At 37.6% G+C, this 57,671-nt stretch carries 55 protein-coding genes and 1 pseudogene (2 of these 56 cut by a window edge); 4 read left to right on the forward strand and 52 right to left on the reverse strand.

What is annotated here, in order from left to right:
- From BTR42_RS06225 to gyrA, 5 genes are all read right to left on the reverse strand, one after another.
- Positions 1–647: the 5' portion of an NRAMP family divalent metal transporter gene (locus BTR42_RS06225; RefSeq protein WP_009854232.1), read on the reverse strand. Its footprint begins 613 nt before the window's first position; 647 of the gene's 1,260 nt are visible here — the first part of the coding sequence; the start codon lies at positions 645–647; the stop codon falls past the left edge of the window.
- 174 nt (positions 648–821) lie between these two features.
- A complete protein-coding gene (locus BTR42_RS06230; RefSeq protein WP_012961982.1) occupies positions 822–1,790 on the reverse strand; it encodes a DUF1002 domain-containing protein in 969 nt (322 codons plus the stop codon).
- Between the two features lie 87 nt (positions 1,791–1,877).
- Entirely contained in the window at positions 1,878–2,291 is a 414-nt protein-coding gene (gene gloA2 / locus BTR42_RS06235) for an SMU1112c/YaeR family gloxylase I-like metalloprotein (RefSeq protein WP_009854234.1), read from the reverse strand.
- A 57-nt stretch (positions 2,292–2,348) separates the two neighbouring features.
- Positions 2,349–3,095: a class A sortase gene (locus BTR42_RS06240; RefSeq protein ID WP_012961983.1), complete on the reverse strand. Its 747-nt coding sequence runs from the start codon at positions 3,093–3,095 to the stop codon at positions 2,349–2,351.
- A gap of 1 nt (position 3,096) precedes the next feature.
- The gene (gene gyrA / locus BTR42_RS06245) at positions 3,097–5,553 is read right to left on the reverse strand and encodes a DNA gyrase subunit A (protein ID WP_009854236.1); all 2,457 of its coding nucleotides are present in this window, start codon (positions 5,551–5,553) and stop codon (positions 3,097–3,099) included.
- 207 nt (positions 5,554–5,760) lie between these two features.
- On the opposite strand from gyrA, the gene BTR42_RS06250 reads away from it, so the two are divergent.
- Positions 5,761–6,750, forward strand: coding sequence for an L-lactate dehydrogenase (locus BTR42_RS06250; protein ID WP_009854237.1), 990 nt, complete (start codon positions 5,761–5,763; stop codon positions 6,748–6,750).
- 59 nt (positions 6,751–6,809) lie between these two features.
- Here BTR42_RS06250 and nox read toward each other — a convergent pair whose 3' ends face one another.
- The 7 genes from nox to BTR42_RS06285 all read right to left on the reverse strand — a co-directional run bounded on the left by nox (position 6,810) and on the right by BTR42_RS06285 (position 15,009).
- Positions 6,810–8,177: a H2O-forming NADH oxidase gene (gene nox / locus BTR42_RS06255; protein WP_077496885.1), complete on the reverse strand. Its 1,368-nt coding sequence runs from the start codon at positions 8,175–8,177 to the stop codon at positions 6,810–6,812.
- 115 nt (positions 8,178–8,292) lie between these two features.
- Complete coding sequence (locus tag BTR42_RS06260) at positions 8,293–9,249, reverse strand: ABC transporter permease (RefSeq protein WP_009854239.1); 957 nt, start codon at positions 9,247–9,249, stop codon at positions 8,293–8,295.
- A gap of 1 nt (position 9,250) precedes the next feature.
- Complete coding sequence (locus BTR42_RS06265; protein WP_012961984.1) at positions 9,251–10,303, reverse strand: ABC transporter permease; 1,053 nt, start codon at positions 10,301–10,303, stop codon at positions 9,251–9,253.
- A complete protein-coding gene (locus tag BTR42_RS06270) occupies positions 10,296–11,834 on the reverse strand; it encodes an ABC transporter ATP-binding protein (RefSeq protein ID WP_077496887.1) in 1,539 nt (512 codons plus the stop codon). The genes BTR42_RS06265 and BTR42_RS06270 overlap by 8 nt, the downstream gene beginning before the upstream one ends.
- 163 nt (positions 11,835–11,997) lie before the next feature.
- Positions 11,998–13,062: a BMP family lipoprotein gene (locus BTR42_RS06275; RefSeq protein WP_009854242.1), complete on the reverse strand. Its 1,065-nt coding sequence runs from the start codon at positions 13,060–13,062 to the stop codon at positions 11,998–12,000.
- A gap of 200 nt (positions 13,063–13,262) precedes the next feature.
- On the reverse strand, positions 13,263–13,925 hold the full coding sequence (gene deoC / locus BTR42_RS06280) for a deoxyribose-phosphate aldolase (protein ID WP_074580979.1): 663 nt from the start codon (positions 13,923–13,925) through the stop codon (positions 13,263–13,265).
- 490 nt (positions 13,926–14,415) lie between these two features.
- On the reverse strand, positions 14,416–15,009 hold the full coding sequence (locus tag BTR42_RS06285) for a class I SAM-dependent methyltransferase (protein ID WP_012961986.1): 594 nt from the start codon (positions 15,007–15,009) through the stop codon (positions 14,416–14,418).
- A gap of 113 nt (positions 15,010–15,122) precedes the next feature.
- On the opposite strand from BTR42_RS06285, the gene coaA reads away from it, so the two are divergent.
- Together coaA and rpsT are read left to right on the forward strand one after the other, a co-directional pair.
- Positions 15,123–16,043, forward strand: a complete 921-nt coding sequence (gene coaA, locus BTR42_RS06290; protein WP_009854245.1) for a type I pantothenate kinase — start codon at positions 15,123–15,125, stop codon at positions 16,041–16,043.
- A 74-nt stretch (positions 16,044–16,117) separates the two neighbouring features.
- Positions 16,118–16,369 (forward strand): 30S ribosomal protein S20, encoded by a 252-nt coding sequence (rpsT, locus tag BTR42_RS06295; protein WP_003064878.1) that lies wholly within the window; start codon positions 16,118–16,120, stop codon positions 16,367–16,369.
- A 135-nt stretch (positions 16,370–16,504) separates the two neighbouring features.
- Here rpsT and BTR42_RS06300 read toward each other — a convergent pair whose 3' ends face one another.
- From BTR42_RS06300 to BTR42_RS06460, 33 genes and pseudogenes are all read right to left on the reverse strand, one after another.
- Positions 16,505–17,845: a sensor histidine kinase gene (locus BTR42_RS06300; protein ID WP_009854246.1), complete on the reverse strand. Its 1,341-nt coding sequence runs from the start codon at positions 17,843–17,845 to the stop codon at positions 16,505–16,507.
- Positions 17,835–18,509: a response regulator transcription factor gene (locus BTR42_RS06305; protein ID WP_009854247.1), complete on the reverse strand. Its 675-nt coding sequence runs from the start codon at positions 18,507–18,509 to the stop codon at positions 17,835–17,837. Before BTR42_RS06305 ends, BTR42_RS06300 begins: the two co-directional genes overlap by 11 nt.
- A gap of 197 nt (positions 18,510–18,706) precedes the next feature.
- Complete coding sequence (locus BTR42_RS06310; protein WP_077496889.1) at positions 18,707–21,250, reverse strand: M1 family metallopeptidase; 2,544 nt, start codon at positions 21,248–21,250, stop codon at positions 18,707–18,709.
- A gap of 222 nt (positions 21,251–21,472) precedes the next feature.
- Positions 21,473–22,126: a phosphate signaling complex protein PhoU gene (gene phoU, locus BTR42_RS06315; RefSeq protein ID WP_009854249.1), complete on the reverse strand. Its 654-nt coding sequence runs from the start codon at positions 22,124–22,126 to the stop codon at positions 21,473–21,475.
- 30 nt (positions 22,127–22,156) lie between these two features.
- Positions 22,157–22,915 (reverse strand): phosphate ABC transporter ATP-binding protein PstB, encoded by a 759-nt coding sequence (gene pstB, locus BTR42_RS06320; protein WP_009854250.1) that lies wholly within the window; start codon positions 22,913–22,915, stop codon positions 22,157–22,159.
- A gap of 11 nt (positions 22,916–22,926) precedes the next feature.
- Positions 22,927–23,730 (reverse strand): phosphate ABC transporter ATP-binding protein PstB, encoded by an 804-nt coding sequence (gene pstB, locus BTR42_RS06325; protein WP_009854251.1) that lies wholly within the window; start codon positions 23,728–23,730, stop codon positions 22,927–22,929.
- A 10-nt stretch (positions 23,731–23,740) separates the two neighbouring features.
- On the reverse strand, positions 23,741–24,628 hold the full coding sequence (gene pstA, locus BTR42_RS06330) for a phosphate ABC transporter permease PstA (RefSeq protein WP_009854252.1): 888 nt from the start codon (positions 24,626–24,628) through the stop codon (positions 23,741–23,743).
- Positions 24,618–25,535: a phosphate ABC transporter permease subunit PstC gene (gene pstC / locus BTR42_RS06335; RefSeq protein ID WP_009854253.1), complete on the reverse strand. Its 918-nt coding sequence runs from the start codon at positions 25,533–25,535 to the stop codon at positions 24,618–24,620. The genes pstA and pstC overlap by 11 nt, the downstream gene beginning before the upstream one ends.
- Positions 25,536–25,544: 9 nt before the next feature.
- Entirely contained in the window at positions 25,545–26,402 is an 858-nt protein-coding gene (locus tag BTR42_RS06340) for a phosphate ABC transporter substrate-binding protein PstS (protein WP_370289704.1), read from the reverse strand.
- A gap of 151 nt (positions 26,403–26,553) precedes the next feature.
- The gene (locus BTR42_RS06345) at positions 26,554–27,864 is read right to left on the reverse strand and encodes an RsmF rRNA methyltransferase first C-terminal domain-containing protein (RefSeq protein ID WP_077496891.1); all 1,311 of its coding nucleotides are present in this window, start codon (positions 27,862–27,864) and stop codon (positions 26,554–26,556) included.
- Between the two features lie 142 nt (positions 27,865–28,006).
- Entirely contained in the window at positions 28,007–28,975 is a 969-nt protein-coding gene (locus BTR42_RS06350; RefSeq protein ID WP_231873043.1) for a hypothetical protein, read from the reverse strand.
- 208 nt (positions 28,976–29,183) lie between these two features.
- The gene (gene gorA, locus BTR42_RS06355; protein ID WP_074657226.1) at positions 29,184–30,539 is read right to left on the reverse strand and encodes a glutathione-disulfide reductase; all 1,356 of its coding nucleotides are present in this window, start codon (positions 30,537–30,539) and stop codon (positions 29,184–29,186) included.
- A gap of 12 nt (positions 30,540–30,551) precedes the next feature.
- On the reverse strand, positions 30,552–30,884 hold the full coding sequence (locus tag BTR42_RS06360) for a DUF6568 family protein (protein ID WP_167367609.1): 333 nt from the start codon (positions 30,882–30,884) through the stop codon (positions 30,552–30,554).
- A 116-nt stretch (positions 30,885–31,000) separates the two neighbouring features.
- Positions 31,001–31,324 carry a putative quinol monooxygenase gene (locus BTR42_RS06365; RefSeq protein ID WP_077496898.1) on the reverse strand — a complete coding sequence of 108 codons (324 nt, stop codon included), beginning with the start codon at positions 31,322–31,324 and terminating at the stop codon, positions 31,001–31,003.
- A 136-nt stretch (positions 31,325–31,460) separates the two neighbouring features.
- Positions 31,461–32,285: a ZIP family metal transporter gene (locus tag BTR42_RS06370; protein ID WP_009854260.1), complete on the reverse strand. Its 825-nt coding sequence runs from the start codon at positions 32,283–32,285 to the stop codon at positions 31,461–31,463.
- A 108-nt stretch (positions 32,286–32,393) separates the two neighbouring features.
- Complete coding sequence (locus BTR42_RS06375) at positions 32,394–32,951, reverse strand: DNA-3-methyladenine glycosylase I (protein WP_077496900.1); 558 nt, start codon at positions 32,949–32,951, stop codon at positions 32,394–32,396.
- A gap of 17 nt (positions 32,952–32,968) precedes the next feature.
- A complete protein-coding gene (locus BTR42_RS06380; protein WP_077496902.1) occupies positions 32,969–33,727 on the reverse strand; it encodes an inositol monophosphatase family protein in 759 nt (252 codons plus the stop codon).
- Complete coding sequence (locus BTR42_RS06385; protein WP_009854263.1) at positions 33,717–33,992, reverse strand: UPF0223 family protein; 276 nt, start codon at positions 33,990–33,992, stop codon at positions 33,717–33,719. Before BTR42_RS06385 ends, BTR42_RS06380 begins: the two co-directional genes overlap by 11 nt.
- 142 nt (positions 33,993–34,134) lie before the next feature.
- Positions 34,135–34,539, reverse strand: coding sequence for a Spx/MgsR family RNA polymerase-binding regulatory protein (locus tag BTR42_RS06390; RefSeq protein WP_003064911.1), 405 nt, complete (start codon positions 34,537–34,539; stop codon positions 34,135–34,137).
- 42 nt (positions 34,540–34,581) lie between these two features.
- Positions 34,582–35,514 (reverse strand): bifunctional riboflavin kinase/FAD synthetase, encoded by a 933-nt coding sequence (locus tag BTR42_RS06395; protein ID WP_306431370.1) that lies wholly within the window; start codon positions 35,512–35,514, stop codon positions 34,582–34,584.
- Between the two features lie 15 nt (positions 35,515–35,529).
- Positions 35,530–36,408 carry a tRNA pseudouridine(55) synthase TruB gene (gene truB / locus BTR42_RS06400; protein ID WP_077496906.1) on the reverse strand — a complete coding sequence of 293 codons (879 nt, stop codon included), beginning with the start codon at positions 36,406–36,408 and terminating at the stop codon, positions 35,530–35,532.
- Between the two features lie 85 nt (positions 36,409–36,493).
- Positions 36,494–37,849 carry a DUF438 domain-containing protein gene (locus tag BTR42_RS06405; RefSeq protein WP_077496908.1) on the reverse strand — a complete coding sequence of 452 codons (1,356 nt, stop codon included), beginning with the start codon at positions 37,847–37,849 and terminating at the stop codon, positions 36,494–36,496.
- Positions 37,842–38,081, reverse strand: coding sequence for a DUF1858 domain-containing protein (locus BTR42_RS06410; RefSeq protein ID WP_009854267.1), 240 nt, complete (start codon positions 38,079–38,081; stop codon positions 37,842–37,844). Before BTR42_RS06410 ends, BTR42_RS06405 begins: the two co-directional genes overlap by 8 nt.
- Positions 38,082–38,163: 82 nt before the next feature.
- Positions 38,164–38,593 (reverse strand): annotated as a pseudogene (locus BTR42_RS12970) (GNAT family N-acetyltransferase).
- Between the two features lie 51 nt (positions 38,594–38,644).
- On the reverse strand, positions 38,645–40,159 hold the full coding sequence (locus BTR42_RS06420) for a DUF2130 domain-containing protein (protein WP_077496910.1): 1,515 nt from the start codon (positions 40,157–40,159) through the stop codon (positions 38,645–38,647).
- Positions 40,160–40,239: 80 nt separating this feature from the next.
- Complete coding sequence (locus BTR42_RS06425) at positions 40,240–40,836, reverse strand: restriction endonuclease subunit S domain-containing protein (RefSeq protein ID WP_077496912.1); 597 nt, start codon at positions 40,834–40,836, stop codon at positions 40,240–40,242.
- Positions 40,837–41,015: 179 nt separating this feature from the next.
- Positions 41,016–42,407, reverse strand: a complete 1,392-nt coding sequence (locus BTR42_RS06430) for an ABC transporter ATP-binding protein (protein ID WP_077496914.1) — start codon at positions 42,405–42,407, stop codon at positions 41,016–41,018.
- Positions 42,407–43,096, reverse strand: coding sequence for an energy-coupling factor transporter transmembrane component T (locus BTR42_RS06435; protein ID WP_077496916.1), 690 nt, complete (start codon positions 43,094–43,096; stop codon positions 42,407–42,409). The genes BTR42_RS06430 and BTR42_RS06435 overlap by 1 nt, the downstream gene beginning before the upstream one ends.
- Entirely contained in the window at positions 43,096–43,680 is a 585-nt protein-coding gene (locus BTR42_RS06440) for an MptD family putative ECF transporter S component (RefSeq protein ID WP_077496918.1), read from the reverse strand. Before BTR42_RS06440 ends, BTR42_RS06435 begins: the two co-directional genes overlap by 1 nt.
- An 83-nt stretch (positions 43,681–43,763) precedes the next feature.
- Complete coding sequence (locus tag BTR42_RS06445; protein WP_077496920.1) at positions 43,764–45,428, reverse strand: ABC transporter ATP-binding protein; 1,665 nt, start codon at positions 45,426–45,428, stop codon at positions 43,764–43,766.
- A complete protein-coding gene (locus BTR42_RS06450; protein WP_077496922.1) occupies positions 45,421–47,196 on the reverse strand; it encodes an ABC transporter ATP-binding protein/permease in 1,776 nt (591 codons plus the stop codon). The genes BTR42_RS06445 and BTR42_RS06450 overlap by 8 nt, the downstream gene beginning before the upstream one ends.
- Before the next feature lie 209 nt (positions 47,197–47,405).
- Complete coding sequence (locus tag BTR42_RS06455) at positions 47,406–50,048, reverse strand: FtsX-like permease family protein (RefSeq protein ID WP_077496924.1); 2,643 nt, start codon at positions 50,046–50,048, stop codon at positions 47,406–47,408.
- Positions 50,049–50,058: 10 nt separating this feature from the next.
- Positions 50,059–50,760, reverse strand: a complete 702-nt coding sequence (locus tag BTR42_RS06460) for an ABC transporter ATP-binding protein (protein WP_009854277.1) — start codon at positions 50,758–50,760, stop codon at positions 50,059–50,061.
- A gap of 140 nt (positions 50,761–50,900) precedes the next feature.
- On the opposite strand from BTR42_RS06460, the gene BTR42_RS06465 reads away from it, so the two are divergent.
- Complete coding sequence (locus BTR42_RS06465; RefSeq protein ID WP_009854278.1) at positions 50,901–51,449, forward strand: TetR/AcrR family transcriptional regulator; 549 nt, start codon at positions 50,901–50,903, stop codon at positions 51,447–51,449.
- A 331-nt stretch (positions 51,450–51,780) separates the two neighbouring features.
- On the opposite strand, the gene tpx is transcribed toward BTR42_RS06465, so the two are convergent.
- The 7 genes from tpx to tenA form a co-directional block, all read right to left on the reverse strand.
- Complete coding sequence (tpx, locus tag BTR42_RS06470; RefSeq protein WP_013643137.1) at positions 51,781–52,272, reverse strand: thiol peroxidase; 492 nt, start codon at positions 52,270–52,272, stop codon at positions 51,781–51,783.
- 222 nt (positions 52,273–52,494) lie between these two features.
- A complete protein-coding gene (locus tag BTR42_RS06475) occupies positions 52,495–53,250 on the reverse strand; it encodes a cyclase family protein (RefSeq protein ID WP_077496926.1) in 756 nt (251 codons plus the stop codon).
- 195 nt (positions 53,251–53,445) lie between these two features.
- Positions 53,446–54,726 carry an O-acetylhomoserine aminocarboxypropyltransferase/cysteine synthase family protein gene (locus tag BTR42_RS06480; protein WP_039695256.1) on the reverse strand — a complete coding sequence of 427 codons (1,281 nt, stop codon included), beginning with the start codon at positions 54,724–54,726 and terminating at the stop codon, positions 53,446–53,448.
- A gap of 111 nt (positions 54,727–54,837) precedes the next feature.
- Positions 54,838–55,470, reverse strand: a complete 633-nt coding sequence (gene thiE / locus BTR42_RS06485) for a thiamine phosphate synthase (RefSeq protein WP_039695258.1) — start codon at positions 55,468–55,470, stop codon at positions 54,838–54,840.
- Positions 55,463–56,260 (reverse strand): hydroxyethylthiazole kinase, encoded by a 798-nt coding sequence (thiM, locus tag BTR42_RS06490; protein ID WP_077496928.1) that lies wholly within the window; start codon positions 56,258–56,260, stop codon positions 55,463–55,465. Before thiM ends, thiE begins: the two co-directional genes overlap by 8 nt.
- On the reverse strand, positions 56,261–57,058 hold the full coding sequence (gene thiD, locus BTR42_RS06495; protein WP_077496930.1) for a bifunctional hydroxymethylpyrimidine kinase/phosphomethylpyrimidine kinase: 798 nt from the start codon (positions 57,056–57,058) through the stop codon (positions 56,261–56,263). It abuts the gene before it with no gap.
- Positions 57,051–57,671, reverse strand: the 3' portion of a protein-coding gene (tenA, locus tag BTR42_RS06500; RefSeq protein WP_077496932.1) for a thiaminase II. Its footprint extends 66 nt past the window's final position; only the last 621 of its 687 coding nucleotides appear in the window; the start codon falls outside the window, past its right edge; the stop codon is at positions 57,051–57,053. The genes thiD and tenA overlap by 8 nt, the downstream gene beginning before the upstream one ends.

Below are 57,671 nucleotides of genomic sequence, written 5' to 3' on the forward strand. Positions count from 1 at the left end.
ATTGAGTTGATTGCTGAAATTTCAATCGGACAAGGCATCCAACCCATCAATGATACAATAAATGGCAGAGCTGCCATACGCCAAGGCGTAGGAGCTTCAAAATCTGGTGCGTATTCACGGTGTTTAAATAGAGCAATAACCACAGCTACAACAGTCGCAATTGTCAAGGCTGTCATGACCCATTTTGCTAACGAATCAAGGAATTTGTAACCACCAATCAACAACATTGCCCAAATAATCACGATGATAATTGTTGTTAATTGAGAAATGCTTAGCCCGAATCCATTTGGAAAAATGTTGTAAAGAATAGCTGCACAAAGAATACCGACCCCTGCTGTGTTAACGATAGCTGAGAAAATATTCAAAACAAAGAAAATCGCTAACCAACCTTTACCTTTTTCAGCATATCCTTCAATCAAACTCTTGTCATTTTCCATGGTATATTGTGACCCAAAACGGAAAAATGGGTATTTGAAAATATTGATGAGAAGAATCACTAGCGCTAATTGCCAGCCATAGATAGCTCCTGCTTGAGTAGAAGATACAATATGTGAGCCGCCAACTGCGGCAGAAGCCATCAAGATACCTGGACCAAGCGCTTTTAGCTTAGTTCGCCAATTCGATTGTTGTTCTATATTTTCAGTCATAAAACAGACCTCTTTCTAAATAAACTTTTCAATATTCAGATAATTCTGAATTGTGTAAACCTAATTTTACAACTTGCCTATCAGAAAGTCAACCTTATTTTAGGAAAAAGTTTGAAAAAAATGAACATTAAAAATCCCCGCTTTTCAAAGCGAGGAAAATCATAAATTTACAGCTTAGTTAAATAGATTTTTAAAGAAATTAACAATTGCTTGCCAAATGTTCGCTAGGAAGCCTTTACTTGATTCCAAAGCGTCTGTGGCATCAAAATTAAGATTAATTCCTTTAAATGTTGAGCTTGCATTTGAAACAATGCTATCTTTCAAAGAGGCAAGTGTTGATTTAAAACTACTGCTATCAATGATACTTGATTTTGAAAGGTTAAAAGCAAAGTTAACAATCAAGGTAATTTGGTCACTTGACAAAACATCTTTTAGCTCATAATTATCAAGGGTTTCTTCAACGATTTTACGAACATCTTCTTTTGAAACGCCATCACCAGCATCTGCAACGGCTGATTTAATGTCGGTTAAGGCAACGTTTAACTTGTCAGCATCATAACCGTCTGTTCCTTGATTCTCAGAGTTGATAGTCGATAGAGCTTCTAACTCTTCTTGAGCTAATTCTTTACTTTCATCAGAAACATCAGCACCATTTTCTTCTAAAGAATAATAAATCCCAGCTAACGCTGACTCACCTGTAACAGCGATTGGTGAAGCTACTGTAATAGCTGCATGCTCAATACCTAGTGTAACAGCTGCATTTCGATACATATCTTCGGTAACTTTTGTAATATTCTCTGGTGTGACAATATTAACTGTCAAAGTCTCTGAAGAACCTAATTTTTGAATTTTAACAGATGAATACAATTGCAAGCTAGAATCGTCTGCGACGTTCATAATATTAGCATAGGCACTTGTTGTAATAGTCTTAACGCTTGTATCCGTTGAACTGTCATAACCTAACAAAGCCAACGTTTGTGTGCGCTGGTCGTCTGACAAAGAGTATCCTAAAACATAGTCAGGTTGAACATAAGTTTCATCAATGACATCCTGAACAGAGTTACTTGACGCTTGGACGCTATTAACAGTGACAATAGATAAAACTGCTAAAGCACAAGCCATCAATGTCTTTTTAAATTTCATCTTAATCATTTTCCTTTCTCTTAGAGACCTTATTATACCATTTATTGAGAATTCAGTCTGAAAAAAACTGTTTTATCTCCTGCTAAACTACTCATGTAATTCTAGTGGCAGACCATCTGGGTCGAAAAAGAAAGTCATTTTTTCACCTGTATAATCATCATAGCGCACAGGCTGAACATAAATTCCCATGCTTTCCAATTCAGCTTTGTAAGCATCAACATCATTGACGTAAAAAGCCAAATGACGTAGCCCACAAGCCTCCATATGATACTCAGGTTGCCCAACACGTTTTGGCGGTGCAACATAATCTGGATCGCTGAGCTTATTTCCGAAAATCTCTAATTCAATCGTTCCACATTTTAAATCAAGTTTGTAATCGTGGCGCTCTGGTCTATGATTTTCACGAATAATTTCAAAACCTAATTTATTGACGTAAAAATCACGTGATTTTTCATAGTCAGAAACAATGAGTGCGACATGGTGAACTGCATTTAATTTCATTATTTTCTCCTTTCTCCTTAACAAGAAATAAAAGCTGGGGTTGTCCCAGCTTTTACCTTAAAATGTCATTTGATTATAGGAATACTCAAATGCTTCAAGAATATCATCTGATGCCTCGTTATAAGCTACGGAAGATTCAAGATTTCCTTTAACGACAATACGTTCAGTTGCGTCTTGGTCCATGCAGGTAACAAGTGTCACTTGAGATTGTCCAGGAGTATCATTGATAACATCTGAGCGATCTGGGGTAACTGATTCAATCTCTGTAATTACATAAGTGTAAATAGTTGATTTATCTGTTAAATAAATTTTCATTCCCACTTTTGCGTTTTCTAGAGGAGAAAAAAGCATTTTGGAAGAACCAACCAAACCAAACACGTGATGACTAGCTAGAGCATAGTTATTTTCACCACCCATGACTTGGTTTTCTTTCATTGTTCCAGCTCCATAGGATAATTCTGTATTTCCTAGTCCTTTAAAAATTGGCAAATTAATACCAACATCTGGCACTGCTATGCCACCAATAACGGGCAGATTAGCACTATTTGCCTGAGCTTTTAAAACAGATTGAATGGAAACAGGTTCTACTGATGAAAAATCATAAGTAACATCAGCACTCTCATTTTCCTTGATTTTCTTTTTAGAAACTTTAGTAATTTGATAATGATTCGACTCTTGACCAATCAAAAAATTACAAATAGATTTGTGAAAAATCAAAGCTATGCCAACAATCAATAAAAGCAAACATAAAAACAATCTAAGAGTATTCCAAAACCGATGTGTCTTTTTCTCTTTTTTTACCATACTACTCTAGGTCTTCTCCAGTTTTTTCTTCCTCTTCTTCTGGTTCAACGAGTGCAAACGTCATAATTTTAGCATCTTGGTCAAGTCTCATGATTTTAACACCTAGTGTGGCACGACCTGTTTGTGAGATGCTAGCAACATTTGTACGAATAATAACCCCTGTGTCAGTAATAACCATAATATCTTCGTCCCCATTAACGGTTGCTAACCCCGCTAACTGACCATTCTTTTCCGTAATATTTGCAGTCTTAATACCTTTACCGCCACGACCTTTAGTTGGGTATTCTGAAGCCAATGTACGTTTTCCGTAACCTTTTTCAGTGATAACAAGCACTTCTTGGTCATCTGAAATGCGTGAAGCTCCGACCACTTCATCACCTTCACGAAGATTGACACCACGGACCCCCGTTGCAGAACGGCTCATGCTACGAACGGCAGACTCATTGAAACGAACGCTGTAACCAGTTTTAGTACCGATAATAATATCGTCGTTACCATTTGTTCTGATAACGTTGATTAATTCATCACCATCTTTAAGATTAAGGGCTTTTAGTCCGTTTTGACGAATATTGCTAAATTCAGATTCTTTGGTACGTTTAACAACTCCTTGACGCGTAACGAAGAAAAGATAACTTTCGTTGTCATCGTGTCCAGATTGACTAATGATTGTCTGAACAATTTCGCCTTCATCTAATTTCAAAAGGTTAACAATTGGTAATCCTTTGGCTGTACGTCCATATTCTGGAATTTCGTAACCTTTCAAGCGATAAACACGACCTTTGTTTGTCATAAAGTAAACATGGTCATGAGTGCTTGTTGATACCAATTCACGAACAAAGTCATCATCATTAACACCAGTACCTTGGACACCACGTCCACCACGTTTTTGGGCACGGAATTCATCTTGCGCTAAACGTTTAATATACCCTTTATTTGAAAGAGTGATAAGAACATCTTCCTCTTCAATCAAGTCTTCATCTTCAAGAGAAAGAACTTCCCCAACCATCAATTCTGTACGACGTGGGTCAGCATATTTACGCTTGATGTCATCCATTTCTTCTTTGATGATTGCGACAACACGTTCTGGTTTTGCCAAAATATCAGCTAAATCAGCAATCAAAGCAAGTAAATCATCGTATTCGGCTTGGATTTTTTCACGTTCCAAACCTGTCAAACGACGAAGACGCATATCAAGGATAGCTTGACTTTGACGTTCAGACAAATCAAAACGGCTCATCAATTCGCCTTGGGCAATCACATCTGTTTCACTGTTTCGGATAATGCTGATAACCTCATCAAGGTGGTCAAGTGCAACTAGCAAACCTTCTAAGATGTGAGCGCGTTTTTCAGCCTTAGCTTTATCAAATTCTGTACGACGAACAATAACTTCTTTTTGGTGTTCAATATAATCAACGATGATTTGTTTCAAAGAAAGAATCTTTGGCACACCATTTTCAATAGCAAGCATATTAAAGCTAAAGTTTGTCTGCAAACTAGTTAATTTGAACAAGTTATTTAAGATAACATTTGCTGAAGCATCACGGCGTACTTCAATGATGAAACGAATACCTTCACGGCTTGATTCATCACGAACAGCTGTAATTCCTTCAATACGTTTTTCTTGCGCTAAGCGGACAATGTGTTCGTGCACTTTTGTCTTGTTAACACCGTATGGGAATTCTGTGACAACGATACGTTCGCGTCCACTCTTAGTTGTTTCAATTTCAGTACGAGAACGTAAAACGATTGAGCCTTTACCTGTTTCGTAAGCTTTACGAATACCAGATTTACCCATAACAAGTGCACCTGTTGGAAAGTCAGGACCAGGCAAGACTTCCATTAATTCACGTGTTGTTACGTCAGGATTGTCCATAACCAGCTTGACAGCGTCAATAGACTCTCCTAAGTTGTGCGGTGGGATATTTGTCGCCATACCAACGGCAATCCCTGTAGCACCGTTAACAAGCAAGTTTGGAAAACGTGACGGCAAAACAAGCGGCTCACGCTCACTACCATCGTAGTTATCTTGGAAGTCAACAGTATTTTTGTTAATATCACGAAGCATTTCAAGAGCAATTTTGCTCATGCGTGCTTCTGTATAACGCTGAGCGGCAGCACCGTCACCATCCATAGAACCGAAGTTCCCATGTCCATCAACGAGCATATGACGATAGCTCCACCATTGTGCCATACGAACCATGGCTTCATAAATAGACGAATCACCATGTGGGTGATATTTACCCATAACATCCCCAGTGATACGCGCAGATTTCTTATGAGGTTTGTCTGGTGTCACACCGAGCTCATTCATTCCATATAAAATACGACGATGAACTGGTTTTAATCCATCGCGTACATCAGGAAGCGCACGAGCAACAATAACAGACATGGCGTAATCAATAAAGCTTGTCTTCATTTCTGAAGTCAAATTTACGTCAATTAAATTCTTATCCTGCATTAAGGAAAAACACTCCTTTTCTAGTGTAAAACTCTACTATATTATACCACATTTTTGGCAAAAATAGCGCTTTTTCGCCAGAATCACTAGCTTTCTTCTTTTTTTCAAAGTTTTTACAATTTAGTTCGTGACATATCTCACTTAACGTGTTAAAATATTATCGTATGGGCGAGAGCCCCTAAAAAAATTAAGGAGATGTTTAGATAAATGACTGCAACTAAACAACACAAAAAAGTTATCCTTGTTGGTGACGGTGCCGTAGGTTCATCTTACGCATTCGCACTTGTAAACCAAGGAATCGCACAAGAACTTGGTATCATCGAAATCCCACAATTGTTCGACAAAGCTGTTGGGGATGCTGAAGACCTTAGCCACGCTCTTGCTTTCACTTCACCTAAAAAAATCTACGCTGCTAAATACGAAGACTGTGCAGATGCTGACCTTGTTGTTATCACTGCTGGTGCACCTCAAAAACCAGGTGAAACTCGTCTTGACCTTGTTGGTAAAAACCTTGCTATCAACAAATCAATCGTAACTGAAGTTGTTAAATCTGGTTTCAACGGAATTTTCTTAGTTGCTGCTAACCCAGTTGACGTTTTGACTTACTCTACATGGAAATTCTCTGGTTTCCCTAAAGAACGCGTTATCGGTTCAGGTACTTCACTTGACTCAGCTCGTTTCCGTCAAGCATTGGCTGAAAAACTTGATGTTGATGCACGTTCAGTTCACGCATACATCATGGGTGAACACGGTGACTCAGAATTTGCAGTTTGGTCACACGCTAACGTTGCAGGTGTAAACCTTGAAAACTACCTTAAAGACGTTCAAAACGTTAACGAAGCTGAATTGGTTGAACTTTTCGAAGGTGTTCGTGACGCTGCTTACTCAATCATCAACAAAAAAGGTGCTACATTCTACGGTATCGCTGTTGCGCTTGCTCGTATCACTAAAGCAATCCTTGATGACGAAAATGCAGTTCTTCCACTTTCTGTATTCCAAGAAGGTCAATACCCTGGCGTAACTGACTGCTACATCGGTCAACCAGCTATCGTTGGTGCTCACGGTATCGTTCGTCCAGTTAACATTCCTTTGAATGACGCTGAACAACAAAAAATGGAAGCTTCTGCTAAAGAATTGAAAGCTATCATCGACGAAGCTTTCTCTAAAGAAGAATTCGCTTCTGCAGCTAAAAACTAATTTTAGTTTTTAACATAATAAAAGCTATCCTGAATCAGGATAGCTTTTTTGTATTCTATTTATTTCGCATTCAATGCTGCCATTGTAATATAGTTGTATGGTTTGTTGAAGTGCGGTAGGAAGAATAAGTCTGTTAAAGCAAGTTTATCAATCGTTACTTGTTCTTGGATAGCAAGAGAGAATAAGTGAATTCCCATTGAGATGTCTTTTTTCGCCATTATTTGTGCACCAAGAATGACACGTGATGTTTTATCATAAACAATTTTTAGAGTAACTTGGAAATTATCTTTTTGAATGAATTCTGGTTTTTGATTATCCACATACTCGACTTCAAGAGCATCAAAGCCTTTTGCTTTTGCCTTTTCTAGAGTCAATCCTGTCGAAACCATATTCAAGCCATAAATTGAAATACCATTTGAACCTTGAACACCTGCTCCTTCTAGTTTATGACCACAAGCGTTGTGTGCTGCAACAATTCCTGTACGAACAGCATTTGAAGCAAGGGCGATGTAATCTGTTGATTGTGTCGCATTGTTATAAATCGTAGCACAATCACCGATAGCATAGACATCAGGCATACTTGTTTCTTGGTATTTATCAACTAAAAAGGCACCATTTGGGAACAATTTAATTTTATCTTGAGCCAATGCTGTATTGGGACGAAAACCAACCGCTAGAATAACCATATCGACATCATATTCTGATTTATCAGTGATGATTTTTTCCACTTTTGTCTTACCAACAATTTCCTGCACAGCTTCTCCAAATGCTAAATGAATGCCGTGTTCTTGTAAATTATTTGCCATTGCGTCACTCAAATCGCGGTCATAATATCCAGCTAAACAAGTCTCTGCAACGTCGATAAGCGTTACTTCTTTTCCTTTGCGTTGGAAAGCTTCTGCTAATTCAACACCGATATAGCCTGCTCCGACGACAGCTACACGAGAAATAGCTTTCTCTTTCAATCTCTCAATAACATCTTCAGCATTCTGATAAAGTTTAACAAATTGAACGTTTTCGAGTTTTGATTCAAATTCAAGCGAATTTTCTTTCATGCTAACACCCTTAATTGGCGGGATGATTGGCTGTGAGCCTGTTGCAAAAATTAATTTATCATATGTTTCAAAATGTTTTTGCCCATCAACAAGTGCTGTGATTTCTTTTTTATCATAATCAATCGATTCCACAGGAGAATTCATATAAACTTTAGCACCAAGTTGTTCTAATTCATCCTTGTCTGAATAGAATAATCCTTCAGGTCCAGCGATTTGTTCTCCGATCCATAATGCCATACCACAACCGAGAAATGAAATGTTTGAATTTTGGTCAAAAACAACCACTTCATTTTCAGTACCATAATTGGTTAACATTGTCTTTATGCAAGCTGTACCAGCATGATTTGCTCCAATAACAACAATTTTACTCATAGAAAGTAACCTCTAACTAATTAAATTTAACATGACTAATATACCATACCTATAAAACGCTTACAAATAATTTGCTTATAAAAAAATAAGCTGGTAAAACCAACTTATTTTCACTTTATTTAGATTTAATATAGTTAACACCATCAGCCTTAGGTGCTACTGCTTTACCGAAGAAGGCAGCCAAAACGACAATTGTCAAAACGTATGGTGCTACTTTTAGGTAAACAGATGGGATACTTGAGAAGAATGGTAATTGTGCACCAATAATCGCAAGTGACTGTGACAATCCAAAGAACAAGCTTGAAAGCATTGCACCGATTGGATTCCAACGACCAAAAATCATGGCAGCTAAAGCAATGAAACCTGGACCAGCGATTGTTGTAACCGCAAAGTTATTAGAGATCGTTTGCGCGTAAACAGCACCTCCGATACCACCAAAGAAACCTGAAATCATAACTCCAGCATAACGCATAAGATAGACATTGATTCCAAGCGTATCAGCGGCTTGTGGATGCTCACCAACAGAACGCAAGCGAAGTCCAAAACGTGTTTTGAAAATGATAAACCATGAAATAAACGACACTAAAATGGCAACGTAAGCAACCAATGACGTATTGTTAAAGAAAATTTGTCCAATAACTGGGATATCTTTTAAAATTGGGAATGAAAAACGTCCAAATGTTTCTGAGATGGTATCCGTCTGCCCTTTACCAAAAAGGTAACGACATTGAAAGACTGCAAATGAAGGTGCAATCAAATTCAATACAGTCCCAGAAACAACGTGGTCTGCTCGGAAATTAATTGTTGCGACAGCGTGGATTAGTGAGTAAAGCACACCGACGAATCCAGCAACGATTGAGGCAACCCATGGTGTAGCATTTCCGAAAACATCTGCAAAGCTAAGGTTAAAGAGAACACCAGAGAATGCCCCCATGACCATAATCCCTTCAAGTCCCACATTTACAACACCAGCACGTTCAGAGAAAGTTCCGCCGATACTAGTAAAAATTAAAGGTGCAGAATAGATTAACATGGAAGAAACTAATAGGGCTAACATTGTTGTAAAACTCATTTTACTTTCCTCCTTCTACTTTTTTAGTTTTAAGAAAATGACGGATCATATAATCTGCTCCAACAAAGAAAATAATGAAAGCAGAAACAACGTCAATAACTTCTGACGGAATACCAATCATACCTGTTTTACCAATTGAAAGAACAGCATACAAGAACGCAGCAAATGGAATACCAATAGCATTATTAACCGCAAGAAGCGAAACCGCCATACCATCCCAACCAATGCTTAATGAACTTGTTTGAGAATAAACATTTTCAAATGTTCCTAGACCTTCTACTGTTCCACCAAGACCAGCAAGTGCTCCTGAGATAATCATTGAAATGATAATTAGGCGTTTAGCAGACATACCAGCATATTCTGCTGCATGTGGGTTAATACCAACAGATGTGATTTCGTAGCCAAGTGTTGTTTTCTTCATCATAAACCAGATGATAATAACAGCGATAAAAGCGATGAAAATACCAATATTCATACGTGAATTGTTTGTTAGTGCTGAGAGCCATTCTGTCTGATAAGAGGCATTTTCAGAAACTTTGATAGTTGCTTCTGTTGTACGCATGATATTGTCAGGAAAAACATTTTGGATAAGGTACTGTGTTGAATACAAAATGATATAGTTCATCATAATTGTGACAATAACTTCACTTGTTCCAAGGAATGCACGCAAGATACCAGGAATTGCACCAGCGATACCACCAGCAACAAGTCCAACAACGATAGTACAAATCACTGAAATTGGTTTTGGTAAATCAGGGAAAGAAAGTGCGAACCACACTGACATTACCCAACCGATCAAAGCTTGACCCGGAAGTCCAACGTTGAAGAAACCAGCTTTTGAAGCAACCGAGAAACCAAGAGCGATTAAGATAAGCGGACCCATGGCACGGAAGATTTCACCGATATTTTTAATAGAACCAAATGCAGTATAAAGTAGGTCGTTATACCCCCAAAGAGGATTATAACCAAAGCAAAGCATGAGGATTGCCCCTAATAACATACCGAGAACAACGGCAATTAAAGGAACAGCCCATTTTTGTGTTTTCTTAGACATTAGCATCCTCCTTTTCCACTTTTCCGCCAGCCATCAAAATACCAAGTTCTTGTTTATTGGTTTGGGCAGCGTCTAAGATACCTTGAATTTTACCATCATGAATAACGGCAATACGGTCGGAAACATCAAGGATTTCATCTAATTCAAAACTAATAACGAGTACAGCTTTTCCTTTATCACGCTCAGCAACAAGACGTTTGCGAATGTATTCAATCGCACCAACGTCTAGTCCACGTGTTGGTTGGTTAACAATCAACAAATCTGGATTACGATCAATTTCACGAGCGATAACTGCTTTTTGTTGGTTACCACCAGAAAGCGCACCGCCTGCTACCAATTCACTAGCAGCGCGGACATCAAATTCTGCCATCAACTCACGGGCGTGTTCGTTTAATTTATTATAGTTCATGAAACCGTGTTTACTAAATGGTTCTTTATAGTATGTTTGAAGAGCGATATTTTCAGCAATTGTCATATCTAGAACCATACCATCACGATGACGATCTTCAGGAACATGACCAACACCTAATTCCGTAATCTTACGAGGACGTTCATTCGTCATGTCCACGCCTTTAATGATGACGTTACCTGATTCGACCTTACGAAGACCAGTGATTGCTTCAACAAGTTCACTTTGCCCATTACCATCGATACCAGCAATACCAACAATCTCACCTGCACGGACATCCAGAGAAAGTTCTTTGACCGCAGGAACACCACGATTTTCGTTAACAACTAAATCCTTAACGGAAAGAACAACGTCTTTTGGATTAGCAGGAATTTTTTCGGTTTTAAACGAGACAGCACGTCCAACCATCATCTCTGCTAATTCTTCACTTGTTGAATCAGCAACTGGTACTGTTTGAATAGATTTTCCGTGACGAATAACTGTGACCCTATCAGCAACGGCACGAATTTCATCCAATTTATGTGTGATTAAGATGATTGATTTTCCTTCTTTAACCAAGTTACGCATAATATCAAGTAATTCAGCGATTTCAGAAGGTGTTAAAACAGCTGTTGGTTCGTCAAAGATAATGATATCGGCACCGCGATAAAGTGTTTTTAAAATTTCAACACGTTGTTGTGCTCCAACAGTAATATCTGAGATTTTAGCTGACGGATCGACTGCTAAACCGTATCTTTCAGATAACTCTTTGATTTCTTCAGTTGCTTTTTTTAGATTAAGAATCCCACCTTTTTTGGTTACCTCGTTACCTAAAATAATATTTTCAGCCACTGTAAAAGCTTCAACCAACATAAAGTGCTGGTGAACCATTCCGATTCCCATTTTAGTTGATTTTGAAGGTGAATCTAAGTGAGCAACTTCTCCCTTCACTAAAATTTCACCGCTTGTTGGTTGTAAAAGACCGGCAAGCATATTCATCAAAGTCGATTTTCCGGCACCATTTTCCCCAAGAAGGGCATGGATTTCACCTTTTTTGACTTCTAAATTGATATGGTCATTAGCTACAAAATCACCAAATTTTTTAGTAATTTCACGCATTTCAATGACTTTTTCTTGTGTCATATGTGATCCTTTCAGTCTAATAATTAATAATTTTAGGTCAGTTAAGCCCACTAAATTCTCTAAAAAGAGTTTTTTAACGAACTTAACTGAGGTAAAATTGCTATTTTCCTCAGCCCTGAAAAAAGGCGACCTATTTGGTCGCTTCCTTCAAGAATGATGATTTTTAATCACTCAAACCATCATCAACAGTGATTTCACCATCGATGATTTTTTGTTTGGCAGTTTCAACCGCTTCTTTAATGCTATCAGAAAGGTTGTCTGTGACAACATCAACACCACCGTCTGCAAGACCATATGTTTTTGTTGTGTTTCCGTTGAATTTTTCACCTTTAAGTTGTTCGTTAGAAATATCCTGAACGACTTGTCCTACTTCTTTAATTGTAGAAGTCAAAACAAAGTTAGAATCAACGTTATCAGATGATGTGTAGTCACCTTCTTCTGATTGGTCACGATCGACACCGATTACCCAAACTTTTTGGTCGCTATCAGCTGTTAATTTTTCATTGATTTCTTTGGCTTGTGAGAAGACACCTGTACCAGAACCACCTGCGGCATGGTAGATAACATCTGCGCCACCTGCGTACATAGTAGCGGCGATTGTTTTACCTTTAGCAGAGTCTGAGTAAGAACCCACGTATTGAACATCAACTTTGATTGAGCTATCAACTGATGCCACACCAGCTTTGAAACCAGCTTCAAAACGTGTGATTGTATCTGATTCAACACCACCTACAAATCCAACGTGTTTTGTTTTTGTTTGCATAGCAGCTGCGATACCTGCAAGATAAGCACCTTCGTTATCAGCAAACAAGACACTTTCAACGTTATCTTGATCAGAAACAGTATCGTCAATGATAACATAGTTAACATCTTCGTTTTCTGGGGCAGCTTCTTCAACTGCATCATGAAGATTGTAACCAATAGCAAAAATCAAGTTATAACCGTTTGAAACAGCTGAATCAAGGTTAGTTGCATAGTCTGACTCGCTATCTGATTGGAAGTAAGTGTAGTCAGTATCTTTTGTTAAATCATTTTCTTTACCCCAAGCTTGCAAACCTTCCCAAGCTGATTGGTTAAATGATTTATCATCAACACCACCTGTATCTGTTACAATAGCGGCTTTTACGCTAGAATCAGAGCTAGAGCTAGATGAATTTGAACGGCTACAAGCACCAAGTGCTAATGTTGCTACTGCAGCAAGTCCAAGACCAACAATTTTCTTGTTCATGAAAATGAACCCTCCTAAAAAACTTATAAGCAACACAGTTGCTAAATATATATCAAGCCAATTGGCTCAATGACACTTTTAAGAAGACTTTTTCAAGCCTTATAGACTGTGGTAATAAGCCACTTGACCGTCATCACGACCGTCCACCTTTGCTCTTCTATTTCATAACGTAAAAAATATTATTAATGTTATTATTAATGTTAGTAACTACTATTAGCAGTTTCACCGTTGACAATTGCTACACCTGCAGAAGTTCCAATTCGTGTTGCCCCTGCTTTAATAAAAGCTTCAGCATCTGCATATGAGCGTGTGCCGCCTGCGGCTTTCACTCCGATATTTGGTCCAACAGTTTTACGCATCAATGTCACGTCGGCGATATTTGCGCCTGCAGTTGAAAAACCAGTTGAAGTTTTAACGTAATCCGCACCTGCTGCAACCGCTAATTGGCAAGCTTTTACTTTTTCGTCGTCTGTCAAAAGACAAGTTTCAATGATAACTTTTACTAACTTATCACCGCTTGCTTCTACAACAGCGCGAATATCAGCTTCAACAGCGTCATATTGTCCTGATTTTAATTGACCGATATTGATAACCATATCGATCTCATCTGCACCGTTAGCAACAGCATCTTTCGTCTCAAAAGCTTTCACACTACTAGTGTTTGCCCCAAGAGGAAAACCAATAACCGTACAAACATTAACTTCAGTACCTTTTAAAGCCTTAGCGGCATATGATACCCAAGTTGGATTAACACAAACACTAGCAAACTGATGCTCTACTGCTTCTGCAATCAGCTTATCAATTTGAGTTTGAGTGCTTTCAGGTTTTAATAAAGTATGATCGATATACCTATTAATAGCCATTTTTACTTCCTTCCGAAAATTCTTTTCAATTGATTAATAATTACACTCTCTCTATTCTACCATTTTTTTTAAAATATGTAAGTACTTTTTGCCGATTTTTTAATAATTAGTAAAAATGGCAAAAACCGAAAAATTATTAAAACGATTTTATAATTCATTACCTTCAAAAAAGCCTTGTTCCAGCAAGGTTTTTGATTTAAATATGACACTTGTGTCATATGTCATATTCGCTATTTCTGAACTTTTTGAGACAAAATCGCTCCTAAGGGAAGGAATTTACAATATTTGAAAATAATATTTTGACGTTTTGTAAGCGATTTATATTGCGTTTTTTTATGACTTTTCAAAGCATAATTATACCGCCAAAACTGACTTTTATGTCATATTTATTTTATGACATCTGTCACAATTATTGATATTATGGGAAACTATAAAAAAATCCTTACTAAACAAGATTTATCATCTCATTTAATAAAGATTTTTTATTCAATTATTCAGTTTTTGTGCTTCGTAAAATATAATACCCTTTATCACGCTTTAGGATATCAACATTGCCAAAAATTTCTTCCATTTTAGCTTTAGCACTCGGCGCTCCTTGTTTCTTTTGGATAACAATTGTTAAACTACCACCGTCATTAAGATAATTGATACTATCAGCGATAATCGTATGAACAACTTGTTTTCCTGCACGAATCGGAGGATTGCTAATAATGTAATCAAAAGTGCCAGTTACCTTTTCATAGATATTAGATTGGAAGATATTTGCTGTAACACCGTTTTTTTCAGCGTTTTTTTGCGCCAAATCAATAGCTCGGTTGTTAATATCAACCATTGTTGCTTGAACACCTTGAACTTTTGCTAAAGAAATACCTAGCGGACCATAACCACAACCTAAATCCAAAAGCGTTTTACCTTTTTCAAAATCCACCGTATTCAAAAGCACTTGGCTGCCGTAATCAATCATTTTTTTAGAGAAAACACCTGAATCGGTTAAAAATGTGAAGGGTTGCCCCAAAAGAGTAACCTTCAACTCATGAATATCATGAGCGCTATCAGGATTTTCTGCATAATACATCTTTGTCATTTTCTACCATTTCCTCCTAGAATGCTTTTCCATTTTAACATAAATTGTAACGGTTTTCAATTAAGGATTAAAGTGCTATAATAGAGCACATAACCCTCTGTAAGGAGCTTTGTATGACGAACGAATTTATTAATTTTGATAATATTTCTCGAAAAACTTGGCAAGAATTGCACCGCAAAACACAGCCTCTTCTGACTGCTGAAGAATTGGAATCAATTAAAAGTTTGAATGACAATATCAACATTCAAGATGTGGTTGAAGTTTATCTTCCTTTGATTAGCTTAATTCAGATTTACAAAAATGCTCAAGAGAATCTTTCATTTTCAAAAAGTATTTTTCTGAAAAAAGAAGTGAGTAAACGCCCATTTATCATTGGTATTTCGGGATCGGTTGCTGTCGGAAAATCAACGACTAGCCGTCTTTTGCAACTTCTCCTATCACGGACTTTCAAAGATAGCAAAGTTGAAATGGTAACGACTGACGGTTTCATTTATCCAAATGATATTTTAATTGAGCGAAATATACTTGACCGCAAAGGATTTCCCGAAAGTTATAACATGGAACTTCTGCTAAATTTCCTCGATACCATTAAAAATGGCATGGTCGCCGAGATTCCTGTTTATTCGCATGAAATCTATGACATCATTCCTGACCAAAAACAAACGATTGATACCCCTGATTTTCTGATTGTCGAAGGAATCAACGTTTTTCAAAACCAGAAGAATAAACGATTGTACATGACAGGGTATTTTGATTTTTCAATTTACATTGACGCAGAAAACGATAATATCGAAAAATGGTATTTGGAACGTTTTGAAAGCTTATTAGAATTGGCAAAAGCAGACAAAAACAACTATTATCACCGTTTTGTCGATATGTCACAAAGCGAAGCCTTAGCTTTAGCTAAGAACACTTGGAAAACAATCAATTTAGTCAATCTTGAAAAATACATTGAACCAACGCGAAACCGTGCTGAATTGATTTTACACAAGGCTGCAGACCATAAAATTGATAGTATTTATTTGAAAAAGTAAGTAATTTTTCTGAAAGGGTGATTAAGACTTGCCAAAAGTCAATAATTTCTATATAATAATGTAGTTAGATTAATTTGGAGGTGAAAACATTGGCAAATATTAAATCAGCTATCAAACGCGCTGAACTTAACGTTAAACAAAACGAAAAGAACTCAGCACAAAAATCAGCTATGCGTTCTGCTATCAAAGCATTCGAAGCTAACCCATCTGAAGAGCTTTTCCGCGCTGCTTCTTCTAGCATCGATAAAGCTGAATCAAAAGGGTTGATTCACAAAAACAAAGCTAGCCGCGATAAAGCACGTCTTGCTGCTAAATTGGCTAACTAATATCCAATGAAAACTCCAAATGGAGTTTTTTCTTTTACAAAAATAGTTTTTCTAGCAATTAAAGTTTACAATTGCCAAAGAAAAACGAATATAAGCAAAAAGGAAGCTGAGAATTTATCAGCTCCCTTTATTTTATTAATGACGATTAAAACGAACTTCAAAAATAGTTCCTTTTGGTTGGTTGTCTTTGACTTGAATATCGCCTTTTAAAACGTCAACAATTTGCTTAGCAAGTGACAATCCTAGACCAAAACCACCTTTTTGACGTGTCCGTGCTTTATCCACACGATAAAAACGGTCAAAAATCTTAACTTTATCAGCGTCGCTAATCCCTGGGCCGTTATCAGCAACTGTCAGAATTGTTTGTTTGTCTGTTGTTTTAACGGTAAATTCAATGACACCATCATCGTCGGTGTATTTTATGGCATTATCAAATAAGATAGTCATCAGTTGTTTTAACAATGTACGATCTGATTTGATTGGTCGCTCTGCCAAATTATGTCCGACAAATGTCTTGCCATTTTCTTCAGCAATCATATCGTAATTTTCAAAGATTTCATTGAAAGTCGTTGGTTGAATATCCTCCAACTCAACTTTCAAACCATCGTCACGACGTGCCAAATTCAGCAGATTTGTGGTCAAAATTCGCATATTTCGAACTTCGTCTAGACTGGCGGCAATACTTTCACTATTATCCAAAATTGTAGCATCAGGTCGCCTAAAGAGACTTTCTAAACGATTCTGCAAAACAGCAAGCGGTGTACGCAACTCATGACTAGCGTTTTCGACAAAGGATTTTTGTTTTTCATAGCTTTCCATAATTGGTTTTCTTGTCCAATTGGCAAGATAAACACTTGCTACGACCGAAATAATCCAGAAAATAACCATAACAGTGATCGTAATTGTTACATATCGTTCGCTAGCTTCATCTAACTGACGAACGCTAACAAGGAAAGTAGCATATTTTATACTAGGATACTCGCTACTACTCACTTTTACAGTCAGCACATGGTATTTCTCGGTTTGACCAAAAATGGTCGTAATCTTCTGTTCTTTGATTTCGCCGACACTATCTTCATCAAAAGTTGTCGATAACGTTCCAAATTGAACAAAAGCATCCAAAGCATTTAAGATTTTACCGTCTTCATCATAAAGAAGAACGCTAACGTTACTTAGACCAACTCCGCCAGTACTAGGTTTCGCTTTCCCAGAACTACTTGTTCCTCCTGAAAAAGTGTCCGTAGAAGAATCATCCGATTGCAAAGTATCGCTACGTTCCATAGTTCGCACGACATAATCATTGGCATTGTCTGCTGCATTTTGCAAACTCGTATCAACAGAGGAATAAAGACCATAGCGCATAATCTGCAAAATGATAACTGTCATGATGACAAAAATTCCCGTAAAGACAGCAAAGAAATGGAAGAAATGTGAAAATGTCCCTGACGATAATTTTTTCTGTAATTTATTCAGCATTTTTCAGAATATAACCTACACTCCGTAGGGTTTGAAGATTTTTGGCAAAGGTAGTGCCTTTGAGTTTTTTTCGAATTTTTGAAACGTAAACTTCAACAACCGAAATCGTTGTATCACTATCAAAGCCCCAAATACGGTCAAAAATTTGTGATTTTGGTAAAATAACATTTTGATTTTGTAAGAAATAAACCAACAAATCAAATTCTTTACCAAGCAGCTCGACTTCTTTACCGTTAGCTATTGTTGTATTGGTAGAAGTGTCAACGGTTAATTCTTCATAAGATAAGGTATTGTCGTTGTATTTACCCGAACGTTTTAAAAGAGCTTGAATACGCATTTTTAGCTCTTCAAGGTAAAATGGTTTAGTAAGGTAATCATCTGCTCCCAACTCGAAACCATGTCCCTTATCATCAAGGCTTTCTTTGGCAGTCATAATAAGTACTGGTGTTGACACACCTTTTTCTCGTAACTCTTTAAGCACTTGGAAACCATCTTTTTCAGGTAACATCAAGTCAAGCAAAATAAGGTCATATACGCCACTTTCAGCTTCGTACAAACCTTCTTCGCCGTCAAATACCTGCATAACATCTGCAAAATCATCTAAAAAATCAAAAATGGAATTAGATAGACTCAAATCATCTTCTACTAATAATATCTTAATCATACATATACTCCTTGCATTTATATTATTATATCATGACTTACTACTTTGGTCTAAGTTTTTACAACAAATTTCTTAATTTTCGTAGTAATTTCCTGATAAAAAGCATATCTGACTGAGCTTAAGATTATCTAAAATAGTAACGGTTACAATTACTAGTATTGAAAAAACGTCTGAAAAAAATCTCAGACGTTTTATTTTTATTCAACTTCTGCAAGTGCTTCTTCGACAGCAACCTTACTTGTGCTAATCAAATCAAGGCGAGCAGAGATTTCTTTGATTCCCATTGCAATATTGCGGCTGATTGCCATATCATCAAGTTGTGGTTCAAAGAAAGCTTTGTATTCTGCAAGACGTTCAGCTGTTTTGAATGAATTGGCAGGATAGATAACAAATTTATCAAAACTCATGTCACCACCAAGCGCTGATTTAATCCAAGCCCAGTTTTCACGTGCCCAAGTCCAGAACGCTCCTTGCGCAAAATCTTTTTCAAGGAATGGACGGTACCAACTCATTGCTAAGTCTTGTGGTTTCACAATGTCTTTGTTCTTCAAAGCGCTTAAGATACGTTCAACTGTAACTTCTGATTTTGTATTTGATAAAGCAGAAGCCAATTGACGACGGAAGTTACCATCGTTTGTTTTCACGTAAGTATCGAGGTAAAGTGAAACAAGTTCTTCTGTTTCAGCGTGCTTGATTTGATTTGCCAAAACAGATAAGCGAATTGAAGCTGGAATAGTTTCGATATTACCTTTGTATTGATGGAAAATAGCTTCCGCTTTTGTCACAGCATCTTCGTTGTCTGCGTACAACATCAACGAAATCGTATTTTGACGAACCATTTCATCTTCGTCAGATTCTCCTGCTTGTGGTTCAAAGCCGAGGCGGTCGTAATTCTTTTGCATGAGGTGGCTAAGCAAGGCTTTAAATTGTGCTTGAGCTTGGCTTCCTTCTGTCAAGAAAACATCCAAACCTTCAACAACTTGTGAAATAGCCTCCGCTACCAAATAAGAAGTTTCATCAGCAAGTTTTGTCAATAATGGAACAAGTTCTGCGTATGAAATCTCACCACTTTCAGCAAGCAAACGGCGTTCTTGGATGACTTGAAGTTTTGAAACAGTATCAAGTTCAGTCAATTGTTCAAGAACAGCGTTCAACAATTCGCCTTTATAATTTGTGATGTAGTGAGCGGTATTTTCTGTATTGAGACGAAGAGCTCCTTCGTTTTGCGCTGCCAATTGGCTGTAATTTGGAATTTCAAGACGAGCTTCAGTCAACGTTTCTGGAAGTCCTTGCCAATTGCTATTAAGTGGAATTGGCCAAATACGATTTTCATCAACACCTTCACCGATGAAGAATTGTTTTTGGCTAAGAACAAGTGTATCATCAACAACTTCTGCTGTCACAACTGGATAACCAGGTTGTTCTAACCAAGCGTCCATGAAGGCTGCAACATCTTTTCCAGATGCTTCTGATAACGCATCCCAAAGATCACGACCAATAGTATTGCCATATTGGTGTTTTTCAAAGTAAATTTTCAAGCCAGCACGGAAATCGTCATCACCAAGCCAACGACGAAGCATGTGCATCAAGCGACTTCCTTTAGCATAAACAATGGCTGGGTCAAACAAAGTATTGATTTCATCAGGATGCTTAACTTCGACGTGCACAGATTGAACACCGTCAGTAGCATCACGTTGAAGCGCCAATGGGAGACCTGCTGTTTGGAAATCTTCAAAGATATTCCATGAAGGCTCAATGGCATCAACAGAAACGTACTCCATCATATTGGCAAATGATTCATTGAGCCATAAATCATCCCACCATTTCATTGTGACAAGGTTACCAAACCATTGGTGAGCCAATTCGTGTGCAACAACAAGTGCGACATTTTGACGACTCTTAACGGTAGAGTTATCGTCAACCAAAAGATAAACTTCACGGTAAGTAACCAAGCCCCAGTTTTCCATCGCTCCAGCTGAGAAATCAGGAAGGGCAACATGGTATGAAAGTGGAATTGGATATTTGACGCCATAATAATCCTCGTAGAAATCAATAACACGAACAGCAATATCCAAAGCAAAGTCTAATGATTTAAGAGCGTGTGCTTTTGTTGAGAAAACACCAACTTCAGTACCATTTTTAGTTTTTGCAGTTTTACCTTGCAAATCCCCAAGAGCAAATGCGAGAAGGTATGATGACATGCGAGGTGTCGTATCGAATGTCCAAAGACCAGTTTCCTTACGACGGTCAGCATCAACTTCTGGCATATTTGAAAGCACGATTTCACCTTCAGTTTGGTCAAATTTAATGCTCAAATCAAAAGTAGCTTTTGCTTCTGGTTCGTCCACACAAGGAAAAGCTTCGCGGGCAAAGTGACTTTCAAATTGTGTTGAGATGACTTCTTTTTTGACACCATCAACAGTGTAATATGAAGGGTAGATACCTGTCATATTATCGGTAATCTTACCTGAGAACTCAAGAACAAGTGTCATTGTACCTGTTTCTGGTAGTTCAACATGGACAGCTTCGTTGTTGTTATCAATGGTAAACTCTAAGTTTTGATTGTCTAACAAAACAGAAGCAATGGCTAAATCTTTTTGGTGGAATGAAATAACATTATCTAAAGCCTCACCGCTAATGGCTACGTTACCTGAAAACGTTTTCGACTGACGGTTAATGTCAAGAAAAATATTATAATTTTCAGGAACAAACTTTTCAATAAAATGTTCTACAGTTTTCATATAACTCCTTTAAAATATAGAAATGAGGACTAACAACCGTTCTCCCCCATATCCCTTAATCTTTTAAATAATTCTGACAATACTTACTATGAAATAATCGTGTCTTTAAATTAATGATGGTTAAGTACTATCAAACTACATTATTATATCACAAACCTAAATATCTGTCAGTTTTAAAAAATAAAACAAAAAGAAGGTCACTCCTTCTCTTTGTCTCTCGTATTACAGCTCAATGATTTTACCAGTTTTAAGGTAAACAACCCATTCACAAATATTACGAGCGTAGTCACCAATACGTTCTAAGTAAGTGATAACTTGTAGGTATTCTTTCCCGGCAAAAACGGTGTCAGGTTGTTGGCGGATTGACTCAACAGCCATATTTTGAATGTCACGGAAATAGTTATCAATCACTTCGTCTGATGCGGCCACTTCGTAAGCACGTTCTTCATCTCCTGTGATATAAACATCCAAAGCTTCTTCTACCATGTCGCGCACAGCTTTACCCATTTTTTTGATTTCTGCTTCGACTTCTGGTAAACGTTCTTCGCCTTTTACACGGATGGTTGCTTTAGCGATTGAAGCTGCGTGGTCACCCATGCGTTCAACATCGCTTGAAGCTTTTAAAACTGTAATAACAGTACGTAAATCTTGAGAAACTGGTTGTTGCAATGCAATGATTTCAAGTGATTTTTTCTCTAATTTTGTTTCGAAATTATTGACAATTTCATCACCTTCGATAACTTCTTTAGCTAATTCACGATCATGGCTGATGAATGCTCGAACGGTCTTATTGATTTGTGAAAGGACTTCAGTCCCCATTGCGTAAAATTGATTGTGTAATTTTTCTAATTCGTCGTCAAATTTTGACCTTAACATAATACCATCTCCTTTTTCAAGCTGCTAAGACTAACCAAATTTTCCTGTAATATAATCTTCTGTTTCTTTTCGTTTAGGGTCCATGAACATTTCATGTGTTTTTCCATATTCAATAAGGTCACCACCGAGGAAAAATCCTGTTCGGTCTGAAATACGTGAAGCTTGTTGCATTGAACGTGTTACGATAAGCATTGTATATTTATCTTTCAAACCATAAAGTGTATCCTCCACTTTACCTGCTGAGATTGGGTCAAGCGCTGATGTTGGTTCATCTAATAAAATGATTTTAGGACTTGTTGCTAAAACACGAGCTACACACACACGTTGTTGCTGACCACCTGATAAGCCAAGCGCAGAATCGTGCAATCTATCCTTAACTTCGTCCCAGATAGAGGCACCGATAAGTGATGATTCGACGGCTTCATCAAGAACTTGCTTATCTTTAATTCCTTTCAAACGTAAACCGTAAACGACATTTTCATAGATTGACATTGGAAATGGATTAGGTTGTTGGAAAACCATGCCGATTTCTTTGCGAAGTTCAACCGTATCTGTTCGTGGGCTATAAATATTATGACCGTTATAAGTGATTGAACCTGTCAATGTTACTTCAGGATTAAGGTCACCCATGCGGTTAATCGACCGCAAAAGTGTTGATTTTCCTGAACCAGAAGGTCCGATTAAGGCTGTGATTTCATTAGGATAGAAATCCATAGACACATTATTTAAAGCTTTTTTCTTATTATAGTAGACAGATAAGTCACTCACTCTTAAAATAGGTTCTGTCATGTCTTTCCTTTCTAACCAAAATGTCCAGACACATAATCACTAGTAGATTGCAATTTCGCATTTTGGAAGATGTTATTCGTTTTATCGTACTCAATCAAATCTCCCAAATAGAAGAATGCTGTGTAATCACTAGCACGAGCTGCTTGTTGCATATTGTGCGTTACGATAATAATGGTATAATCTTTCTTCAATTCAAACATGGTATCTTCCAACTGCATTGTAGCAACTGGGTCCAAAGCTGACGCTGGTTCATCCATTAGAAGAATGTCAGGTTTAACAGCAATGGCTCGCGCGATACACAAACGTTGCTGCTGACCGCCTGAAAGCGTGAAGGCTGATTTATGCAAATCATCTTTCACTTGGTCCCAAAGCGCAGCTTGTTTTAAAGAGGTTTCAACAATTTCATCTAAGAATTGTTTGTCTTTCACACCTGCTCGTTCATAGGCAAATGTGATATTTTTATAAATAGATTTTGCAAATGGGTTAGGACGTTGGAAAACCATACCAATGTGTTTGCGCATTTCATAAACATTGATATTTTTGGCGTTAACGTCAATACCTTCATATAAAATTTCACCCGTTACTTTGGCAATATCAATAGTGTCATTCATTCGGTTCAAACTACGAAGAAATGTTGATTTGCCACATCCAGATGGACCAATAAGGGCAGTGATTTTATTTTTTTCAAACTGCATATCAATCCCTTTGATTGCCTCTTTTTGACCATAATAAACATGAAGGTCTTTCGTTGCTAAGGCAAGCTTTTCTTCTGGAAATGTAATAATATGTCTTTCGTTCCAATTATATTCTGTCATTTCTTCTCCTTTAGTTTGCCGACGTTAATTTCGCATGAAGTTTCTTACCGATATAACGAGCTGATAGGTTGAAAATGAGGATGAAAACCAAGAGAACTGCAGCGCTTCCTTGTGAAACTTGTGTTGCATCAGGAATAGTGCCTTCACTATTGACTTTCCAAATGTGAACAGCGAGCGTTTCAGCTTGACGGAAGATAGAAATCGGACTTGTCACACTAAGTGGGTTCCAATTTGACCAATCAAGAGCTGGCGCAGATTGCCCCGCTGTGTAAATGAGCGCGGCTGCTTCACCAAAGATACGTCCTGAAGCAAGCACAATACCAGTAACAATACTTGGCAAAGCTTCTGGTACAACAACGTGAACAACTGTTTCCCAACGTGATAAACCAAGTGCAAGCCCTGCTTCACGTTGCGTATGGTGAACATTACGAAGACCATCTTCAACATTACGTGTCATTTGTGGCAGATTAAATACGGTTAAGGCAAGGGCACCAGAGATAATTGAGAAACCGTATTGAAATTGAACAACAAAAATAAGGTAACCAAACAATCCAACAACAACTGATGGTAGAGATGATAGAATTTCAATACAAGTTCTAATGAAATTCGTAAAACGCCCTTTTTTAGCGTATTCAGATAAGTAAATTCCTGCTCCCATTGATAGCGGAATTGAAATAATCAATGTAATCACTAAAAGAAAGAGAGAATTGTACAGCTGAATACCAATACCACCGCCAGCTTGATAAGATGATGATTTTCCTGTTAAGAAAGACCAGCTAACGTGTGGTAAACCATTAACCAAGATATAAAGTAGCAAAGATGCCAAAATTGCAACAATAATTCCAGCGATTGTATAGAGAACTCCTGTTGCTAATTTATCAATTTTTTTAGCGTGCATAATTTCTCTTTCTTTCTCTTGTAATAAATTTCACGAGCATATTAAATCCTAAACTCATAATGAGCAAGACTAAAGCTAGTGACCAAAGAACATTATTTTGGACAGTTCCCATGACTGTGTTACCAATTCCCATTGTCAACACAGAGGTCAAGGTCGCTGCTGGTGTTGTTAATGATGTAGGAACAACGGCTGAGTTTCCGACAACCATTTGAATGGCTAAGGCTTCACCAAAAGCACGAGCCATACCAAAAATCACCGCTGTAAAAATCCCAGGTCGAGCAGCATTCAAGATAACACGCCAGATTGTTTGCCAACGAGTAGCCCCCATAGCAAGGCTGGCTTCTTTATAATGTCTTGGGACTGCTTTCAAACTATCCACCGTCATAAAGGTAACTGTCGGTAGAATCATAACAAAAAGAACACAGACACCTGATAAAATGCCAAAACCTGTTCCACCAAAAATCGAACGAACAAATGGTACGATAACTTGCAGACCAATAAAACCATAAACAACAGAAGGGATTCCTGTCAATAATTCGATAGCTGGTTGCAAAATCTTAGCACCGTATTTTGGTGATACTTCTGTCATAAATACCGCTGCTCCGATAGCAATCGGAGTCGCAATTAAAGCAGATAGAATAGTTACAATAAATGACCCCAAAATCATTGGTAGAGCTCCAAAAGAGCCTGAACTTGGATCCCATTTACTTCCAAAAAGGAATGTTAGCGGGTTGACACCATCAACAAAGAAGGTAGACAATCCTTTTTGCGCAACGAAAATTAAAATCATTGCAACGATAAAAACAATTAGTACCAAACAGAAAAGGGTTAACCCTTTCCCGAATTTTTCTAATCGAGAATTTTTTGAAGGTGAGGTTAATTGTTTCTCAAGTTCTTGATTTCTCATAACGTCTCCTTATTTTTCAGTTACTGTGCCATCAGCTGACTTAGTAACTTGCATATCATTGACTGAAATATAACCCATTTGTTCAACAATGCCTTTTTGAACTTCATCACTCATGACATAATCTAAAAATTCTTTTGTCAAGCCTGTTGGCTCACCTTTAGTGTACATATGTTCATATGACCAAAGTGGCCAATTATTTGTTGTTACATTTTCAGCAGTTGGTTCATAACCATTTAGACTGATTGTTTTCACAGAATCATCAACATAGGCAAAAGCAAGATATGAAATCGCACCTGGAGTCTGTGATACGATAGATTTCACCATACCATTTGAATCCTGCTCTTGGCTTTGTACGGCTGACTCACCATTCATAATAACACTATCAAATGTTGCACGTGATCCTGAGCTTGCTGCACGGTTAATAATTGAAATTTCCAAATCTTGACCGCCAACTTCTTTCCAGTTTGTAATTTCACCTGTAAAAATCTTTCGAAGTTGTTCTGTCGTTAAATTATCAACTTTGACATTATCGTTAATAATAACAGCAAGTCCAGCTACTGCTACTTGATGATCAACCAATTGGTCAGCATCGATACCGTCTTTTTCTTCAGCAAAAACATCACTATTCCCAATTTGGACTGCTCCTGATTGAACTTGAGAAAGTCCTGTACCAGATCCTCCACCTTGAACATTGACTGTTTTTCCAATATTGGCTGTTCCAAATTCATCAGCTGCAGCTTCAACAAGAGGCTGAAGCGCTGTTGAACCAACGCTGGTAATTGATTGACCTTTATCAATCCAACTAGCACAACCTGACAAAATGATAGAAACTGAAGTAATTAGCAGTAAAAAGCTAAGTTTTTTCATTTTTTTCATTTGTGATTCCTACTTAATCTTGAAAATAAAAAGTAATTTACATGAAGTGTTACAAATACCTCACAAAGAAATAGTAACATATCAAGCAGGCATTTGCAAAGTGCTTTTCTTCCTATTTAACATAAATTGTATCTGTAACAGTTTACGAATAAAAACGCAGTCCCTTAGGGAAGTAATTTTTCAGAATATTTCCAGTAATTTTGGCAAAGCCTATGCCATTGCCATTTATCGACACCAGATACCAGCCATTTTGAATTGGCTCTTCCAATTTGACAATATTTCCAGATGCATAAACCTTGAACTGTTCTATATCAATTTTCACGAACTGTTCTACGTCATCAGGTGATAATGAAAGCCCCAAAGCAAACGAAGGTTCAAATCGATTTTTCTTAAAGGTTCCCAAATGAAGCCCATTACGTACGATTTTGAGTTTTCCTAAGTCTGGCAAACCTTCTGGCAATAGATAAAGATTATCTCCAAAAGTTTGTAAGATTCCTGCTAAATCAACTTTGATATGTTGCTTTGCGAAATCTTGCCAAAGTTTTAGTTGAGCCTTGGTAAGATTGGATTTTACAGGCTTAACAGAACGTGCTTCTGCTGTTCTTGTATCACGTAGTTTTGCAACAAATTGCCCTTCTCCTTTAAAATGATGTGGGTACATGCGCGCAACTTGTGGCAAATCTATCCCTTCCACCATGCCATTTATTTTTTCAATATCAACAAGTTCCAGATAATCATACTTGTCTAAAAGCCACTTAACCACTCCTTCGTTTTCTTCTGGCGACCAAGTGCATGTTGAATAAACAAGCGTTCCACCAATGGCTAACATTTTCATGGCTTCTTCTAAAATTTCTTTTTGAAGCGTAGCACATTCTGCAGGATAGTCCTCATGCCAATATTGCGTGGCTGCAGGGTCTTTACGAAACATTCCCTCACCTGAACACGGTCCGTCAAAAACGATAAGGTCAAAATAGTATTTGAATACTTTGGCAAGTTTTTGTGAACTTTCATTGGTAACAACGACATTTCGAGCCCCAAAACGTTCAATATTTTCTACGAGAACTTTACTACGCTTGCTAGAAATTTCATTACTGACTAAGACGCCAGTATTATTCATATAGCTAAGCAAATGCGTCGATTTGCCACCTGGTGCTGCTGCTAAATCAAGCACGCGCATATTTTCCTGTGGTGCTGCGACTTGAGCAACCATTTGTGCTGCTGGTTCCTGCGAATAAACAAGCCCTGAAACATGTTCTGGAGACTTGCCAGAAACCTTGCCATAATGCCCCCATGGTGTGTTAGGAATTGGGGTATCAAATGTCTGTTGAACATTTTTTAGAGGATTCACACGAAATCCTGAGATAGCTTCTTGGTCAAATGTCGCTAGAAAATCATCTGCTTCATCTCCAAGAATATTACGGTATTTTTCAATAAATTTTTCAGGTAATAACATACTTATATGATAACAATTTCACATACCAATTACAACTATCGCGCGGCTTTTTAAAATAAAAAAGCTAAGGTTTATTGCCTTAGCTTTGCTGTCCTATTTAGTATTAATCTACTATCGTATAACTTGATTAAGTTGTGAAAAACTAATCCTTGCCCAATTTGATTTCTGGGAAATGCTGTGCAACATATTCGAACATCGGTTGAAGTTCGCTGTCAGTCGTTTTTCCAATATTTTTAATTGAAATGCTTTTCTGCTTTTTATTTTTTGTAATACCGATAAGCATTGAATTTCGTCCAATTGTAATAAAAGTCCGTTTGATTTTAATGACATAATGATAAAGTTGTTGAATATCATTTAAATCCATGATAGCAAAGGCACCATAGTAAGAAACCAAATGGTGTCTATAAATAGTAAGTTTTAATTTATCGTTAGAATATCCTGCTATATCTTGCAAATGTTCAATCGAACCATTTAGCTCAGGATATTCTGCATAAAACTCGCTGAAAGCTTTAGTCGTTTTTGCTTTGGTTACAAAACTTAGAACAATTAAAAATACTCCGATTCCACCAATAATAACCGCGACAATATAATTGACTTGTTTATCACTATTTGCAGCTGATAACGACAAGTAAGAACTATAACTAAACCGCTCCCCTAAATCAGTCGTTGGCTCGACAATCGTTTCCATGGCACTTGAATAACTGGTAATGCCATTGGAGTTATTATAATTAGTATCAAAATACTTAACCATCAATTGTTGTGGGTGCTGACTCAAATCACTCCCTTTTGAAATCAGAGTCGCAATTTGCTGATCATCCTCTTTTGCCTCCACTCCAACATAACCATTATCATAGGCAATCAACCAAATAACCGTGTTGTGTCCGTCAATATCCGCAATTGGTTCTTCATAAATGCCATACACATTAACCACAACCATTGCCCCATTGTCTGCGGATGTGTTTTCACCATTAAAAACTTGATTTTTTGCCGATAAAGCTGTGACAGTATTATTTCTGTAATTAACAATAGCAGTCACTACACCGCCAGCTAAAAAAATAATCCCAATCACCAAAGTGACGATAAAATTTCGGTAATGATTTCCTTTCATCATAATCCTCCCAAATACATTTTGAAATGTGCTCCCTTATTTAGGTGAATTCTAACAAATCTTTGTTTCTAATTTGATGACATAACGATTTAATTTTAATTTCAAAATTGCATAAAAGGAATTACATGCCAATCATTAACATACTAAAAAGCTTGAAACAATTACGTCTCAAGCTCTAGTCATGGTATTACAATACTTTCCTACATCAAAACTATCTCATCGTCACAAATTCTTCTGCTCCTGTTGGGTGAATGGCTACCGTATTATCAAAATCTTCCTTGGTAGCACCCATTTTGATAGCAACTGAGAAGCCTTGAATCATTTCATCGACGCCATAGCCGATTCCATGCAAGCCAATGATTTTTTCATCTTTTCCAAGAGTAACTAGCTTCATCTTACTTGGTTGACGATGACTGCCTAAAGCTGTGTACATTGGTGTGAAACTTGAGCGATAGATTTTGATTTGTTCTTCGCCAAACTCTGCAATGGCTTTTTCTTCTGAATAGCCGATTGAACCAATTGCTGGGTGACTAAAAATAACAGTCGCTACATCTTTATAATCCATTTTAGCATTTGGTTTGTCATTGAAAAGACGCTCTGACAGCTGACGACCTGCCTTGACAGCAACTGGTGTTAATTCCAATTTACCATTGACATCACCAAGAGCGTAAATGCCGTCAACTGATGTGTTTTCGTAGTCATCAGTTTTGATAAATCCTTTATCATCAAGTTCTACACCCGTCTTTTCAAGACCAAAACCAGTAACATTTGCCTTACGACCAATTGCCCAAATAAGCGTGTCAACTGTATAAGTCTCACCATTTTCCAGAACCAATGTCAAACTATCATCATCATTCTTGATAACTTCTTTAGGAATCGAAAAAGTGTGCAACGTTGGACCATTTTCAGCCATAGCATCCACCAAAGTATCAATGATTTCCTTATCAAAAGTTCGTAGAGGACGCTCACGGCGAACAAAAAGATGCGTTTCTGAACCGAGTGCGTGCAAGACACCAGCTACTTCCACGGCAATATACCCTGCACCGACTACCGCAGTACGTTTTGGCACTTCATCTAACTCGAAAAAGCCGTCCGATGTGATACCGTATTGCGCCCCAGGAATATCGGGATAAAGCGCATGACCACCAGTAGCAATTAAAATATGCGGCGCTGTGTAATACGTTCCTGCCACTTCCACAGTATGTGCATCAACGAAGGTCGCATAATCATAGACACGTTCAACACCATTATTATCAAAACCGCGTTCGTAAGAAGCATGAATACGGTCAATATAGGCTTCACGATTGGCTTTCAGAGTTTTAAAATCAAAAGAAGTTTGACCAACTTGAAAACCGTATTCACTAGCGTAGGTGTTTAGCGTTTCAGCTACCTGTGCGCCGTACCACATGACTTTTTTAGGAACACATCCTAGATTGACACAAGTTCCACCGACTTCCTTTGCTTCAAAAAGAATGACTTTTGCGCCGTGCATAGCAGCACGATTAGCTGAAGCAATTCCGCCAGAGCCACCACCGATAACAATGTAATCATATTGTTTTACTTCCATACAGTCTCCTAATCAATGCGTTATAAAATCTAAAATAGCTTCTTCTGATAAGGATGAATCGCAGACAACTTTCACATGACCTGATTCGGCTACCAAAAGCCCTGGAACTGTTGGAACATCATAAGTTGTGCGAAGCTCTTGCGTGTCTGAATCTTGATTTTCACTATTTAAGAAATGAACAGTTAATTGATTATCTTTCGCCACTTGCGTTAGTTTTGGCTCAAAACGGCGACAATATGGACAAGTCGGACGTCCGATAAAAAGAATAAAATTGTCCGCAGTTTGAAGTTGTGCATTAGCCTCCTTGGCTGAAATAGGTGTAAAATAATCTGCAAATGTTGTCATAACAATACCTCCAAAAATATTACCCTTATCATATCTCATACGAATAAATTTCTCAACTTTCTGATTCGAAAATCAAAAAGAGGATTGATTTTGCCCAATCCTCTTATCGCATGTCATTATTTTCGGATAAATTCACTATCAACTTCGCTATCATCAGACACGTAACGTTCTACGGTCATGTGTAAGTCGTATTTTTCTCGAAGTTCAGCTAGAGTGTCCATCATTGGTGAAGCATGATGCACGTCAATGGCTTTCTGATTTTCCCAACTGTCAATTAACAAAACCGTTTCAGGGTCATTTGCTGGAAAGAAATAATCATATCTCAAATTTCCTTTTTCGGCTCGAATTGCTGCTGCCGTACCTGATTTTTCCATTTCTTCCATGAATTTTTTAGCATTGCCATTAGTACCCTTGTAATACAAATTAACTGTAATCGCCATAAAATCACCTTTTCTAGTCTTTTCTTTATTTTATTACATTTTGAAAACATTTCCAAATGATATGCACAAAACCAGCAAGCCCCTAGCGAATGTCCGCTAGGGGTAATCAAAATAAACTTAGCATTCCACGCCTACATTATCCCAAAGCGACGTCCATCACCATCATAATGACAAAACCAACCATCAGTCCAAGTGTGGCAATATCGGTATTGCCGTTGGTTTGCGACTCTGGAATAAGTTCTTCGACAACGACGAAAATCATGGCACCAGCCGCAAAGGCAAGAGCATATGGGATGATTTGTAGCATGACAATAACAAGAGCTGCTCCTAAAACAGCACCGATAGGCTCTACAATCGCAGACATCGCTCCCATAAAGAAAGCACGCCAACGTGAACTACCGTCAGCACGAATGGGAATGGAAAGCGCCGCCCCCTCAGGGATATTTTGTAGCCCAATACCAATCGCAAGTCCAATTGCTCCGATAAGAGCCGCATTCGTCATGTTGCCAGACGCTAGCGCTCCAAAAGTAACACCAACAGCTAAACCTTCTGGAAAATTATGAATCGTAATAGCTAAAAAAAGCAAAGCTGTTTTAGATAATTTTTTCTTTGGTTGAATCCCTTCTGCCTCCGAAACATCTTTTCCCAAGTGCAAATGTGGAACCAGGGCGTCAATTAAGCGTAAACTAAAACCACCCAACAGAAAACCAATCGCTGCTGGCAGCCAAGCAAGTTTACCATAGTCTGCGTGTGCGTAATCAATAGCTGGCGCCAACAAGGACCAAAAAGAAGCCGCAATCATAACTCCAGCCGCAAATCCCATCATTACATCAAGCAATTTACGACTAACTTTTGTAAAGAAGAAAACAACAGCAGAACCAAGAATGGTACATCCCCATGTAAACAATCCTGCTAACAAGGCTAACAAAACAACGTTTTGTGTCATCAGCCAATCTATCATAAAAAGTCTCCTTTTAAATATTTATCTATCTCATTAAAATCTTTTCTGTAAATTTATTTCATTGTAACAAAAAGTACCAAAAAAACCTAGTGATTTCACTAGGTTATACTATCGATAATCACAATTAGCGAGATGGTCGTTAACAATACCAACGGCTTGTAGGAATGAGTAGGTAATAACGGGTCCAACAAATCCAATGCCACGTTTTTTCATGTCTTTGCTTACTCTCTCTGATAAATCAGACACCGTCGGCACATCTTCTGGCGTTTTCCACTTATTATCAATCTGCTTGCCGTCTGTAAAACTCCAAAGATAGGCATCAAAAGAGCCGAATTCTTTTTGAATTTCTTGCACAATTCGAGCGTTCTTTCGAACACTAAAAATCTTATTTCGGTTGCGAATCAAGCCCGAATTTGACAATAATTGTTCCAATTCATCATCTGACATTTTAGCACAGGTGTCAATGTCGAAATCATGAAAAGCACGGCGATAGTTTTCACGTTTGTGCATGATTGTTTTCCATGACAAACCAACACTTGCCCCTTCTAGGCACAGCATCTCAAATTGAAATTGGTCGTCATGTGCCACCTTACACCATTCGTTATCATGGTATTCTTCTAAAATATGGTCACCTTCGTACCATGCGCGGCATTTTCCGTCAGTCATTGACAATCCTTTCTGTATCAATCCAAATAAGTTTGAATCGTTGATAGTTTCTGCTTAGGAACAAACATCACTTTCTGGCGTGTTGCAAAATCTGGCTCTTTTCCGTCAAGTGTTAACAAAACATAGCCTAATTTCTCTCCCATGATTTTTGCCGCAGCATAATCCCATGGTTGAATATATGAGAAATAAGCTAACAATTGCCCTGTCATAACATACGCCATACTAAGACCAGCTCCGCCATAAACACGAACACCTAATGTCTGGTCAATAAGGTCACGAATTCCACAATAATTGCATGAAAACATACTAGCATTGCAGCCGATTAAAGTTCGTTTAAGCGCCACATCTTGGTAAGATGTAAGTCGTTTGTCATTGGCATAAACGTCAAATTGTCCACCACCGCTATACAAGATGTCGTTAGCAACATCATAAATCAAACCAAACTGCCCTTTGCCATTTTCGTAATAAGCAATCATTACCGCAAAATTAGCCCCTTGAACAACAAAATTGACCGTACCGTCAATCGGATCTAATACCCAAACATTGCCGTCTGAAATAGGATGATGAATATTATTTTCTTCAGCCATAATATTGTCATTAGGATAAGCTTGCTTAATCTTAGTAATTAATAATTCCTGAGTTGCCTTATCAAGATTCGTCACCAAATCATCAAAACGCGTTTTTTCTTCAATTTGCAGGTCCTGAACCATATTATCCTTGATAAAGTCCCCCGCAGCACGAATTAACGCTTTAGCAAATGTAAACTTATTTTCCAAGAGAAATATATCCTTTCTCCTTAGCTTTTGCGGCTTTTACAGCTTGATAAGTTGAATAACCACTGTTTCTCTCAAATTCACGATCAATTTGCTTTTCTTGCGCCTTACTCTTCACAATGGTTTTAAAAATAGCATAGCTGTCCAAGATATCTTTTACAGAAACCTTTGTTTCATAAGCGGCTTCAACTTGATTCAAAAAATGAAGCACTGAGGCAATTTCTTCAGTGCTCCAAGACAAATCAAGAGGATAGCTGTAATTTTTCATCTTAAGATACCAAAAACTCTCAAATAACTTGAATCATCAAGTTATTAAACTAACAAAAAGCAATCTCACTTTTTGCTTTCTGACAACTTTGCAGTGCACTAGTCTAGCAAAATCATCAGAAACTAGTTTGAGTTATTCCTTTCTATCCTTCAATTTCTGCTTTTATGGTTGCTTGACGCAATTCTTGTTTACGATAATCTCGTGGCAGAAAGGCACGAATCTCGTCTTCGTTAAATCCGATTTGCATTCGCTTGTTATCTAAAATAATCGGACGACGCAATAATCCTGGATTTTTTGAAATCAAATCAATCAAGTTTGAAACAGATAATTCATCAACATCAACATCTAATTTTTGGAAAACTTTAGAACGTGTTGAAATAATATCTTCTGTTCCATTCTCAGTAAATGCCAAAATCGACATTAATTCTTCACGACTGAGAGGACTGGTGATAATATTATGCTCTTGAAATTTCACGTCGTGTTCATTTAACCAAGCGCGAGCTTTTCGGCAGCTCGTACAACTTGGTGACAAAAATAAAGTAATCATATAACCACCTCTCCCATACTGTTGCTTTTATTATACAAAATTTTAAGGAACTTGGCTATCTTTTTTCCAATTTGCAGCAACTTCCTTATCAGATTTCAATTGTTCAATCAATTCATCAGCGCCTGCAAATTTTACCATATCGCGGATTTTATCTAACCAGATTATTTCAACTGTCTCACCATAAATCTCATCTTTGAAATCAAAAATATTGGCTTCCAGACGTAATTCAGTACCACCAAAGGTGACATTTTTACCAACACTTGTCATGGCGCGATAAGATTTTCCGTTGACAATAACATCGGAAACATAAACGCCGTCTCCAGGTAGAAAAACGTTATCAATCGGCGCTAGATTAGCCGTTGGAAAACCAATAGTTCGCCCACGCGCATCACCATGTACGACAATACCACGCGTGCTAAAATTGTAACCTAATAAACGATTAACTTCTTTAATATTGCCATCAAAAATCAACTGACGAATTCGTGTTGAACTAATTTTTTCACCATTATCTTGAACTTCTGGCACAACGACAACCTCACCGTTGAATTGCTGTGCTAAATCAATAGCATCTTTACGGTCGTGTCCGAATTTATAATCAAATCCGACAACAATTGTCTTAGCACGCAACTGTTTGATGTAGTTTTCTAAAAAGTTTTTTGCAGAGAGTTTTGAAAAAGTTGACGTAAAATCAATCAAATACAGATAATCAACACCATATTCCGCAAACTTATCATAGCGCTTTTCAGGCGAGGTTAAACTAAGCAATAAATCAGACGTAAAACGTGATAGAGCAAGACGTGGAGACTCATTAAACGTTAGGACAGTTAGTGCTAAATTATCACGTTTAGCAATCTCTTTTGCTTTATCAAATAATGCCTTGTGTCCTCGATGAAGCCCATCAAAGTATCCTAATACTAACACACTATCTTTGGCATTTGTTATGTCTTTGTAATCTTTTATTCGTTGAATTTCCATTTTTTCCATTCTAAATCAGATAAATACTTTATGCGGTTTGTAAAGGTCATCTCGCGGCTCAAGAATTGCCACCAACTTATCCTCATAAAATCCCGCAAGTTGTTCATCTTGTCTATCCAAAGCAATTTTTCGTCCAAAAGAAATCTCTATTTTTTGGTCTTCGGTCAAATCAACACGTGGTAAATCCATAACGCCGTATTCGACAGGAAGAAGAAATGAAAAATCTTCCAAAGCTACTTTATCAGCGATTTCTGCCAAAGTTAAGGCATTTTCTAGTCGTAAACCAGCTGAAGCTTCGCGTTCCAAATACGACATATGACTAGCGTAGCCAAGTTTTTTTCCTAAATCAACTGACAACGTACGAATATAAGTTCCTTTACTACAAGCCACTTCAAAATCAAAATAACAACAATCATCTTTAAATTCTAACGGGCTAGTGCGTTTGAAATCATGGATTGTCACATGGCGTTCAGGTCGCTCAACTGTTTGACCAGCGCGAGCATATTCATATAATCGTTTGCCGTTGACTTTAACTGCTGAGTACATAGGAGGAATTTGAGTGATTTCGCCGATAAAACTTCTCAAAGCCAAGTCAACTTCTTCTACTGCTACATCACTAACTGGCGTTGTCTCAAGACGTTCACCACTAGCATCTTCCGTTGTTGTCGAATACCCTAGACAAATCTGCCCACGATAAATCTTGCCAGCTTCTGTCATGTATTCAATCACACGTGTTGCTTTACCAACAGCAATTGGCAGAACTCCAACAACGTCAGGGTCTAGCGTTCCTCCGTGACCAATTTTCTTTTCATGCAATATTTTTCGAAGCTTAAAGACTGCGTCGTGACTCGTCATTCCTGCTTCTTTTTTTAAATTAATAATTCCGTTAATCATAACCTTTATTATAACTTTTTTTACTAACAAAAGACAAGCTAAAACACCATTATGAGAGTTTTAGCTATATTCTTATCTATTCTGTTTAAATGTCGCGATTGTTATCGCTACCTAACTCAAAGAAATCTTGAATTTCTTGAACGTATTCTAAGACGCCTTGAAATTCACCATTTTCATCACGAACAGCAGCGTAGGTGACATGAACAAATTTACCGAGTTTTTCTGACTTGAACCACATCACAACTTTATCTCGTTCACCAGAGCGCAAAAGCGTAAAAATTTTCTTGACTTTATCTAAAACTTTTGGTGGATGACAAAGCTCAACATGGCGTCCAATCTGACTTGGTGTCCGTTTAAAAATCATTTCATCTGGTGCTTTACTATCGTTGTAATATTGGAAAATATCATCTTTATTGACGAAAGTGATTTCTAATGGTAAATGATTGAGAATGAGATTTGCTTGTTCGACTGATAGGTAACCGTTACCGAATGGTTGTTGACTCGTACGGTCAAAACTTTGACTTTCCTTTTTAGGTGTAAAACTAATAGTGAACTGCCCTTCTGGCGTATCAATGACTTTGGTCAATTGATTATCAGTTGTTGAATTTTCTTGACTATCTTCTGTTTGGTTTGTCGAATGCGCAAGGTCTTGTTTTGTATCCTCAAAATTTTCACGATGAGGCTGCCATTTAGCTGTTGGTTTAACAATCGCATAACCATAAGCATCACTTTCTTCGGCAATCGCAAGCCAATCGTCTTGAGTTAACGTTTCTAGTAAAATCATTAAGAGAATAGCTTCTTCCTTGAAAATCATTTCCTCGAATTCTTTTGCGAATGCTTCAAAGGCTGAAGAAATTTCCTCGTTTGTTAGGTCAGGTAACTGCTCCACAGCAGTTTGCGCTTTTTCAAAAAGTGCTCTAATGTTATCATCAACACCCCACATGACTTTTGGCGGTGCATCATGCCCATATCGTTCCATCACTGGGAAAAAGAGGTTTTCTTTACGATTATAATGATTCTGGAATTGCCCTAAAAGACTCATCTGATGCTTCAATCCACGAATCAAATCTGGACGAAATTCCTCGTTTTCAGCCTTTTCATAATTTTCGATAATACGACGAATGCGTAACATGGCAGCACGTAAAGCAAGATTTTCTTGTTTAAAAACATAGACTGGATGCCCTTCTTGCTCCGCATCTGGCACATCAACATCTGAGATAGCACCTTTAAAAAGATTAGCATGAACATTACACAAGCTCATGACATCCTCAAAAGTAATGCCAGTATCAGTCCCCATTAGCTCATGTTCCATCATTGAGATTTCCAAGGCTGACACACCTGTAAAATGCTGGTCAAAATCCTCTTGAACAGACTTAGCATCAGCACCATGATGCAAACGTAACAGAATATCTTTTAATATTTCAATACGATTTTCAGTCATAACTGCCTCCAATCACTTCATAACCATTAAATTCAAGTGTTCGTTGAATTTTTTCAAGTGAAATATTAGCTAACTTTGCACCAGCTTTTAGAGACGTTACTTTCCCAACTGTGTTTAGCATGGCAGGTTTTGACAATGGCTTAAACCCCAAATCTACCAAAATCTCCTTCACTTCTGGATGTTCCTTAATCGTCTCAGCGACTGGTTTTGATAAATCTATAATATTGTTCATAATAATTACCTCAATATTTGATAGCTTTATTATAACACATCAGACAAAGTGACAATGATTTTGAAACTATTAACAATTAACATTATTTTAGATAGAGAGAATAACCACGACTAGCTTGCTTGAAACCATAATTTTCATAAAAACGATGAGCTATTTGTCGTTCTAAAGTATCCCCACTATTTAGCGCTAAAGCGTGAATATTTTCAGATAGTGCACGATTTTTGACAGCATCTATCAAGGCTGTCGCAACACCCTTACGGCGATAGTTTTGTAATACTGCCAGAATAAGAATGATAGTAGGCACCTTCATTTTCAAAAAATAACATTTTAGCATAACCAATCATCCCAATGATTTCATTGTCATCAACTGCGACTAAAAGATGGTAATCAGGATGAGAAAGAACTGTTTTTAATCGTCTAACCAATTCAGCTTCCTTGACAGGATAGCCAAGTTCAGCATAAAGAGGGGATAACTTTTCAATATCTAATAGTTGAGCAGGTCTAATAATCATTTTCAGTCCTCACACATTTCAGGAAAAGAAACAACACCACATTGAAAGGCCCTATTCTTCTTTTAACGCTTCAAATTTGGCACGCATGGTTGGATTTTTTCGTGTTAATTTTTTGACGGAAACATCGTCTAATTTATTGTTAGCAAGGCGGAGCTGATTTTCACTAGTTGTCAAAAAACGCTTGACTTCTTCCATGCGGCGGATTGATTTATCAATTTCATCAATGGCTTTTTTGAAGTTATTACTTGCTGAAGTATAGTTCTTAGCAAAAGCGTTTTTAAAGGTTTCAAGGTCATCTTCAAAGTGTGTGATGTCAATATTTTGTTCACGTACCAAAGCTAACTCTTGCTTGTATTTGAGTGAGTTGAGCGCAGCATTTCGCAAAATACCAATCAACTGAATGAATAACTGTGGACGGACAACGTACATTTTTTCATACTCATGACTAACGTCAACAATACCAGTATTAAAGTAATCATTGTCTGCTTCTAGCATGGTTACTAAAACGGCATACTCACAATTTTTCTCGCGACGGTCTTTGTCTAATTCTTTATAGAAATCTCTATTTTTGTGCTTCGTTTTTGTTTCATCCGCTTCATTTTTCATCTCAAACATGATGGATAGTATTTCAATACCATTTTCGTCCGTTTCACGATAAATGAAATCCCCTTTTGAACCACGACTTGATACTTCATTGTCTTTACCGAAAGTGGCATTTGGAAAAGCGTAAGCACGAACCTTGTTAAACTCCGTTTCAGCATAGACTTCTAAACTTTCTCCGATAGCTTTTGTAGATTGTTGCGCTTTGAAATTTTTGTAAAATTCCACCTGCTCGTTAGCCGCTTTTAGTTGCGCTTCATAGTCACTCTTGACAGAAGCTAAGGATAATTCTGCCTCTTTTTCTTGAAGAGCTAGTTTTGATTTGGCATCATCACGTTCTTTTTCAACAGCCGCAACGGCTTCAACTAGACTGTTTTTGTTTTCAAGCGATAAACGTTCCAGTTGATTTTGAACCTCAACCAATTCCTTATCTTTCTTAGATAACGCTTGACTTAGTTCTAGCTCTTTTACGGAAGATAAATTTTCTAATTGTACTTTAAGTTCTGTGATTTCTGTTTCTTTTTTACTAAGCGCTTGCTGATTTTCTAAGGTAAAAGATTGTTTTAACTGCTCGATTTGAGCGGATAAATCTGACAATTCCTTATCTTTTTCGGTCAACGCTTGTGTCAATTCAAGGTCTTTTACGGAAGTTAGATTTTCCAATTGTACTTTCAACTCAGTGATTTCTTGCTCTTTTTGACTTAAAAGGCGTTGGTTTTCTAAGGCTAGTGTCTGTTTTAGCTGTTCTAGCTGCGTGGTTAGCTCGCTGATTTCTTTATCTTTCGCGCTAGCTTGCGTTTGCAAATCATTTTTTGATTTTTCTTCTAGCAAAGCCTTTTCTTTTTCAAGACGGTCGTGGATTTCTTTATCAAATTCATTGCTACGGACTTGTGCTAAAAGCTGACTATACTCTGTCTCATTGATTGTAAAAACAGTTCCGCAATGCGGGCATTTAATATTATTCATAAATTCCTCACTTGAATTTTCTAATTATTACCATTATAGCAAAAAAGAAGCTCAATTAGCTTCTTTTACTTATGCCTATATTAAAATAAGTTTTTTTCAACCTCGCTACGAATACGTTGCCATTCTTGTTTTGCTCTTTTTAGTTTACGTTTATAGTCTTTCAAACCTTGTTCGTATCCTTGAATTAAATAGGCTTGGCGAATCGAAGGAATCTTTGGTATTTCAATACTAATAATTTTTTGAGTATTTAAATTCATCACATTCTTACCAGTATTTGTCTCATCTAGTAGTGCTTGTCCTAAATCAGATGCCAAAAACAGTCTGATATAACCACCTGAAATATCGCTGGTAGGACGTAAAACAGTAATGTTAGCCGAAGCAATTACTGGTTCATCTTGTTCAGCAAAAACAGCAATTTTTTTCACTGTACCTTTAGAAGCGATTAACACATCTCCTTCTTGCAACAGATAATGTGAGACACTTTTTTCATCACAATCAATTTTCTTTAAGTGAGCATAGTCAATCCCCGTGTCGTTCATGTCGCTTAAATTAATTACAGAAATATTGCCACTATCTCCTAATTTTGAAACTGCCTTACCTTTAAAATGTTCTGTAATCTCCTTTAAAGGAATCTTAGCAATCTTATTTGATTTGTAATTTTCAACAAGTTCGTTCATAACTATCTCCTTTATACTTTAGTATTATAATACTAAAACTATTTTTTGACAAGTAAAACGGTCTATCCCTAGACCGTTTTTAATTAGATTAACAACAAGAAATCAAAACTTGCAGAGGAATCTTTTTCTACAAAACCATTGACTTCAAGTCTCTGTTAGTAACTTTATTTGCCACTATCTTATTCATTCGAAATATAGTTTGCAAAATCTAGTTGATAGTCACAAACAGTCGTGACTAATTCTTTATCGTGTGTGATAACAAGAACGATTTTTCCTGCTGCTTTTAACTCTTGCAAAAGTTTCCCAACAGCTAACATATGCTCGTAATCAAGACCGCTTGTTGGCTCATCAAAGATGAAAATTTTCTTATCTGATAGCAAAGCATTTCCGATAAGAACACGTTGTTGTTCACCACCTGATAAAGATAGCGGATGACGTTGTAACAAGTCTTGTAAACCTAAATTATCAGCAATTTTTTGATAATTCTTTTTCTGCTGATTGCCAAGAAGCAACTCTTTTTTAACACTATCTGAAAAGAGTTGAAGGGAAATTTCTTGCCTAACGTAAGCTGTCTCTTTAAGACGTTCTTTTTCTGAAAGGGAACGTCCTGCAAGAGAAATAATGCCATTTGACTTATTTAAACCAGAAAGAAGCTTTGCAAAACTTGATTTTCCAAGACCATTTTGCCCAAGAATAGCTATTATTTTCCCAGCTGGAAAAGCTAAACGACTTATAGCCCCCAAAGATTTTTTCCCTGCTGTCAGCGTAAGCTCGTGTACCTGAAGGCTATCTTGAGCAGGCGTTTCTGGTAATGTTTGACTCGCAAAAGAAAGATTTTTGCCACCACGTAAACCAAGCTGATGACGCTTATCTTCGCTTAGGGGTAGCCACTCCTTACGTGACCAAGTATGAGTCACCTCACCATTTTCAAAATACAGATAGGTATCACCTAAATCTTTTAAGAAATCTAGACGGTGCTCAGCTATCACAATCGTCACTCCGAGTGCTTTTAAAGCTTTAAGATGTGATTTTAACCTTTCGACGCTTGTTTGGTCTAAATTGGCACTCGGCTCATCTAGTATCAAAAGTTGAGGATTTTGCATGTTAGCTGTCGCAATGGCAACACGCTGCTGCTCCCCACCTGAAGCGTTTAGTAAATCATAATTCAACAACTGTTCAAGATTAAATAACTCGGTTGTTTGCTTTAGACGACTTTGGATGTCAGTTTGAGCAATCCCTTGGTTTTCACAAGGAAAAACTAGCTCGTGTTCAACTTTGCGGTGGAAAAATTGTGTGGCAGGATTTTGAAATACAGAGGCAATTTTTTGCGACATTTCTTCGACAGAATTTTGCCCTGGTTGCATGCCAACAACTTGAATGTCACCTTCTAATTTACCTTGATAGTATTCGGGTACTAAACCATTCAATAATCTTGCAAAGGTTGTCTTACCACTACCGCTTTTTCCACAGAGCACCAAACATTCCCCCTTAGCAACTTGGAGAGAATCGATTTTCAGACTTAATTTCTTACTGTTCAAATAAGTGAATTTAAGATTTTTAACGGAAATCATCACAATGTCACCCCCGTTATGAGAGCTAATACGAAAATAACCATAAAGCCATAGGCAGCATAATCAACTAAGCCAAATCGATAAGTCACATAAGAAGTCTTTCTTTTTTTACTAGCGACACCTTTTGTCATACTAGCAATTGTCAAATCTTGTGCGATACGAGTAGCATTCATCAGCAAAGGCACTAAAATATATTCAAAAAACATCAGCGGATGACGAATAATCATCCAACGACTCGTAAAAATTCCTCTGATTTTTAGGCTATCACAAATCATTCGGTAATGCTCTTTTATCGTTGGTAAAAATCGCATCATGACGGCAATAGCGATTAAAAGTCCTTCTGGCATGTGCCATGTACGCATAGTGACGATGAATTCATGCACCGAACCCTTTAAAATACTACCACCAATCATAAAACAAGGTAAAAATCTACGCCCACCAACTAGAAACAAAGCAATATAAGACGTCACATACTCTGGCGATAATAGATAATCTTCTAAAATAATCAGTGCTAAGAACGGAATGACATAATATAGCGCTCTTTTTCGATCACCTTCAAGAAAAAACAATATTCCTAAGCTAATCATTAAAAGGCATTCATAACCGTCAGAAATATGAAGCAGCAATAAAATATTGGTAAAAAAGAGCAAGATTATTTTAGTGCGAACATCAATAGTAACTGTATTCATTACTCTACCATACCAGCTTTATTAAAGTGTTTTTTAAGCATATATTGTCCGAATAGACCGCCAAGTAAACCACCGATAATGATAGTTAAAGAAAGCCAAGCGACGTTTGAAAAATCGAAATTAACCATTACTTCATTGATATAACTTGTGTCTTTTCCAATCGCAACCAAATGTTCAATATAAGCGTCTCGAACAACCCACATCATAATGACAGGACCTAAATTTCCGAATGAAAAGATAATATAAGAAATCAAATTGTAAAGTTTATTTTCATATTTACCAAATTTTGCAATGATATCCGCTAAAATACCGCAAATCAAATTTGGAAGGAACGAAAAGGCGAAATGTCCTGACATAAAGAAGAAAACGGAAATAACAGCTGACATTAGTATTAAACAACCAAATTTCTTTGTTTTAGCAATTAAGAGCATATAAACTGTTCCTGCCAACAAAGCAATGAAAGCTGGCGCATATTTCATATTTGCACTATACGCCAATAGAACAGATAATAATGTTCCTAAACATAAAAAAACAAAATAAAGTGCTGTATAAATTCCTGTTGTAATAATATCTTTAGTTTTCAAAATAACTCCAATCTATATAAGCTGTCTCGTTTTAAGACAGAATTTTTAAATTTAGTATTAAAATACCAACATATATTCATATGCTATATCTGGGTCAAGGTTTCATTTTCAACTTTGTAAATAACATCGCTAGCTGCTACTGTACTCAAACGATGAGAAATAAGGAAAACATAACCTTTACAATGTTCACGAACAACTTGTAAAAATGCTGCCTCGTTAAGTGAATCGAGGTTACTTGTTGGTTCATCAAAAATGTAACAATCAGCATCTTTTAGTAAAGCTCGTGTCAACTCTAAACGTTGTAATTCACCTGCTGAAAATATCGTTTGCTCGCTGTTTAAGAGCGTATCTAACCCATTCTTAGTTGACAAAATCTTGTCTTTAATGCGACATTTTGCTGCCGCTTCTAAAATCATGTCATCTGTAATATCTGGATTGCCAAGTGTCAAATTATCACGAATACTTTGGCTGAATACTTGAGGAATTTGTGGAATATAGGCAATACGATTTTGAATATCACGTGCTGCCAGAGTTGAAAGTGGCTTATGATTCACTAAAATTTGTCCTTTAGTATTATCATACCATCTCATGACAAGCTTCATCAGAGTGGATTTTCCAGAACCAGATTGTCCAACTAAACCAATGATTTTATGATTTTCAAAAGCAACTGACAGGTGATTGAAAATGCTTTGATTACGATTCTCATACGCAAACGAAATATCTTCTAAGACAATACTATCTATTGTTTCATCAAAGATTTGACCTGATTTATCAAATTCTTTCTCATCTAATAATTCAAAAACTTGACGAGCTGCTGTCATCGCCCGTTTAAAGCCAAGTGGCAGGCGACTCAATTCCAAATATGGCGCAAATGACGTTGAAAAGACAACAATAATTGTTGTTGCAGAAACAAGAGAAATTTGTCCTTGGTTTGCTTGTGAGATAGCCAAAACTGCTACTAGCATGATAGCTAATCCAATTACTAGAAATGATAGACTTGCTTGCAGGTGCTGTGCTTGTGCCACCTCTTTTTCACGCGCATTAACCGATTCGCTTTCTTTATTTAAGTGTTCCAAGTCTGATTTAATTTGCCCAAACTGCAGCAATTCTTTCATGCCATGCAAACTGTCCGAAAAATGAGACATATAAGCTTTGCGTGTTTGTGACTGCTTCTGCAATAATGGTTGTAACTGTCGTGCCTGTGCTCGTGGTAGGAAAATCGCTAAAATCGCATAAACCAATAAACTAATCACAGCAATCACAGGTGAAACTGACCAGTAATAAACCGCTAAAATAATCGTTACTAGACTGGCTGTCATTACTGGTGGAAGGGTGTGAGCAAAGAAAACTTCCATTGCTTCAATGTCTTCACCAATCATTTTTAGCATGTTTCCGCTATCTTGTTGATCCAATTTTGTTGGTGCTAAACGACGTAGTTTTGCAAAAACCATGCATCTAAAATCGTAAAGTGTTTTAAAGGCGACATAATGCCCAAAAAAGTGCTCAATGTAGCGTAAAATACCCCGCATGAGCCCCAAGGCAAACAAGATAACCACAAAAGAAAAGTGCGGTGTCTGACCTTCTAAAGCTTGCCAAGCTAGACGAATGACTAAACTTGGAATAAGAATGGTCATCAAAAATCCCAAAACAGCTCCGCCAACTGCTAAAACATATTGTAGCCATAAGCCTTTAACCAAATTTGCAAGACGTTTAACAAGTGTTTTTGTTGATAATTCTTTACTAGCCATGTAAAATCGCCTCCAATTCTTCTTGTGTTGACACGAGTTTCTTAAATTCCGCATTAGTTGTTAATAATGCTTCTGGTCGCCCAAGTGAAATGGTGCGCTTGCTATCAATAAAAAGAACTTGCTCTGCTTGTAAAACTTGCTTCATTTTATGTGAGATAACCAAAACAATGGCATTCTGAGCAGTTAATTTAATGTAGTCATAAAGCAATTGCTCGTTTTCACTATCAATACTTGATGTCATTTCATCAAAAATATAGATAGGACGTTTGGCAAGGAGAGCACGGGCACAAATAATTTGTTGGCGTTGACCTGGTGACAAAAGATTTCCATTTTCTCCGACCACGGTTTGCAATCCTTCTGGTAAATCTTGTAAGAAAGTCATGAGGTGACGTTGATTCAACCAAGTCAGCAACTGCGCCTGAGACATATCTGTCGCTAGAGCAAGATTCTCATAGATTGTTCCATTAAATAGATATGATTCTGGCGATACATACATCACACTTTCTTTGACAGCATCCAAACTAACATCCGCTAAATCTTGTTGACCAAAGAAAATCTTTCCTTCTGATACCGATAATTGTTTTTGAAGAAGTTTCGCAATAGTCGTTTTCCCACGACCACTTTCACCAGCGACAGCAAAAATTTTCCCTTTAGAAATTGTAAATGACAAGTTCGATAAAATCTTAGTATTGTCATACGAAAAGCTGACATTATCAAAACGAATTTCTTTAATATCAGTTGGTAGCGATGCTTTGCTTTCTTGAGAATCATCTACCGCTGCGCTATCTAAAAAAGTGTAAATGCGGTCAGCCATTTTAGTATTCATCATTACCAAGTGCATACCATAGCCCATTTCACGAATTGGTGCAAAAAATTCGGTTGCAATGAGAACGAAGAAAATCAAACTAAACAATGAAAGATGACCGTGTGATAGTGAAACGGCTGCTGCAAATCCTGAAACCCCGACACCAATGTACATGACACCGTCCATATAACCAACAGATTGCAATTGAAACTTCAACAATTCCATGGTTGATTGACGAAATTCTTCCGCTTTTTCAATAAATGTCTTTTCATAGCGTTCGTCAGCATCATAGGTGTAAAGAGTATTCATTCCCTTTAAATCATCCATAAAAAGATTACCAACGTCCATATAAGTCGCCCAATAATGGTTCATAATCTTTTTAGAACGCTTTTGCATCAAAATAATAGACACAGGAATAAACGGTAGGCTGACTAGAAAAATCAAACCACCAATAGGATAGATAAACGCAACTAATAATAGAACCGTTGCACAATTAAAGTAAGCTCTTAACGAAATTGTTAAGTAGTGGTTGAAATAAGTGTCCAAGGTGTCAATCCCTTGCGATGCCACATTCATGATATCAGCAACAGAAAAGTCCTTGTCGTCGAATTCACCACCATGATTTTGAAACGCTTCAAAAAAAGCTCCTTTTAAATGATTACGAGCATATTGTGAAGCTGTTCCTTGATAATTTTTAGCTAGCAATGATACAGCAAAACCGATAGCGCTTAGTATCAATAGCTGGCAAATAAGAGTAATGAGTGAGATTGCCTCACCTTTATATAAGTGCTCTACACTTTTCGCAATCAGGAAAAATGAGAGAATACGCATTAAAAATTGTATCCACGACAAAACTGCCGCGATATAAAGATCACGTTTATACGGACCGACTTCTGACTTCAAGCGACTAAGCAACATCTTCCGCCGTTCGCGCGATATACGCTCTTGTTGATTCTCAGCCATAACAGCTCCTTTCTGATAAACAGAGCCACTAGGACATTAAGAAATTAGGAGGACAATTTATCTGACGTTTGTCGCCCAATCTTAAAAAGTCCTCAGCTCATCATATGATTTTTAATCATATATTCGTCATTATACCATAAAAACGCTTTAGAATTAATAAATTATTCACAAATTTTACAAAGAAAAAACAGGCAAAAGCCTGTTTAGTATTAATCTACTGATTTCAACGCTTCTAGCATATCAACTGTTTTTAGGATATGATTAACGAGCCAGCCTAATGCTAATAGAATGATAACAATAACTGCAATTGGTATAACGTAAATATCCCAACCGACGGTTGTGCCAAACATAATACTATCCGAACCAATCATTCCCATAATCACTTGGTGAAGGTATTTCCCGCCAATTAAGCCGACAATGATACCAATTAAGGATAGGCTGATTGTTTCACGATAAATGTACATTGTCACTTCTTTGTCATAGAAACCAAGAACCTTAATAGTTGAAAGTTCACGAATCCGCTCTGCAACATTGATATTCGTCAAATTGTAAAGAATAACCACGGCAAGCAAGATAGAGACCACAATTAAGATTGTCATGGCACCATTTAAAGAGGCAACGACAGATTTAACCGTTTTAACTAGCGATGAATTTTGGCTGACAGCTGAAACACCAGACATGGCAAGTAATTTCGTTGAGAGCTTTTCAATATTACTGCTAGAATCATTTTTCAACGTTACCAAGTAAGCATTATCATTAGGTGTTTCTCCGAAAATCTTTTGATAAACTTTCTGTGACATAAAGAGATAATGCCCGACATTCATTTCAGCTACTGCAGCGACTTTCACGGTATGTTTTTTACCATCACTGTCTTTCAATGTAAAGCTATCGCCAGCCTCCACATGATAAAGCGAAGCTAATTTTTCTGATATGATAATACCATCATCAGATAAGGTCAGACTATCGCCACTCGAAGCATCTTTCAAATGAATAAAATCACCAAAATCATCACCGCTGCTGACCATAATTGATACGGTCTGTTTATCGGTTAAACCTGAAATTGTTTCTGATAAAGTCGTAAAATAGATACTTTGGTATTGCGATACTTTATTTGAATCCATGAAATTTTTGACTTCTTGATTTTCACTACTGCTGTTATCATCGTTTTTAACGACAATCATGTCATACGGCATTAAATTAGTGAACTGATTTTCAATAACATTTCCTAAGGATGAGCGAATACCAAGTCCTGCAAAAAGCAGAGCGACCGAACCAGCAACCCCAAAAATCGTCATCAACATTCGTTGCTTGTAACGGAAGATATTGCGCGCAGTAACTTTATGCGTGAATGATAAACGACGCCAGATAACTCCAATACGTTCCAAGAAAATTTTAGAACCTTTGACAGGTGGCTTAGGTAGCAACAGCTGTGCTGGTTTTTCACTTAGTTCATTTTTAGCAATGAGAAAGGCAGGTAAAACCGCACTAATCAAGGCTAAGACTAGGGCAATCGCTGTGTAGTTCCAATAGAAATAAAGATGAGTTTCACCAAGCGTTGTGTCACTGGTTACAATCTGTGCGATAATACGTGATAACAAATAGTGCCCAGCAACTATTCCAAGAACAGTTCCAATCATGCTGGCAACAAAACCATAAATAACAAATTTCTTAATAACATCAGAATTACTGTAACTAAGCGCCTTGAGAATTCCAGAATTGGTGCGTTCTTCATCAACAAAACGGGTCATTGTGGTAAATGTCACCAGCGCAGCGACGACATAAAGCACGACAGGAAAGATATTCCCAATGCTGCTAATACTTGACGTACTAGATTCATAAGTCTGATAACCTTCTCCCCCTGGTAATGTCGAGCGTGTGTATGACGTATAAGTCGGCTCTGTCATGGCATCAATTTTAGCTTGCGCTTCTTGAATTTCGCTTTCGCTCTCTGTAATTTCAGCTTGTGCTTGGTCAATTGAACTTTGTGCGGCAGCTTGTTGTTCAGCAGACAAACTAGCAAGAGCCGACTCCTGCGCAGCCAATTGCGCTTTCGCGCTATCAACCTTTTCCTGATTAGCATCTACTTCTGCTTGTGCATCTGATTTTAGACTTGCCAAACGTTGCTCAGCATTATCAGAGAGTAAATCATCTAATTCATCTTGCTTATCTGCAACTTTTTGCTTGTAACTTTCTGAAAATGGATTTAACGTTTTTAAATCGTCGTAACGAATGCGAGCAATCGTGTAAGTATCTGTGTCAAAAGCCGATTCTGTAACGACAGCATAATTTGACAAAGAACCGTCACCAGCCGTCGAAGAACCCAAGCTTGTCGTTGACAAAATTTCAGATGAATTCACAAAACCAACGACTTTATAGGTGGTATTTTTTAAAATTCCATCCTCATCTGATTGCGTAAAGCTAATCGTATCGCCAACTTTATAATCATCTTTCATCGTTGAAGCAAGCGCAATTTCGTCAGATGATTTTGGAAGCCTTCCTGATACAAGTTCGTAGGTAGAAATGCTTGTGCTTTTTGAAAATACACGAATAGCATCATCAGTATTCTTAACGGTAACATCTGTCAGATAACCATATTCAACATCGGCATTTTTAATACTATCTAGTTCTTCTTTGTCATCATCACTAAAGCCGTAACTTGCAATGACAGACAAGTCCATTGTATTATGTTTTTTCAAATATTGGCTAGCAGTTGCCTGCATGTCAGGTCCAGTTACTTTCAAACCAACGAAGGCAAACGCACCCAACATCATCAAAAGCATAATGGATAAAAAACGTCCCTTTGAACTGCCAAATGATTTTCGGATATCTTTCCAATAAGTCTTTTTCGCCATCTTCTCCACCTCAATATTCTAACGTTTCAATATCTTGTGGGTGTTCATTTAGCTCAATACTGCTCACCTTGGCATCGTGCATATGGATGACACGGTCAGCAATTGGCGCAAGGGCAGAATTGTGTGTCACGATAATAACCGTTGAGCCTTTTTGACGAGACATGTCTTGTAAAATCTTCAACACTTGCTTTCCTGTTTGATAATCGAGCGCTCCAGTCGGCTCATCACACAGCAATAATTTAGGATTTTTAGCGACTGCACGCGCAATGGAAACACGTTGTTGTTCACCACCAGACAGCTGCGCAGGGAAATTATTCAGACGTTTTCCTAGCCCGACATCAATCAAGGTTTGCTCAGCATCTCTAGCATCTACAACGATTTCCGAAGCCAATTCAACATTTTCTTTGGCGGTTAAATTCGGAACTAAATTGTAAAATTGGAAAACAAAACCAACATCATTTCGACGATAGGTTGTCAACTCCTTTTGACTGTAATTAGCAATATCAACACCATCAATAATCACTTGTCCCTCGTCATTATTGTCCATGCCGCCCAAGATATTAAGGACAGTTGATTTTCCTGCACCAGACGACCCTAAAATAATAACCAATTCACCTTTTTCAATCGCAAAATTAATATCATTATTAGCAATAATCTCTGTATCACCAGTTTGATAACGTTTATAAGAATGCTTCATTTCAATGTAAGCCATATAGTCTCCTCTTCAAAGTCTTATTTGAACAACATGTTGATTTAATTCGAGGTTTATTATATAATTTGCACGAAGATTAAACAAGGACAAAAATAGACATTCTGTTCATTTAAGAAATTAATAAAAGGATTTTACTCATTATGAAAAAACGTCATACTGAAACTGAAAATTACCTCAAGCAAGCCCTTGCGAAATTGCTGTTGGAGAAGAATTTTGAAGAGGTTACAGTGTCTGATTTGACACGAACCGCGGGAATAAACCGCGGAACATTTTACCTGCACTATGTTGATAAATACGATATGGCAGACCAGTTCAAAAATGATACTCTGGATGATTTATTTCATATTTTAAGTGATGAAAGCATTTATACCGACACACGTGCAGTTCTTTTTCGAACATTAACCTATGTTAAAGAAAATTTTGAATTTATCTATGCCATTTCAAAATCAGCTTATGTTGATTTTCCAAAAACAATCAAGGACTTTGTCTATGAATTTCTTCTGACTGTTCCTGAATTCAAGGAGACAATCACTGCCTACTACGATATTCCCTACCAGTATGCCTTGGAAGTATATTTGTCAAGCATTGAAAGCATCATTTCGCTCTGGGTAGCCAATGGTGGCAAAGAAAGTACCGAAGAAATCACAGACATTATCCTAAAAGTCGCCGCACTAGAAAAAATGATTTGAAAACATGAAAACTCACTTAGTTATTTAAGTGAGTTCAGAATACAGACAAACTTACTTTTAACTTAGATAAGCTATAAATAATTATTGTCTCTGTTTAATTTTAGGACTATTTGCAAGCTCTGCTCCCAACAAAACGATACTTACCGCCGTGGTGAAAGTGGCTGAACCATCAATACAATCAGCCGCACGGAAGTTTTGAGACCTCAGACTCAAAACTTAGGCATGGAATTCCGCAGGAAGTCGCTGACGTCCGCACCACCTAAGGGAAGTATTCAAAAAAACTTTTCTTCAGTCAAAAACTCACTTAGTTATTTAAGTGAGTTTTTGACATTTATAATGCTTTTACGGCTTCAATGGCGGCTTGATAGTTTGGTTCGGAATTGACGTTTTCAAGGTATTCAGCGTAAACAAGCTTATTATCCTCATCTAAAATCAATACGGCACGCGCTAACAAATGCCATTCTTTCATCAAAAGCCCATAGGTTTTTCCGAATGTATTGTCATAGTAGTCGGACATCATCACTGCGCGCTCCAAGCCTTCTACGCCACACCAACGTGCTTGCGCAAATGGCAAATCGGCTGAAACAGTAATAACAACGGTATCTTCCATATCTGATAATTCTTTGTTAAATGTCCGAGTTTGTGTTGAACAGATTCCTGTATCAATTGACGGAATAACGCTAATAACTTTCTTCTTACCAGCAAAATCTGATAAGCTTTTTTGTGCCAAATCAGTTGTTGTTAAGGTGAAATCTGGCGCTGTTTCCCCAATTTGCAATTGTTGCCCGACTAAAGTTACAGGCTTTCCAAGAAATGTTGTCATAAGTAAATCCTCCATTAGAAAAGGCGCAGTTTGCCATGGCTCAATAAATAAAAAATACTATCTTGCCAAAGGTCAAGCCACAATTCATTTTTTCCCTATTGTAACCAATTTTACTATTTTTAACGAACGATTTGTTTGGAAATTGTAAGACCTGTAATTCTCTCTAAACCTGCGTTGAATTTAATCATCTTGGTGCGTATCACATGATTTCAAAACACAAGTTTAGTCAGTAACATCATTTTCAAAAATATAGGCAATTGCTCGGACTGGTGAACCTGTCGCTTCTTTCCAATTCGGATAAGCAATTGAAATGAGAGCACCCGTTGGTGGTAACTTATCCAAGTTAGCCAAGACCTCAACTTGATATATGCCTTGTTCTAACACATAATATTCTTGCTGAAGCTTTCCGCCGGCATTGGCAACAGCTTGACCGCTATCCGTGTCAAACGTTTCATGCCCAATTGCTTTTACATGACGTTCATGAATAAGAAATTCAAGCGCTTCTCTTGACCAGCCTGGTGTTTGCTGCACCCCATTCTCATCCAAATTAGTCAAGGCTTCTTGAGACGGCCAGCGTTTTGACCAATCACTACGAAAGGCAACAAAACTTTCAGGCTGAATTTTCCCATGATACTTTTCAAATGCTAAAATATCCTGCTTTGTCAATTCATAATTCGGATTAGCAGCGACAGCGTCTGATTTATCGATAACATAAAGCGGCAAAAGTAAATCTTCTAGCGGAATCTCATCTAACCACTTTCCGCCAGCGACAAAATGAATCGGAGCATCAATGTGCGTTCCGTACTGTCCAACGACGGAAAATTCCTGAACATGAAAGCCGTCCTTCAACGTAAAAACATCTTTTTTCTTAAGATTAGGTAACAATGGAAAATGTGGACTATTTTCATCAATCTGATGCGATAAATTAACTAATTTTGCTGATTTCACAGCTGACAAAACATCATTAAAACTCACCATATACAATGCTCCTTAGTGCTTAATAAAAATTGTTTATACAGTATATAACTTACTGCCCCTAAAAACAAGGGATTTAGGCATACTAATATTTTATAAATAGCTATAAACATCAATTATAGTTTTGAGATTAAGAGAAAACCAACCTGCGTTAAACAGGTCGGTTACTTTTACCCATAGATAGAATGAATAGCTATTTTAGATTGTTTCCAATGCTAAACGTAAGTCTTCAATCAAATCGTCAGCATTTTCAAGTCCGACAGAAATACGGATTTGGTTGCGTGTGACACCGCAAGCTAACAAATCTTCTTCAGACAATTGTTGGTGTGTTGTTGTCGCTGGGTGGACAACAAGAGATTTTGCATCTGCTACATTGGCTAAATCAGAGAAAATTTCCAAATGATCAATAACTTGGCGTGCTTCGTCTTGACCACCTTTTACGTGGAAAGTGAAAATTGAGCCTGCTCCTTTTGGCAGATATTTTTGTGCCAACTCATAATACGGACTTGATGGCAAACTTGGATAATTCACTTTTTCAACTTTTGGATGATTTTCTAGGAAATCAACAATTTTCTTCGTATTTTCAACGTGGCGTTCGATGCGCAATGACAACGTTTCAAGTCCTTGTAAGAGCAAGAAAGCATTGAATGGAGATAGAGCTGCACCAGTATCACGTAAAATTTGCACACGTAATGCTGTAATGAAAGCTGCCGCACCGATGTCACGTGTGTAGCTGATATTGTGATAAGAAGGGTCCTCATCTACAAATTGAGGGAATTTTCCTGAAGCTTCCCAGTCAAATTTACCAGAGTCAACAATAACACCAGCAATGGTTGTCCCATGTCCACCGATAAATTTAGTTGCCGAATGAACTGAAATATCTACCCCATGTGAAAAGACATTAATAAGATATGGAGTGCCAAAAGTATTATCCGCCACAAGAGGAATCTTATGTGCATGGGCAATATCTGCCACTTTTTCAATATCTGGGATATTAATCAAAGGATTACCAAGTGTTTCGATAAAGACCAATTTTGTATTATCTTGAATAGCTGCTTCAACTTCTTCCAAATTATCAACATCAACAAACGTTGTTGTGATACCATAACGTGGCAATGTTTCTTTTAGAAGATTGAATGTTCCACCATAAAGCGTTGTTGCTGCAACGACATGGTCACCTGCATGTGCTAAACCAAGGACAGTATAAGTGATTGCTGCCATACCAGATGCAGTCGCAAGAGCGCCAACCCCACCTTCCAAAGCTGCAAGACGGTCTTCAAAAACAGCCACAGTTGGATTTCCAATACGTGAATAAATATTCCCTGTTTTTTTCAAGCCAAATAAATCTTCAGCTTCTTGAGCATCTTCAAAAACATAAGATGTTGTTTGATAAATCGGAACGGCACGTGATTTCGTTGTTGGGTCAACAGTTTGACCAGCGTGTAATTGTAACGTTTCAAAATTGTATTTTCGTGTCATAGGCAACTCCAATCTAAACTTTTTAAAATGTACATACATTTTACACTCTTTTATTAATCTTGACTAATATTTATTAAAAAAGACTAGATATAGTTTTAAACTATACCCCTCCTAGTCAAAGAAACTGCTAAGTCTTTGAGTGTCAACTTCTACTTGTTTGGACTGTGCAATGGCAGATATAACCGCCACACCGTCTGCACCAGATTGTTTTATGGCTGCCACATCTCCAAAAGTAATACCACCTATCGCCACGATTGGAATTTCTTTATCATAATCTCTAACGTCATTTAAACCTTTTAAGCCAATCACCTCACCTGCATCATTTTTAGATGAGGTTGGAAAAATCGGTCCTACGCCAATATAATCAACTAATTCAACAGCCGAGCGTTGGTATTCTATGGTCGAGCCGACAGACAAGCCGATGATTTTATTTGGAAAAAGCTGGCGCGCTTTGGTAATTGGCAAATCATCTTGCCCTAAGTGAATGCCGTCCGCATCAAGTTCTAGCGCTAAATCCACATCATCATTGATAATCAAAGGTATCTGATATTTACGACAAAGTTCCTTAACTTTTCTAGCTAAGACCACTTTTTCGTCGCCTTTTAGAGCATTAGCACCTTTTTCACGAAATTGAAAACACGTCACCCCTGATTTAAAAGCAGCTTCCAAAATCTCTAAAAATTTTCCTTCAGGGCAATTTGCTGTGCCACAAATAAAATAAACTTGTAAGATTTCTTTATCCATGATAGACCTCAACTTTTTTCAATCGCTCTATGTCCGTGTTTGTCACCTGATGGAGAGCATCTAAAAATGCAATTTGGAAACTTCCTGGCAACGGTTCGCTAAGCTTCTTCTCTGCCAATTCACCTGCGATATTATAAGCTGATAATGCTTCTTCCAAACAAGCTAATAAATCCTTTTCTTTAGCCAGCCCGATAAATGCCGCTAACACTGCACCTAAAAGACAACCTGTTCCAGTCACTAATGGCATAAGTGAACTACCATTGTGTAATAATAAAACTTTCTCATTAACAGCAATGGCGTCCGTTTCTCCAGTAATAACGATAGGGAGTTGCAAAATCTGATTGGCTCGCAAAGCAAGTTTTCCAACGTCATCAACTTGTGCAGAATCAACCCCCTTACTAGCCACTCTTTCACCAATTAGCGCAGCAATTTCTCCAGCATTTCCTCGCAAAAGCGAAATTCGGTGGTGTTCAATCAAGTCAAGTGCTACTTGTTGACGAAATTTACCCGCGCCAGCAGCCACAGGGTCTAAAACCGTGGGAATATCATATTTTTCTGCAATATCCAAGGCATCCTTGTACAATTGCCAGCTTCTGTCATTAAGCGTGCCGATATTAACCAACAGACCGTTAGCCTGCGGCAAAAAATCTTCCAAATCTGCCTGATACTCACTCATGGCAGGGGAAGCACCTAACGATAACAGACCATTAGCCGTGAAATTTTTGACGACTTGATTGGTTAAACAGATTGTCAAAGGGTGGTTTTGTCTCAAATCATCTAAATAAGTCATCTAATCTCCTTTGTAGCTCACATGATTAACTGGTCCGTTGCCGTGTCCCAATTCTGGCGCCGTCTTTATAGCTTCTGTAATGAAATGTTTGGCAGTTGCCACAGCTTTTTCTACTGACTGTCCTTTAGCTAACTCAGCAGTAATGACCGCAGCATAGGTACAACCCGTTCCATGTGTGTGTTTGGTAGGGATACGTTCAGATGAAAATGTCACGACTTGACCATTTTCTAGGAAAAGAAAGTCTTTGGCTTCATTTTCTAAATGACCACCCTTGATAACGACGTTTTTCACGCCATAGTCAGCTTGAATAGCTTTTCCTGCTTGTAAGATCGCTGCTTCATCTTTTAATTCTTGTCCGTAAAGCACCTCTGCTTCTGGTAGATTGGGCGTGATAATGGTTGCAAGCGGCAGCAATTTTTCTTTGAGCGCCTGCACAGCTTCTAAACTAATCAGACGGTCACCACTCGTCGCCACCATAACGGGGTCTAAAACGTAAGGACAATCAATAGTATTCAAATACTGACTGACACGTTCAATGTTTTCAACTTCGGCTAACATACCTGTTTTAATAGCATGTGGAGGAATATCGGAAAACACACTTTTTAGCTGAGCATCAAGTATCGACTGGTCAAGGTTACAAATGGCTTGCACACCTTGGGTATTTTGTGCCACAACGCTGGTAACAACAGCCATACCATAGACCCCACGCGCTTGAAAGCTTTTCAAATCTGCCATAATTCCTGCACCACCACTAGGGTCAGTTCCTGCAATCGTTAACGCTACTTGTAATTTAGACATTTCTTACCTCCTCTGGCCATTCTTCCTGCTCAACTGCCATTTGAAAGAATTGACGTTCATGCTGACAACTTTCCAAAAACACACGAATCACTTCTTTTTGTTCATCTGCGGACAAGCGTTCACTGTATTTCGCTACTAAATCAAAATAAACCGTCAAACAAGCGTCTGCCACACCCTCTTGACCATAAAAATCAAGCCAATTTTTAAACGGATTATCATCAGAAATCTTGCCACTTGCTAGCACTCGTTTGGCAACCTGCTGATAAATCCATGGGCAAGGCAGCATGGCAGCCAAAATATAGACAAGATTATCACGATTTAGCTGATAATACATGTGTTTGATATAATGGTCAGCACTAGGATACCAAGCTCTATCGGCAATTATTTCCTCATAATCTTGCCCCACTACTTGAGCCAAAAAGTGATGTGCTCCCACCTCATGTTTAAAAATAAAATCAATTTGCCCTAAGAAAAATTCTTTACTAGCTTTATCTGGAACTTTTGCAAAAAGTTGCGCATAGATATCAGCAAATTTATCCAAATACACAGAATCAGCTTTCAGATAATGACAAATTGCCTCAGCTGGTAGTTTTTCCGTAATCATGCCCTGAAT

Source organism: Streptococcus gallolyticus subsp. gallolyticus DSM 16831 (genome assembly GCF_002000985.1).
GTDB lineage: Bacteria > Bacillota > Bacilli > Lactobacillales > Streptococcaceae > Streptococcus > Streptococcus gallolyticus.

Bases quoted from the DNA above. Each gene is read 5' to 3' on its own strand.
- BTR42_RS06260 (WP_009854239.1), bottom strand. From the start codon at position 9,249: ATGAGTTTTACAACAATGTTAGCCCTATTAGTTTCTTCCATGTTAATC.
- BTR42_RS06250 (WP_009854237.1), top strand. From the start codon at position 5,761: ATGACTGCAACTAAACAACACAAAAAAGTTATCCTTGTTGGTGACGGT.
- BTR42_RS06390 (WP_003064911.1), bottom strand. From the start codon at position 34,539: ATGATTACTTTATTTTTGTCACCAAGTTGTACGAGCTGCCGAAAAGCT.
- nox (WP_077496885.1), bottom strand. From the start codon at position 8,177: ATGAGTAAAATTGTTGTTATTGGAGCAAATCATGCTGGTACAGCTTGC.
- BTR42_RS06395 (WP_306431370.1), bottom strand. From the start codon at position 35,514: ATGGAAATTCAACGAATAAAAGATTACAAAGACATAACAAATGCCAAA.
- BTR42_RS06455 (WP_077496924.1), bottom strand. From the start codon at position 50,048: ATGGCGAAAAAGACTTATTGGAAAGATATCCGAAAATCATTTGGCAGT.
- BTR42_RS06350 (WP_231873043.1), bottom strand. From the start codon at position 28,975: ATGATGAAAGGAAATCATTACCGAAATTTTATCGTCACTTTGGTGATT.
- BTR42_RS06275 (WP_009854242.1), bottom strand. From the start codon at position 13,062: ATGAACAAGAAAATTGTTGGTCTTGGACTTGCTGCAGTAGCAACATTA.
- BTR42_RS06270 (WP_077496887.1), bottom strand. From the start codon at position 11,834: ATGACACAAGAAAAAGTCATTGAAATGCGTGAAATTACTAAAAAATTT.
- BTR42_RS06240 (WP_012961983.1), bottom strand. From the start codon at position 3,095: ATGGTAAAAAAAGAGAAAAAGACACATCGGTTTTGGAATACTCTTAGA.
- BTR42_RS06370 (WP_009854260.1), bottom strand. From the start codon at position 32,285: ATGATAGATTGGCTGATGACACAAAACGTTGTTTTGTTAGCCTTGTTA.
- BTR42_RS06480 (WP_039695256.1), bottom strand. From the start codon at position 54,726: ATGACACGAAAATACAATTTTGAAACGTTACAATTACACGCTGGTCAA.
- BTR42_RS06445 (WP_077496920.1), bottom strand. From the start codon at position 45,428: ATGGCTAGTAAAGAATTATCAACAAAAACACTTGTTAAACGTCTTGCA.
- gyrA (WP_009854236.1), bottom strand. From the start codon at position 5,553: ATGCAGGATAAGAATTTAATTGACGTAAATTTGACTTCAGAAATGAAG.
- gorA (WP_074657226.1), bottom strand. From the start codon at position 30,539: ATGGAAGTAAAACAATATGATTACATTGTTATCGGTGGTGGCTCTGGC.
- tpx (WP_013643137.1), bottom strand. From the start codon at position 52,272: ATGACAACATTTCTTGGAAAGCCTGTAACTTTAGTCGGGCAACAATTG.
- BTR42_RS06450 (WP_077496922.1), bottom strand. From the start codon at position 47,196: ATGGCTGAGAATCAACAAGAGCGTATATCGCGCGAACGGCGGAAGATG.
- BTR42_RS06340 (WP_370289704.1), bottom strand. From the start codon at position 26,402: ATGAAAAAACTTAGCTTTTTACTGCTAATTACTTCAGTTTCTATCATT.
- coaA (WP_009854245.1), top strand. From the start codon at position 15,123: ATGACGAACGAATTTATTAATTTTGATAATATTTCTCGAAAAACTTGG.
- pstB (WP_009854250.1), bottom strand. From the start codon at position 22,915: ATGACAGAACCTATTTTAAGAGTGAGTGACTTATCTGTCTACTATAAT.
- BTR42_RS06265 (WP_012961984.1), bottom strand. From the start codon at position 10,303: ATGTCTAAGAAAACACAAAAATGGGCTGTTCCTTTAATTGCCGTTGTT.
- BTR42_RS06420 (WP_077496910.1), bottom strand. From the start codon at position 40,159: ATGAATAATATTAAATGCCCGCATTGCGGAACTGTTTTTACAATCAAT.
- BTR42_RS06410 (WP_009854267.1), bottom strand. From the start codon at position 38,081: ATGAACAATATTATAGATTTATCAAAACCAGTCGCTGAGACGATTAAG.
- BTR42_RS06285 (WP_012961986.1), bottom strand. From the start codon at position 15,009: ATGACAAAGATGTATTATGCAGAAAATCCTGATAGCGCTCATGATATT.
- BTR42_RS06405 (WP_077496908.1), bottom strand. From the start codon at position 37,849: ATGACTGAAAATCGTATTGAAATATTAAAAGATATTCTGTTACGTTTG.
- BTR42_RS06465 (WP_009854278.1), top strand. From the start codon at position 50,901: ATGAAAAAACGTCATACTGAAACTGAAAATTACCTCAAGCAAGCCCTT.
- BTR42_RS06435 (WP_077496916.1), bottom strand. From the start codon at position 43,096: ATGAATACAGTTACTATTGATGTTCGCACTAAAATAATCTTGCTCTTT.
- BTR42_RS06460 (WP_009854277.1), bottom strand. From the start codon at position 50,760: ATGGCTTACATTGAAATGAAGCATTCTTATAAACGTTATCAAACTGGT.
- BTR42_RS06230 (WP_012961982.1), bottom strand. From the start codon at position 1,790: ATGAAATTTAAAAAGACATTGATGGCTTGTGCTTTAGCAGTTTTATCT.
- thiM (WP_077496928.1), bottom strand. From the start codon at position 56,260: ATGACTTATTTAGATGATTTGAGACAAAACCACCCTTTGACAATCTGT.
- BTR42_RS06345 (WP_077496891.1), bottom strand. From the start codon at position 27,864: ATGTTATTACCTGAAAAATTTATTGAAAAATACCGTAATATTCTTGGA.
- BTR42_RS06475 (WP_077496926.1), bottom strand. From the start codon at position 53,250: ATGGTGAGTTTTAATGATGTTTTGTCAGCTGTGAAATCAGCAAAATTA.
- BTR42_RS06365 (WP_077496898.1), bottom strand. From the start codon at position 31,324: ATGGCGATTACAGTTAATTTGTATTACAAGGGTACTAATGGCAATGCT.
- thiE (WP_039695258.1), bottom strand. From the start codon at position 55,470: ATGGATAAAGAAATCTTACAAGTTTATTTTATTTGTGGCACAGCAAAT.
- thiD (WP_077496930.1), bottom strand. From the start codon at position 57,058: ATGTCTAAATTACAAGTAGCGTTAACGATTGCAGGAACTGACCCTAGT.
- BTR42_RS06385 (WP_009854263.1), bottom strand. From the start codon at position 33,992: ATGAAAAATTACAGCTATCCTCTTGATTTGTCTTGGAGCACTGAAGAA.
- BTR42_RS06425 (WP_077496912.1), bottom strand. From the start codon at position 40,836: ATGAACGAACTTGTTGAAAATTACAAATCAAATAAGATTGCTAAGATT.
- phoU (WP_009854249.1), bottom strand. From the start codon at position 22,126: ATGTTAAGGTCAAAATTTGACGACGAATTAGAAAAATTACACAATCAA.
- BTR42_RS06300 (WP_009854246.1), bottom strand. From the start codon at position 17,845: ATGCTGAATAAATTACAGAAAAAATTATCGTCAGGGACATTTTCACAT.
- BTR42_RS06360 (WP_167367609.1), bottom strand. From the start codon at position 30,884: ATGACAACATTTGCAGATTATTTTACACCTATTTCAGCCAAGGAGGCT.
- gloA2 (WP_009854234.1), bottom strand. From the start codon at position 2,291: ATGAAATTAAATGCAGTTCACCATGTCGCACTCATTGTTTCTGACTAT.
- BTR42_RS06310 (WP_077496889.1), bottom strand. From the start codon at position 21,250: ATGAAAACTGTAGAACATTTTATTGAAAAGTTTGTTCCTGAAAATTAT.
- pstA (WP_009854252.1), bottom strand. From the start codon at position 24,628: ATGCACGCTAAAAAAATTGATAAATTAGCAACAGGAGTTCTCTATACA.
- BTR42_RS06305 (WP_009854247.1), bottom strand. From the start codon at position 18,509: ATGATTAAGATATTATTAGTAGAAGATGATTTGAGTCTATCTAATTCC.
- pstB (WP_009854251.1), bottom strand. From the start codon at position 23,730: ATGACAGAATATAATTGGAACGAAAGACATATTATTACATTTCCAGAA.
- deoC (WP_074580979.1), bottom strand. From the start codon at position 13,925: ATGGCTATTAATAGGTATATCGATCATACTTTATTAAAACCTGAAAGC.
- truB (WP_077496906.1), bottom strand. From the start codon at position 36,408: ATGATTAACGGAATTATTAATTTAAAAAAAGAAGCAGGAATGACGAGT.
- BTR42_RS06375 (WP_077496900.1), bottom strand. From the start codon at position 32,951: ATGACTGACGGAAAATGCCGCGCATGGTACGAAGGTGACCATATTTTA.
- BTR42_RS06430 (WP_077496914.1), bottom strand. From the start codon at position 42,407: ATGATTTCCGTTAAAAATCTTAAATTCACTTATTTGAACAGTAAGAAA.
- pstC (WP_009854253.1), bottom strand. From the start codon at position 25,535: ATGAGAAATCAAGAACTTGAGAAACAATTAACCTCACCTTCAAAAAAT.